Annotated in this window: 47 protein-coding genes (1 of these 47 running past the window's edge); 25 read left to right on the forward strand and 22 right to left on the reverse strand. The window is 66.1% G+C overall.

Going from position 1 to position 57,671, the window contains the following annotated elements; translation table 11 throughout:
• Window positions 1–236: 236 nt before the first annotated feature.
• Window positions 237–1,706: a lipopolysaccharide biosynthesis protein gene (locus tag AC07TU_RS20360; protein WP_495189767.1), complete on the forward strand. Its 1,470-nt coding sequence runs from the start codon at window positions 237–239 to the stop codon at window positions 1,704–1,706.
• A gap of 6 nt (window positions 1,707–1,712) precedes the next feature.
• Here the strand turns inward: AC07TU_RS20360 and AC07TU_RS20365 are convergent, their stop codons facing one another.
• The gene (locus AC07TU_RS20365) at window positions 1,713–2,141 is read right to left on the reverse strand and encodes a CBS domain-containing protein (RefSeq protein ID WP_495189768.1); all 429 of its coding nucleotides are present in this window, start codon (window positions 2,139–2,141) and stop codon (window positions 1,713–1,715) included.
• Between the two features lie 63 nt (window positions 2,142–2,204).
• Between AC07TU_RS20365 and AC07TU_RS20370 the strand changes: the two genes are divergently transcribed.
• Entirely contained in the window at window positions 2,205–2,492 is a 288-nt protein-coding gene (locus tag AC07TU_RS20370) for a hypothetical protein (RefSeq protein WP_495189769.1), read from the forward strand.
• A 27-nt stretch (window positions 2,493–2,519) separates the two neighbouring features.
• Here AC07TU_RS20370 and AC07TU_RS20375 read toward each other — a convergent pair whose 3' ends face one another.
• The 6 genes from AC07TU_RS20375 to hisS form a co-directional block, all read right to left on the reverse strand.
• Window positions 2,520–4,250, reverse strand: coding sequence for a DUF4139 domain-containing protein (locus AC07TU_RS20375; RefSeq protein WP_495189770.1), 1,731 nt, complete (start codon window positions 4,248–4,250; stop codon window positions 2,520–2,522).
• A gap of 7 nt (window positions 4,251–4,257) precedes the next feature.
• Complete coding sequence (locus tag AC07TU_RS20380) at window positions 4,258–5,655, reverse strand: DUF4139 domain-containing protein (RefSeq protein ID WP_495189771.1); 1,398 nt, start codon at window positions 5,653–5,655, stop codon at window positions 4,258–4,260.
• Window positions 5,656–5,791: 136 nt separating this feature from the next.
• A complete protein-coding gene (locus AC07TU_RS20385; protein ID WP_495189772.1) occupies window positions 5,792–6,544 on the reverse strand; it encodes a DUF4167 domain-containing protein in 753 nt (250 codons plus the stop codon).
• Between the two features lie 256 nt (window positions 6,545–6,800).
• Window positions 6,801–7,616, reverse strand: coding sequence for a peptide chain release factor N(5)-glutamine methyltransferase (gene prmC, locus AC07TU_RS20390; protein WP_495189811.1), 816 nt, complete (start codon window positions 7,614–7,616; stop codon window positions 6,801–6,803).
• Window positions 7,617–7,759: 143 nt separating this feature from the next.
• The gene (gene prfA, locus AC07TU_RS20395) at window positions 7,760–8,833 is read right to left on the reverse strand and encodes a peptide chain release factor 1 (protein WP_495189773.1); all 1,074 of its coding nucleotides are present in this window, start codon (window positions 8,831–8,833) and stop codon (window positions 7,760–7,762) included.
• The gene (hisS, locus tag AC07TU_RS20400) at window positions 8,830–10,077 is read right to left on the reverse strand and encodes a histidine--tRNA ligase (protein WP_495189774.1); all 1,248 of its coding nucleotides are present in this window, start codon (window positions 10,075–10,077) and stop codon (window positions 8,830–8,832) included. Before hisS ends, prfA begins: the two co-directional genes overlap by 4 nt.
• 70 nt (window positions 10,078–10,147) lie before the next feature.
• Here hisS and miaB point away from each other — a divergent pair, with 70 nt between their 5' ends.
• A complete protein-coding gene (gene miaB / locus AC07TU_RS20405) occupies window positions 10,148–11,482 on the forward strand; it encodes a tRNA (N6-isopentenyl adenosine(37)-C2)-methylthiotransferase MiaB (protein WP_495189812.1) in 1,335 nt (444 codons plus the stop codon).
• Here the strand turns inward: miaB and AC07TU_RS20410 are convergent.
• Window positions 11,479–11,919 (reverse strand): MerR family transcriptional regulator, encoded by a 441-nt coding sequence (locus AC07TU_RS20410; RefSeq protein ID WP_495189775.1) that lies wholly within the window; start codon window positions 11,917–11,919, stop codon window positions 11,479–11,481. The two genes, miaB and AC07TU_RS20410, sit on opposite strands and share 4 nt — an antisense overlap.
• Before the next feature lie 71 nt (window positions 11,920–11,990).
• Here AC07TU_RS20410 and AC07TU_RS20415 point away from each other — a divergent pair, with 71 nt between their 5' ends.
• Window positions 11,991–12,836, forward strand: coding sequence for an oxidoreductase (locus tag AC07TU_RS20415; RefSeq protein WP_495189776.1), 846 nt, complete (start codon window positions 11,991–11,993; stop codon window positions 12,834–12,836).
• Here AC07TU_RS20415 and AC07TU_RS20420 read toward each other — a convergent pair.
• A complete protein-coding gene (locus AC07TU_RS20420) occupies window positions 12,833–13,453 on the reverse strand; it encodes a TetR/AcrR family transcriptional regulator (RefSeq protein ID WP_495189777.1) in 621 nt (206 codons plus the stop codon). The genes AC07TU_RS20415 and AC07TU_RS20420 overlap by 4 nt on opposite strands.
• A 48-nt stretch (window positions 13,454–13,501) precedes the next feature.
• Here AC07TU_RS20420 and AC07TU_RS20425 point away from each other — a divergent pair, with 48 nt between their 5' ends.
• From AC07TU_RS20425 to AC07TU_RS20450, 6 genes are all read left to right on the forward strand, one after another.
• The gene (locus AC07TU_RS20425; RefSeq protein ID WP_495189778.1) at window positions 13,502–13,945 is read left to right on the forward strand and encodes an ABA4-like family protein; all 444 of its coding nucleotides are present in this window, start codon (window positions 13,502–13,504) and stop codon (window positions 13,943–13,945) included.
• Window positions 13,942–14,766, forward strand: coding sequence for a hypothetical protein (locus AC07TU_RS20430; RefSeq protein ID WP_495189779.1), 825 nt, complete (start codon window positions 13,942–13,944; stop codon window positions 14,764–14,766). The genes AC07TU_RS20425 and AC07TU_RS20430 overlap by 4 nt, the downstream gene beginning before the upstream one ends.
• Window positions 14,767–15,031: 265 nt before the next feature.
• A complete protein-coding gene (locus AC07TU_RS20435; RefSeq protein WP_495189780.1) occupies window positions 15,032–16,045 on the forward strand; it encodes a PhoH family protein in 1,014 nt (337 codons plus the stop codon).
• Window positions 16,038–16,547 (forward strand): rRNA maturation RNase YbeY, encoded by a 510-nt coding sequence (gene ybeY / locus AC07TU_RS20440; protein ID WP_495189781.1) that lies wholly within the window; start codon window positions 16,038–16,040, stop codon window positions 16,545–16,547. The genes AC07TU_RS20435 and ybeY overlap by 8 nt, the downstream gene beginning before the upstream one ends.
• Before the next feature lie 8 nt (window positions 16,548–16,555).
• Window positions 16,556–17,473, forward strand: coding sequence for a hemolysin family protein (locus tag AC07TU_RS20445; RefSeq protein ID WP_495189782.1), 918 nt, complete (start codon window positions 16,556–16,558; stop codon window positions 17,471–17,473).
• Between the two features lie 5 nt (window positions 17,474–17,478).
• A complete protein-coding gene (locus AC07TU_RS20450) occupies window positions 17,479–18,867 on the forward strand; it encodes a PQQ-dependent sugar dehydrogenase (protein WP_495189813.1) in 1,389 nt (462 codons plus the stop codon).
• Here the strand turns inward: AC07TU_RS20450 and AC07TU_RS20455 are convergent.
• A complete protein-coding gene (locus tag AC07TU_RS20455; RefSeq protein WP_495189783.1) occupies window positions 18,839–19,267 on the reverse strand; it encodes a hypothetical protein in 429 nt (142 codons plus the stop codon). The genes AC07TU_RS20450 and AC07TU_RS20455 overlap by 29 nt on opposite strands.
• 20 nt (window positions 19,268–19,287) lie before the next feature.
• Window positions 19,288–19,590, reverse strand: coding sequence for a polyhydroxyalkanoic acid system family protein (locus AC07TU_RS20460; protein ID WP_495189784.1), 303 nt, complete (start codon window positions 19,588–19,590; stop codon window positions 19,288–19,290).
• Window positions 19,591–19,669: 79 nt separating this feature from the next.
• On the opposite strand from AC07TU_RS20460, the gene lnt reads away from it, so the two are divergent.
• Entirely contained in the window at window positions 19,670–21,229 is a 1,560-nt protein-coding gene (gene lnt, locus AC07TU_RS20465) for an apolipoprotein N-acyltransferase (RefSeq protein ID WP_495189785.1), read from the forward strand.
• A gap of 81 nt (window positions 21,230–21,310) precedes the next feature.
• Window positions 21,311–22,522, forward strand: a complete 1,212-nt coding sequence (gene metK, locus AC07TU_RS20470) for a methionine adenosyltransferase (protein ID WP_495189786.1) — start codon at window positions 21,311–21,313, stop codon at window positions 22,520–22,522.
• A gap of 177 nt (window positions 22,523–22,699) precedes the next feature.
• Here metK and AC07TU_RS20475 read toward each other — a convergent pair whose 3' ends face one another.
• Window positions 22,700–24,301, reverse strand: a complete 1,602-nt coding sequence (locus AC07TU_RS20475) for an amidase (RefSeq protein WP_495189787.1) — start codon at window positions 24,299–24,301, stop codon at window positions 22,700–22,702.
• An 85-nt stretch (window positions 24,302–24,386) separates the two neighbouring features.
• Between AC07TU_RS20475 and AC07TU_RS20480 the strand changes: the two genes are divergently transcribed.
• Both AC07TU_RS20480 and trmB read left to right on the forward strand, forming a co-directional pair.
• Window positions 24,387–25,772, forward strand: a complete 1,386-nt coding sequence (locus AC07TU_RS20480) for an RNB domain-containing ribonuclease (protein ID WP_495189788.1) — start codon at window positions 24,387–24,389, stop codon at window positions 25,770–25,772.
• 286 nt (window positions 25,773–26,058) lie between these two features.
• On the forward strand, window positions 26,059–26,748 hold the full coding sequence (gene trmB / locus AC07TU_RS20485; protein WP_495189789.1) for a tRNA (guanine(46)-N(7))-methyltransferase TrmB: 690 nt from the start codon (window positions 26,059–26,061) through the stop codon (window positions 26,746–26,748).
• 227 nt (window positions 26,749–26,975) lie between these two features.
• Here trmB and AC07TU_RS20490 read toward each other — a convergent pair whose 3' ends face one another.
• Window positions 26,976–27,584, reverse strand: a complete 609-nt coding sequence (locus tag AC07TU_RS20490; protein WP_495189790.1) for a TetR/AcrR family transcriptional regulator — start codon at window positions 27,582–27,584, stop codon at window positions 26,976–26,978.
• 171 nt (window positions 27,585–27,755) lie between these two features.
• Between AC07TU_RS20490 and AC07TU_RS20495 the strand changes: the two genes are divergently transcribed.
• The 3 genes from AC07TU_RS20495 to AC07TU_RS20505 all read left to right on the forward strand — a co-directional run bounded on the left by AC07TU_RS20495 (window position 27,756) and on the right by AC07TU_RS20505 (window position 32,458).
• On the forward strand, window positions 27,756–30,059 hold the full coding sequence (locus AC07TU_RS20495; protein ID WP_495189791.1) for a TonB-dependent receptor: 2,304 nt from the start codon (window positions 27,756–27,758) through the stop codon (window positions 30,057–30,059).
• 2 nt (window positions 30,060–30,061) lie between these two features.
• Window positions 30,062–30,934, forward strand: a complete 873-nt coding sequence (locus AC07TU_RS20500; protein WP_495189792.1) for an alpha/beta fold hydrolase — start codon at window positions 30,062–30,064, stop codon at window positions 30,932–30,934.
• A gap of 453 nt (window positions 30,935–31,387) precedes the next feature.
• Window positions 31,388–32,458, forward strand: a complete 1,071-nt coding sequence (locus AC07TU_RS20505; protein WP_495189793.1) for a dipeptidase — start codon at window positions 31,388–31,390, stop codon at window positions 32,456–32,458.
• A gap of 48 nt (window positions 32,459–32,506) precedes the next feature.
• Here AC07TU_RS20505 and AC07TU_RS20510 read toward each other — a convergent pair whose 3' ends face one another.
• The gene (locus tag AC07TU_RS20510; protein ID WP_495189794.1) at window positions 32,507–34,027 is read right to left on the reverse strand and encodes an amidohydrolase family protein; all 1,521 of its coding nucleotides are present in this window, start codon (window positions 34,025–34,027) and stop codon (window positions 32,507–32,509) included.
• A gap of 257 nt (window positions 34,028–34,284) precedes the next feature.
• Here AC07TU_RS20510 and AC07TU_RS20515 point away from each other — a divergent pair, with 257 nt between their 5' ends.
• Together AC07TU_RS20515 and AC07TU_RS20520 are read left to right on the forward strand one after the other, a co-directional pair.
• Complete coding sequence (locus tag AC07TU_RS20515) at window positions 34,285–35,790, forward strand: serine hydrolase domain-containing protein (RefSeq protein WP_495189795.1); 1,506 nt, start codon at window positions 34,285–34,287, stop codon at window positions 35,788–35,790.
• 155 nt (window positions 35,791–35,945) lie between these two features.
• A complete protein-coding gene (locus AC07TU_RS20520; RefSeq protein ID WP_495189796.1) occupies window positions 35,946–38,684 on the forward strand; it encodes a TonB-dependent receptor plug domain-containing protein in 2,739 nt (912 codons plus the stop codon).
• Window positions 38,685–38,859: 175 nt separating this feature from the next.
• Here AC07TU_RS20520 and AC07TU_RS20525 read toward each other — a convergent pair whose 3' ends face one another.
• Both AC07TU_RS20525 and AC07TU_RS20530 read right to left on the reverse strand, forming a co-directional pair.
• Window positions 38,860–39,783, reverse strand: a complete 924-nt coding sequence (locus tag AC07TU_RS20525) for a Gfo/Idh/MocA family protein (RefSeq protein ID WP_495189797.1) — start codon at window positions 39,781–39,783, stop codon at window positions 38,860–38,862.
• Between the two features lie 18 nt (window positions 39,784–39,801).
• Window positions 39,802–40,548, reverse strand: a complete 747-nt coding sequence (locus tag AC07TU_RS20530) for a FadR/GntR family transcriptional regulator (protein WP_495189798.1) — start codon at window positions 40,546–40,548, stop codon at window positions 39,802–39,804.
• A 134-nt stretch (window positions 40,549–40,682) separates the two neighbouring features.
• Here AC07TU_RS20530 and AC07TU_RS20535 point away from each other — a divergent pair, with 134 nt between their 5' ends.
• From AC07TU_RS20535 to AC07TU_RS20545, 3 genes are read left to right on the forward strand one after another with little or no spacing between them, the layout of a single operon-like run.
• Window positions 40,683–42,314, forward strand: coding sequence for a sodium/sugar symporter (locus AC07TU_RS20535; protein WP_495189799.1), 1,632 nt, complete (start codon window positions 40,683–40,685; stop codon window positions 42,312–42,314).
• Entirely contained in the window at window positions 42,305–43,177 is an 873-nt protein-coding gene (locus AC07TU_RS20540) for a 2-dehydro-3-deoxygalactonokinase (RefSeq protein WP_495189800.1), read from the forward strand. The genes AC07TU_RS20535 and AC07TU_RS20540 overlap by 10 nt, the downstream gene beginning before the upstream one ends.
• Complete coding sequence (locus AC07TU_RS20545; RefSeq protein ID WP_495189801.1) at window positions 43,174–43,800, forward strand: 2-dehydro-3-deoxy-6-phosphogalactonate aldolase; 627 nt, start codon at window positions 43,174–43,176, stop codon at window positions 43,798–43,800. The genes AC07TU_RS20540 and AC07TU_RS20545 overlap by 4 nt, the downstream gene beginning before the upstream one ends.
• Before the next feature lie 3 nt (window positions 43,801–43,803).
• Here AC07TU_RS20545 and AC07TU_RS20550 read toward each other — a convergent pair whose 3' ends face one another.
• The 6 genes from AC07TU_RS20550 to AC07TU_RS20575 form a co-directional block, all read right to left on the reverse strand.
• Window positions 43,804–44,970 (reverse strand): alginate lyase family protein, encoded by a 1,167-nt coding sequence (locus AC07TU_RS20550; RefSeq protein WP_495189802.1) that lies wholly within the window; start codon window positions 44,968–44,970, stop codon window positions 43,804–43,806.
• Window positions 44,967–46,217: an alginate lyase family protein gene (locus tag AC07TU_RS20555; protein WP_495189803.1), complete on the reverse strand. Its 1,251-nt coding sequence runs from the start codon at window positions 46,215–46,217 to the stop codon at window positions 44,967–44,969. Before AC07TU_RS20555 ends, AC07TU_RS20550 begins: the two co-directional genes overlap by 4 nt.
• A complete protein-coding gene (locus tag AC07TU_RS20560) occupies window positions 46,217–49,132 on the reverse strand; it encodes a TonB-dependent receptor (RefSeq protein WP_495189804.1) in 2,916 nt (971 codons plus the stop codon). The genes AC07TU_RS20555 and AC07TU_RS20560 overlap by 1 nt, the downstream gene beginning before the upstream one ends.
• A 90-nt stretch (window positions 49,133–49,222) precedes the next feature.
• Window positions 49,223–51,088, reverse strand: a complete 1,866-nt coding sequence (locus AC07TU_RS20565; protein ID WP_495189805.1) for a hypothetical protein — start codon at window positions 51,086–51,088, stop codon at window positions 49,223–49,225.
• Window positions 51,088–52,230 carry a glycoside hydrolase family 88/105 protein gene (locus AC07TU_RS20570; protein WP_495189806.1) on the reverse strand — a complete coding sequence of 381 codons (1,143 nt, stop codon included), beginning with the start codon at window positions 52,228–52,230 and terminating at the stop codon, window positions 51,088–51,090. The genes AC07TU_RS20565 and AC07TU_RS20570 overlap by 1 nt, the downstream gene beginning before the upstream one ends.
• Complete coding sequence (locus AC07TU_RS20575; RefSeq protein WP_495189807.1) at window positions 52,221–54,680, reverse strand: glycoside hydrolase family 3 protein; 2,460 nt, start codon at window positions 54,678–54,680, stop codon at window positions 52,221–52,223. The genes AC07TU_RS20570 and AC07TU_RS20575 overlap by 10 nt, the downstream gene beginning before the upstream one ends.
• A 132-nt stretch (window positions 54,681–54,812) precedes the next feature.
• On the opposite strand from AC07TU_RS20575, the gene manD reads away from it, so the two are divergent.
• The 3 genes in view from manD to AC07TU_RS20590 are tightly spaced (at most 46 nt apart) and all read left to right on the forward strand, a layout consistent with a single transcriptional unit that may run on beyond the window.
• Window positions 54,813–56,024: a D-mannonate dehydratase ManD gene (gene manD / locus AC07TU_RS20580; RefSeq protein ID WP_495189808.1), complete on the forward strand. Its 1,212-nt coding sequence runs from the start codon at window positions 54,813–54,815 to the stop codon at window positions 56,022–56,024.
• The gene (locus AC07TU_RS20585) at window positions 56,024–56,917 is read left to right on the forward strand and encodes a DUF4861 family protein (RefSeq protein WP_495189809.1); all 894 of its coding nucleotides are present in this window, start codon (window positions 56,024–56,026) and stop codon (window positions 56,915–56,917) included. The genes manD and AC07TU_RS20585 overlap by 1 nt, the downstream gene beginning before the upstream one ends.
• A gap of 46 nt (window positions 56,918–56,963) precedes the next feature.
• Window positions 56,964–57,671 carry the 5' portion of a FadR/GntR family transcriptional regulator gene (locus AC07TU_RS20590; protein ID WP_495189810.1) on the forward strand. 6 nt of this gene lie beyond the right edge of the window, so 708 of the gene's 714 nt are visible here — the first part of the coding sequence; it begins with the start codon at window positions 56,964–56,966; its stop codon lies beyond the right edge, outside the window.

Here is a 57,671-nt window from a genome sequence, read left to right on the forward strand (position 1 = left end):
AAAGAGCGACAAAAACCGACGCACCATCCAACCCCTTTTTACCGGGGCGACCTGTGCGCCTTGCTTTTGCTGACCGTCGAAGCGCTCCGTAGTGGCTCACCCCGTCGGTGGAGTGGCTTCTATGCTCGACCTTCAGATCGGTCAACAAGCTTTTTGCATTTTTGTTTCAAATGAGCTGAAACCCGCAGAAATCTGCCGTTTACGTGGCATCAACAGGTGACAGGCATACCCTCCTCATGACCGAATCGACCGCCGAATCGCAGAATCAGGGCCGTGAATCGCTGAGGAGTCAGGTGCGCAGCGCCGTGATCTGGCGTTCGGGTACCCAGATTCTCGGCCAGATCATCGCCTGGGCATCCACCTTCCTCGTGATCCGGATGCTCGATCCCAGCGATTACGGTCTGTTCGCCATGACCCAGGTGATCCTGGTCCTGCTCAACATGCTCAACGGCTATGGCCTCGCGAGCGCGATCATCCAGAAGCCCGATGTCGACGACCGTGCAGTGCGCCAGCTGTTCGGCATGCTGCTGCTGCTGAACTTCGGGCTCGGTGCCGCCCAGTTCCTGATGGCTCCGCTCGCAGCCGCCTATTACCGGCAGGATGTCGTCGCCGATCTGCTTCGGGTGCAGGCGCTGCTCTATATAGCGACCCCGTTCATCGCACTGCCCTATGCCTTGCTCGCCCGCGCGATGGACTTCCGCAAACAGGCACAGGTGAATCTCATCTCCGCGACCGCTGGTGCGCTTGCCGCACTCGCGGGCGCCTATGCGGGCCTGGGGGTTTGGACGCTCGTCCTCGCACCGATCGTGCTGTTCGGCACGCGCGCGATCGGGATGACTTGGGCCGCACGCTCGCTGATGTGGCCGAGCTTCGACTTTCGCGGCGCCGGCGGGATGGCGCGCTATGGCGGGCTGATGGCGACGGGCCAGCTCTTCTGGTTCGTGCAGAGCCAGGCCGATGTCTTCATCGCCGGCCGCCTGTTCGATCCGCACTGGCTGGGCATCTATACCACCAGCCTGTTCCTGACCCAGATCCTGGTCCAGAAGTTCATCCCGGCGCTGAACGAGGTCGCTTTCTCGGCCTATTCCCGGATGCAGCATGATGCGGCGGGCGCAACGATCGCCTTCGCCAAGTCGGTGCGCCTGATCATGGTCGCAGCGATGCCCTTCTATCTGGGCCTTGCCGCCACCGCCGAGCCGATGGTGCATGTCGCGCTAGGGGAGAAATGGATCCAGGCCGCGCCGGTGGTCCGGATTCTGTCGCTCGCCATGCCCTTCATGACGCTTCAGATCCTGTTCGCCGCAGCCACCGACGCGCGCGGGCGGCCGGGAATCGGCGCGCAGATCTCCGCGATCGGCGCATTCCTGCTGCCCGCCGCTTTCCTGATCGGGGTGCAAGGGGGCGTGATCGGCCTGTCGCTGACCTGGATTGCGGTGTGGCCGGTCTTCCTTGCGATCACCGCGGCACGCAGCCTCCCGGTGATCGGCCTGTCCTGGCGCGACTGGATCGCGTCGTTCGCGCCGCCGATGTCCGCGGCGATCGCCATGGCGGTAGCGGTGGTGCTCATCGATCGCGCGCTGCCGCCGCTCAGCCCCCTGCCCCATCTGCTGTTGCTCGCGGCGGCGGGGGCGGCGATCTATGGCGCGTGGCTCTGGTTCTTCGCGCGCGCGACGGTTGAGGACGCCATTCAGATGATCCGGCGCTGAGCCGGATCAGGCGGACTGAATGTAAGCGCGCATCTGCGCCGCCTCCGCCTCGATCCGCTCGATCCGGTATTTCACCAGATCGCCGATCGACACGAAGCCGAGCAGCGCGCCGTCCTCCACGACCGGGAGGTGGCGAATACGCCGCCGGGTCATCAGCGACAGCGCGGCGAGCACCGGCTCGTCGCGCGTCACCGTGATCACCGGAGTGGTCATCACCCCGCGCACTTCGCGATCGAGCGCTGCGGGGCCGCTCTCCTGAAGACAGTGAATCACATCGCGTTCGGAGAAGATGCCCGCGACCGCGCCATTCTCGATCACCGGCACTGCGCCGATTCGTTTGGCGGCGAGCAGTGCAACCGCATCGCGCACGGTATCCCCGCCGCTCACGGTTATGACATCCTGCCCCTTCCCGCTCAGGATTGCTGCGATCGTCATCGTCAGGCTCCTTTCCTGTCAGAGGCGGTTGAGAATCCCATGTTTCAGGCGCAATTGGAAGGGATGAAACCGGATCTCGACAATCCCGACTACGCGAAACTTGCCTGGAAGCGGTATCGCCGCATCTTCGGGATCGTCGCGGCGGTGGCGCTGCTGTCCGCCATCGTCGCAGTCGTCGCGCTCTATGTCGCGATTGGCGAGTTCCAGCTCCACGCCTCGATCGCGATGGCGATCGGGATCGGCCTGTCGGTGTTGCTCGGCGGCGCGCTGATGGGCCTCATCTTCCTGAGCTCGGGCACCGGCCATGACGAGCGCTCGCGCGACGCGACCGACCGGGATCGTCAGTGCTAGCGCCCACGCTGCAGCTCAGCCGCGAGGTTACCGCTTGAGCGCGTAGCTGACGGTGGCCGTGCCGTTGTCCGGCACCTCGACCGGCAGCACCCAGCCCCCGGGGCCGCGTTCGATTCCCGCCGGCTTGTCGGCGAGATCGTAGGGAATGATAATCTGGGCGGTCACCGGGACGCTTCGCGCATTGGAGATGTCGACGCGCCATTCCTGCCGGCCCGCCGTCTCTTTCACGCGCGTCAGCGTCCACTGGACGTCGGGACTCTGGCCAAGCTCCAGCTCGACCGCTTCGCCCACGGCCAGATCGGCGACATCGTCGCGGCCCGCGAGCAGGCGGCGGCCCGCAACCGTCTCGAACAGCGAGAGACCGCCCGCAGGCAACGGCACACCCAGGCCCTTTTCGCTGCTGTTGATCGAGCGCAACAGGAACGGCATCGGCTGCGGCGTATTGCTCCCGCCGTTGACATTGGCGCGATAGAGCCGGTCGAACCGCGCCTCGGGCTGGACGATCATCGCCACCTGCTTCTGGCTTTGCGCGGCGACGGTCACGCGCATCGGCACGCGGTAGAGCTTGAGATCGCCCAGCGCCTCGGCCTGTGCCTGAGCACCCTCGGCGACGGCGACGGTTTCGCCGGGCGGAGGCGGCGGGGGCGGCGGGGGCGGGGCCGCCGGCGCTGGCATGGCGTAATCCGCCGACACCACCGAAACCGCCACGGGCATCGCCATCTCCGCGCGCCGCATGCGCGTCCCCGTCACCACAATGTCGCCAGCGCCTCCTCCGAAGCGGCCTTCGCGCTTCTCGCGCTCGCGACGTTGCTTGCGGGTCTCGAAGCTACCGGCCGCGTTGCGCCCGACCGCGTCGAACCGTGAGAGGTCGGGGCCCTGCGGCATGGGCAGTCGTTCAAAATCGCGGCGCGGATGCGTGCTGGTCGTGTCGAGCGGCCAGCATTGCAGGTTGAGCGCGGACGCCGGCGGCGGTGGCGGCGGATTGTTGGGGCGCTTGTTGGGCTTGCCCGCAATCACCTGCAGCCGCGCATCCTTGAAGCTCTGCTGCCCGCCATTTGCGACGGTCAGCCAGGCGAACAGCCCCATCTTCTTGCCGTCCGCAGCCATGTTGCCGACATAGTTGGCCGACCAGTCGAACCCCTGCGCCATATAGGTCAGCTGGATCGTCGCGGTGACCGCCCGGTCGCTGCGTGTCAGGATGGAGAGCGTCGGCCGCGCAGAGAGCGTGTCGGGCACGCCCGAATAGATCATCCGTTCGGGCAGGCCCGAACAGCGCAGCGCCTCAAACCCCTCATCGGTGCGGATCAGCACGCCGCCATCGGGCCCGGACTGGATGATCGCGCTCTGCTCACGCACCCGGCCGGTCGCCGGATCGGTGCGGCGGATGAGCACGCGGCGCTTGAGGTAAGCGTCGACCAGTCCGGCGGGCGAGATCAGCCGTGCATCGCGATTCTTCTCGCGGACCCCTGAGGGCAGGCCCGTGACGATCGCGGTTTCGGGGAGCAGCCCTTCGGCGACATTCTCGAACCGGAGCTGGCTTTCGCCCTTGGGCAACGTGATCGTCCGCGTCTCGGTGATCAGCGCATAACCGCCCGGCCAGCCGGCCCGCATCATCCCCTCGTCGCGATAGGGATCGCGATAGATGGTCACCGCAACGTCCGACACGTCGGTCGAGGTCACTGTGTTCGACGTGACGGCCTGTCCCCCCGCATGCGCCAGCGAGGGCAGACACAAGATGAGGGGCAAGAGCCGGCGCATCGCGCGCTCAGTACCGGGTGTCGAACGTCGCTACGAGATCGGCGCTGGCGTTGGCCGCGACCGGCACTTTCCATTCGACGCGGTCCGCGGAGACGCGTTCGCCGGTGATGCTCTGGTCGGTGATCTTCACATCGCCCCACAGCCCGTCCTGCGCCAGGTCGACGGTGACCGGCGTGTCGCGCGCGTTGCTTACCGTATAGCGCATCCGCGTGCGCCAGCGGCGGTTGGACAGCTTGGTCCGCTCCTCGACCACCACCTTGACCTTGACGTCGAACGCCTCGCCGGTGCGGATCGACATCGACGATCCCATCGGCGTGTGGCCGATCCGGTTCTCGCCGATGAACTGGGGATCGCCGCGCGCGTCGCGCATATAGACGCGGACGGTGCCCGCCGGCAGCTGGTCGCCCAGGCCGCCATTGCGCGAGGTCGAGAATTTGATCGCAGTGGCGGCGCTGCGCGGCGTGTCATTACCGCCCATCCAGCCATTGACGAACTCATAGGCCTTGCGCGCGGGCGACGCCTTCACGTCCAGGAAACTCACCTGCTTCTGCTGCGCGTTGGCGATCGTCGTACGCTCGGCCAGCGGATAGAGATAATAGTCGCCCAGCCGCTCGCGCGTGCCGCTCTCGGTGCCCGCCTGCTCGATGGAAGCATCGTCCATCGCGGCCATGCGTCCGAACCGGTTCTGGCCGCCGCCGACATTGCCCGCGACCAGCAGCGTGTCGGCGTTGGTGAAGGTCGTGCCGGTATTGTTGTTGAGCGTCACCCAGCCCTGCACGTCGATCGTGCCGGCCTTCTCGTCGAACAGCGCGACATAGTCGCTGGTCCAGCCAAGGCCGGGGGTCAAATAGGACAGGCGCGTCGGCACCGCGCCATTGCGCTCCGCCTGCACCGTCACCGACAAAGTCGGGCGGGCACGCAGATTCTCGGGCACCTTGTCGAACACCACGCGCACCGGCAGCCCGTCGTCGCGCAACACCTCGATCCGGTTGCCGATCTGAAGGACGATGCCGCCATTCGCCGCGAGCACCTTGGCCTGCTCGCGCGTTTCGGCACCGGTCGCGGGATTGGTGCGGACGATGGTGATGACCTGCCCCACCGCCTTTTCCATCAGCTTGTCCGGGCTCAGCAGGTCATAGTCGAAATTCTGTTCGACGATGCCGATGCCGGGGCCGGACAGCGTCACCGTCTCCGGCCGGATCTGGGCCGAGACGTCGGGGAATTCCTGGCGGCTGCGCCCCTGCGGCACGGTCAGCGTTCGCGCGTCCTGCACCAGCGCCAGATTGTTGTTGTAGATGGTGATGGAAACGTCCCCTTGCGCCGAGGGCGCAGGGGCCGTCTGGGCCAGTGCGATTCCGGGAATTGCAGCGCCTGCCGCTGCAAGAGCCAAGGTTAGACGCCGCATCGCAATCCCCTAACATCGTGTCGGCGCCACCATCGCGACGGGGCAGATCAAGTCAACGGACAAAGCGCAGCCGCAACGAAAAAGGCCGGCCCGCAGGGTGCGGACCGGCCTGTTTTCTTTCCCGGGATCAGGACAATCACTCCGCTGCAGCGGGCTCCTCGTCCTTCTTCACACGGCGGCGGCGCGGCTTGGCCTCGGCCACCACCTCACCCTCGACGCCCAGCGCCGGGGGAAGGATCGCGGCGATCGCGGACGCGTCACCGGCATCCTCGGCCTCTTCGCGGCGGGGACGGCCACGGCGGCGCGGCTGCTCGGCGCGCGGCGCCTCGTCGTCCTCGTTCGCAGCGACCGGCGCAGCGGCTTCACCGGCCTCGCTCTCGGGCTGGCGCTCGCGGCGCTGATCGCGGTCGTTGCGCTCGCGACGGCCTTCACGCTGTCCGTCCCGCTCGTTGCGATCGCGGCGCCCTTCATTGCGGTCGCGGCGCTCGAAGCGGTCGCCGCGGTTCCCACGCTCCTCGCCTTCGTCGCCCTGCTCGCCTTCGCTGGCACGGACGCCCTCGGCGCCGTCGTCATAGTCCTCGTCGTCGCCGTCGAAATCGTCACGATTGCGGCGCTGGCGATCCTGCTCCTCGAAGCGCGAACGGCTCTCCGCGAGGACGCGGAAATAGTGATCGGCGAACTGGAGGTAATATTCGGTGTTGACCCGATCGCCGGCCATCTGGGCGTCGCGCGCAAGGTTCTTGTATTTCTCAAGAAGCTGCGCGGCGTTGCCGCGGGCGCGGTTGTCGATGCGGTTGCCATTGCCCTGGTTGGGGTTGCCACCACCCTGCTGGCGCTGGCCACCACGGCCGCGACGGCGGCCGTTGTTCGCCTGACGATTGTTCATCAACGTCTGTGTGTCCTGTCCTTAACTCAATCCGTCATCGATCATCAGTGATCCCGGATGCGTGTTACCCCGCACGTCGCGCCGGAAACGCTCCGGAGCGGCGCCCCGCATGGCTGCCGGACATTCAGCAGCGCACATGCCTTGGATTGGGTCGGCGTTCCATTTCAACGATTTAGGTTGAAGGTGCCATCCCCGCGGCCATCCTTAGCCAATGGGGCATCAATCTCCAAGCACTATATTGGTATCGGGAGCCGATAGTTCAACTTGCCGTAACCACACGGTCGCGCCCGCCCAGGTCCTTGCGGACCGCCGGGTTCAGCCCCGTCCCGGCCACCAGAGCCGACACCGCCATGCCCTGCGTCCAGCCGATCTCAAGCACCGCGATCCCGCCGGGCGCGAGCAGCCGCGGCAGGTCGGGCACGATGCGGCGATAATCGTCGAGGCCGTCGCTGCCCGCTAACAACGCCTCCGGCGGCTCATGCTCGCCCACTTCCGGCCCCAGCGCTTCGCCGGTGCCGATATAGGGCGGGTTGCACAGGATCAGGTCGAACCGGCCCTCGAGGCCCTCCGCCCAGTTTCCCTGGCGCAGCTCGGCACGCCCCGTCATGCCCAGCCGGACCGCATTGCCCCGCGCGTAGCCGAGCGCCACTTCGGAGGCATCGACTCCCACGCCGCTCGCCCCGGGCCATTCGGCAAGCGCCGCCAGCAGCAGCGTACCCGGCCCGGTGCCAAGGTCCAGCACCCGCCTGGGCCCTTCGCCTTCAGCGAAATGCGCCACTGCGGCCTCGATCAGCGTCTCGCTGTCCGCGCGCGGCACCAGCACGCCGGGGCCGACATTCAGCTCGATCGTCCAGAAGCCGCGACTGCCGGTGATATAGGCGACCGGCTCATGCGCGATCCGCCGATCCACCAGCGCCGCAAAGCCCTCCGGCATCGGATCGCCCAGATGCTTGAGCAGCATCGCCTGGCGCGACACGCCCAGCGCATGCGCCATCAGCAGTTCGGCGTCGAGCCGGGATGTATCGGAGGAAATCCGCGCTGCGGCGCCGGCAATCGCGGCACGAACGGACAGGATGCCGGCCACTCAATCCCCTCCGTCACCCCGGCCTTGTGCCGGGGTCAACCGGGAGGCGCCGAAATGACCTTCAGCCTCTCGCGCATCGCTCGCCGCACCGTGGACCCCGGCACGAGGCCGGGGTGACGATGGGTGGATCGGGCTCATCCGTCCAGCGCCGCCAGCCGCTCGGCCTCGTCCTCGGCGACCAGCGCGCCGATCATCTCGTCCATCTCGCCCTCGAGGATTTCGGGCAGGCGATGCAGCGTCAGGTTGATGCGGTGATCGGTCACCCGCCCCTGAGGGAAATTATAGGTGCGGATGCGCTCCGAGCGGTCGCCCGATCCGACCATCGACTTGCGCGCGCCCGACCGTTCGCTCGCCAGCCGCTCGCGCTCCAGCTCGTAGAGCCGGGTGCGCAGCACCTGCATCGCCTTGTCGCGGTTCTTGTGCTGGCTGCGCTGGTCCTGCTGGATCACGACCAGCCCCGTCGGGATGTGCGTCAGGCGGATTGCCGAATCGGTGGTGTTGACGTGCTGCCCACCTGCGCCCGACGAGCGGTAGATATCCACGCGCAGATCCTCGTTGCGGATCTCGACATCGACCTCTTCCGCTTCGGGCAGCACCGCGACGGTCGCCGCCGAGGTATGGATGCGCCCGCCGCTCTCGGTCACCGGCACGCGCTGGACGCGGTGGACGCCGCTCTCGAACTTCAATTTGGCGAACACGCCCTTGCCCGCGACATTTGCAACGACTTCCTTGAAGCCGCCGGCTTCGGAGGTGCTGGCGGAGATCATCTCGACCTTCCAGCCCTGGCGCTCGGCATAGCGGGTGTACATGCGCAGCAGGTCGCCCGCGAATAGCGCCGCCTCGTCGCCGCCGGTACCGGCGCGGATCTCGAGCATCGCTGCGCGCTCGTCGGCCACGTCGCGCGGCAGCAACGCCAGCGCCAGCGCATGCTCGGCCTTGACCAGCGCCGCCTCATTGGCGTGCAGCTCCTCGCTCGCCATCGCGCGAAGCTCGGGGTCGCCGTCGCGGCTCATCTCGGCAAGGCTCACCGCCTCGTCGCGCAGCCGCCGCACCGCGCCCGCCGCCGCCGCGACCGGCTCGAGCTCGGCATATTCCTTGGAGACCGCGACGAACCGGTCCGACGGCAGATCGCCGGTCGCCATCATCGCCTGCAGCTCGTCGCGCCGCGCCTCGATCGCGGCGATCTTGTCGGGCGAGATTCGGGTCATACCGCGGCGAGCACCGCGATCAGCGTCGCCATCGTCTCATCATCGACCGCTTCGCTCTTCAGCGTCCGGCGGTTCACCACCGGCGCGTCGTCGCGCACGTCGATCGAGATGATCTCGGCCGGGTTCGACTTGACCGCCTTGTCGTAGCGCTTCTTGGGGCTGCCGGTTGCGAACAGCTCGGCAACCACGCCCGCGCGGCGCAGCGATGCGACCAGCTCGATACCCCTCGCCTCATAGCCGGCACGCTCAACGACCACGGCGACCTGAGCCAGTTCGGCCACCGGTACCTCGGTCAGCATCCCAAGTCGCTCGATCCCGGCGGCCCAACCCACGCCCGGCGTCTCGGGCCCGCCAAGGTTGCCGATCAGCCCGTCATAGCGCCCGCCGGCCAGCACCGTGCCCTGCGCGCCGAGCCGGTCGGTGACGAACTCGAACGCGGTGTGGCGATAATAATCCAGCCCGCGCACCAGCCGTGCATTGCGCGTCCAGGCGACCCCCGCCGCGTCGAGCCCGCCGGTCACCGCGTCGAAAAAGTCCTTCGCCTCGGCGGTCAGGAACGCGTCGATGTCCGGCGCCGAATCCGCCGCCGGGCGATCGCGCGGATCCTTGGAATCGAGGATGCGCAGCGGGTTCTTCTCGAGCCGGGTCAGGCTGTCCTCGGACAGATCGGCGCGATGGGTCTGGAAATGCTCGATCAGCGCGGCGCGCCAGGCATCGCGCGTCTCCGCGTCGCCCAGCGTGTTGAGCTGAAGCGTCACCCCGTCGGCAATGCCCAGCTCGCGCAGCAATTGATCGGCCAGCGTCAGCAGCTCGACATCGGCCGCCGGTTCGGCGGCGCCGATGATCTCGGCATCGATCTGGTGGAATTGACGATATCGGCCCTTTTGCGGCCGCTCGTAACGGAACACCGGGCCGTGCGTCGCAAGTTTGAGCGGCGCGAACTGCTGCCACCCCTCGGTGATATAGGCGCGGCAGATGCCCGCGGTGAATTCCGGCCGCAGCGTCAGCAGGTCGTCGCCGCGGTCGGGGAAGGTGTACATTTCCTTCGACACCACGTCCGACGTCTCGCCCATCGATCGCGCGAACACGCCCGTGGATTCGAACACCGGCACCTGCACCTGCTGGAAGCAATAGAGCCGCCGCACATGCTCGAATGCCTCGACGACGCGTGCGAACCGGCGCTGTTCCTCGCCGAAGATGTCCTGCGTGCCGCGCACGCGCTTGGGGGTCTCGATCCGTGCCATTTGGGGCGGCTATCTATTGGCAGCGGGGACGGAACGCCAGAGGCGGTTTCGCCGCCCCCGCCATTCCACTATAGGCGCCGGGATGACCGCCACCCCCAAGACCGCTCCCAGGACCTTCCACGTCAAGTCGTTCGGCTGCCAGATGAACGTCTATGACGGCGACCGCATGGCCGAGCTGATGGCCGCGCAGGGCATGGTCGCGACTGACGACGCCAATGCCGCCGACCTTGTCGTGCTCAACACCTGCCACATCCGCGAAAAGGCGACCGAGAAGGTGTTCTCGGACATCGGCCGGCTGCGCAAGCACGGCCAGGATCCGATGATCGCCGTCGCGGGCTGCGTCGCACAGGCCGAGGGTGAGGAGATCGTTCGCCGCGCCAAGGTCGATGTCGTGGTCGGGCCGCAGGCCTATCACAATTTGCCGAAGCTGGTGGCCCGGGCCGCGTCCGGCGCCAGCGCGATCGACACCGATATGCCGGTCGCCAGCAAGTTTGGCGCGCTCCCTGCCCGCCGCCGCGTGCCTCCTTCGGCCTTCCTGACGGTTCAGGAAGGGTGCGATAAATTCTGCACCTATTGCGTCGTCCCCTACACCCGCGGCGCCGAGGTCAGCCGGCCATTCGATGCGATCGTCGACGAGGCGAAGTCGCTGGTCGATGCCGGCGCGCGCGAGATCACGTTGCTCGGCCAGAACGTCAATGCGTGGGACGATGATGCGGGCACCGGCCTGCACGGCCTGATCCGCGCGCTCGACCGGATCGATGGGCTGCACCGCATCCGCTATACCACCAGCCACCCCAACGACATGAAGGACGGCCTGATCCGCGCCCATGCCGAGGTGGAGAAGCTGATGCCCTTCCTCCATTTGCCGGTGCAGGCGGGCAACGACCGTATCCTCAAGGCGATGAACCGATCGCACAGCCGCGACTCCTACCTGCGCATCCTCGACCGCGTCCGCGAGGTGCGGCCCGATATCGCGCTGTCCGGCGACTTCATCGTCGGCTTTCCGGGCGAGACCGAGGAAGAGTTCGCTGACACGCTGAGCCTGGTCGACGCGGTCGGCTATGCCCAGTGCTTCAGCTTCAAATATTCGCCGCGCCCCGGCACCCCCGCCGCCGAGATGGACGGTGCCGTCGCGCCCGAGGCGATGGACGATCGCCTCCAGCGCCTCCAGGCCGCGCTCAACCGCGATCAGGCCGCATTCAACGCGGCGACCGTCGGAAGAAACTGCACCGTCCTGATCGAGCGCCAGGGCAAGCTGCCCGGGCAGATGCTCGGCAAGTCGCCCTGGCTGCAATCAGTCCATCTGATGACCGACGCCGGGATCGGCGATCTGGTCGAGGTCGAGATCGTCCAGGCCGGCCCCAACTCGCTGGCAGGCGTGGAAAAGGTGAAAGCCGCGGCCTAGGCAGCGGCGGGCCGGACGGTCTTGCCCATGTCCGCTTCCATCCGGCACCCGTCATAGTCGCCAAGCAGCGGCTCCGCGCCCTTCTGGTTGCTTTCCAGCCACGCTACCTTGGCGCGGGTGTAATCGATCATCCCGCCGAGCTGCGCCGCCTTCTCCTCGAGCCGCGCCAACTGCATCCGCATCACCTCAAGGCTGCGAGCCGTCGTCATGCCGGCCTGATATTCCGCCGCCAGCGTCGCGATCTCACGCAAGGTGAAGCCCAGCCCCTGCGCCATGCGAATGGCGCGCGCCAATTCCAGATGCTCGGCGGTGAACAGCTGATAAGGATTGGACCCGCCCTTGAGGCCGGTTTCGGGCGCGAGCAGCCCTTTGCGGATATAGAAGCGCACCGTATCGACGCTCAGCCCCGCGCGCTTCGCGAATTCGGAAATCAGCATCACACACCCTTGACCATGGACTATAGTCCACACTTATATGGTCAGGCTCCAGAGTTCAATCGGAGCCCAAGATGCCGAAAACTGCCCTCAAAACTGCCTTGGTCACCGGCGCGTCGGCCGGGATCGGCGAAGCCACCGTCAAGCGCCTGATCCGCGATGGCTGGACGGTCTATGCCGCCGCCCGCCGTCTCGACCGGATGGAACCGCTCCGCGCCCTCGGCGCCGAGCTGATCCATCTCGACCTGACCGACGACGCCTCGATCGTCGCCGCGGTCGAGACGATCCGCACCGCCGCCGGCCGGCTCGACTTGCTCGTCAATAATGCGGGTTATGGCAGCTATGGCGCGCTCGAGGATGTGCCGATGGAGGAGGCGCGGCGGCAAATGGAGGTCAATCTGTTCGGCCTCGCGCGGCTATGCCAGCTGACCACGCCCCTGATGCGCGCGCAGAAATCGGGGACGATCATCAACATCACCTCGATCGGCGGCAAGTTCGGCGAGCCATTCGGCAGCTGGTACCACGCCACCAAATTCGCGGTGGAAGGGCTCAGTGACTGCCTGCGCATGGAGCTTCGCCCCTTCGGCATCCGGGTCGTCGTGGTCGAACCCGGTGGCATACGCACCGAATGGGCGGGAATCGCCGGACAGAGCCTGATCGATCATTCCGGCAAGAGCGACTATGCCCCCTATGCGCTCAAACATGCGGCCCTGCTGAACGGCGCCAACGATATGAGCTTTGTTTCTCCGCCTGAAGTCGTGGCCAACGCCATCGCCAGGGCCGCGTCGGCGCGGCGTCCGCGCATCCGCTACGAAAGCGGCGGCGGCGCGAAATTTCTCCTCTTCCTCGTGCGCTGGCTGCCCGATCGCTGGGTCGATGGGCTGATGTGGCGGATGAGCCAGTCAGCGCGAGCCGCCTAGTCGGCAATCACCAGGTGATCGAGCACGCGCGGCAGCAACTGCTCGGTCGCCGCCTCCAGCTCCTCCGGGCCGGTACCGAACGCGCCGCTCAGCGCCAGCTCGACAAAGCCGTGGACGATCGACCAGCCCGCGATCGAGGGTGCCATCACCGTCAGATCAGGCCCCTCCCCCGCGCCTGCGCCGCGCGCGATCCGATCAAGGATGTCGAACGCACGGTCGCCGGCCTCGCAGAACGCCGCATCCTCGCGGTCTAGCATCGACTTGCGCCACATCAGCTCGAACCGCGCCCGGTTGGCGAGGGCAAAGCGGACATAGGCCATGCCGATGCCGCGCAACCGCTCCATCCGCCGCGTGCCCACATCACCCGCCTCCAGCGCATCGCCGAAGTCGCGAAAGGCGCGTGTCGCCACCGCGGTGAGCAATCCGCGCGCATCGCCGAAATGATGCCCCGGTGCGGCAGGTGACACCCCCGCACGCCGCGCCGCCTCGCGCAGCGAGAATCCTTCCACGCCACGCTCCTCGAGGATCGATTCGGCGGCGTCGATCAGCGCCTCACGCAATGCGCCATGATGATAGGCGCGCGCGCTTTCGCCCGCCGCCATCTTGACACTGTTCACATCATCTTTCATACCCAATCTGTACGGTGTTTAGATTGGAGTCGCAACATGCTCGATCCATCCTTGATCTTCTCCCTCGCCGGCAAGCTCGCGATGCTCGGCTGGCTCTCGCTGATCGTCGCCCTTTTCTTCAAACCGGCGCGCCACTACGCCTTCTCCGCCGCCCAGTTCGTCATCCCCGCGATCCTCGCCATCGGCTATATCCTGCTGATCTGGCAGGGCCGCGCCGGATTCGAGCATGGCGGCTTCGGGTCGATCGAGGCCGTCCGCACTCTTTTCGCCAATGATGCCGCGCTGACCGCAGGCTGGCTCCACTATCTTGCCTTCGACCTGTTCGTCGGTGCGTGGATATCACGCGATGCAGCGGCCCGCGGCATCTCGCCGCTGATCGTCCTGCCCAGCCTGCCCCTCACCTTCCTGCTCGGCCCGGCCGGGCTGCTCCTCTACCTCGCCGCGCGCACCGCGCTGCCATCGAAGGAAGCCGTGCAATGACCGCCATCGCACTCACCCCGCCCCGCCCCGCGCAGCTGCTCGCAGCGTTCAGCCAGCGCCATCCGCTGCTCACCCGCTACGGCCTCGCCATGCTTGCGCTCGGCGGCCTCGCGATGCTGCTCCAGATCGCCGATCCCCGCACGCTGGCGAGCGGGGTGAACATCTGGGTCAAACCCGCCAAATTCTTCATCTCGGTCGGGGTGTTCGCACTCACCACGGCTTGGTTCATGGGCTATGTCCGTCCCGAACGGCGCGGCAGCTGGCTGATGCGGATGACCGCCTGGACGCTGATCGCCAGCGGCTCGTTCGAGCTGCTCTACATCAGCTTCCAGGCCGCACAGGGCCTTGAATCGCACTTCAACCTCAGCACGCCCTTTTACATCACCATGTACGCGCTGATGGGGATCGGCGCGGTGATCCTGACCGCCACCACCCTGCCCCTCGCCTGGGAAATCGTGCGCCGCCCGGCCCCCGGCCTGCAGCGCAGCTTCGTCGCGGCGGTCGCGATCGGCCTTGTCCTCACCTTCGTCCTCGGCGGGTGGATGGGCAGCTATATGAGCTCGCAACCCGGCCATGCGGTCGGGCAGGTGGGCGGCAGCGTGCCGGTATTCGGCTGGAACCGCCTTGGCGGTGACCTGCGCATCGCCCATTTCCTCGGCATTCATGCCGAACAGGCGATCCCGCTGCTCGGTGCCGCAGTGGCAGCGCTCCCCGTCAGGGCACGCTGGGCGGCGGTGCTTGGCGGCAGCGCAATCTTTACCGCGCTCACCATCGGCGTTTTCCTTCAGGCGGTTGCCGGCCGAGCGCTGGTCCCGGCCTGATCCCGACTGTTGCTCAACTGCGTCACCCGCGGGCCAAAGCGTCCGCGGGTGATTTTGCCCTGTCCTACAGAGCCGCGCTCTGCCATCCTGCGGCGCACGACATGCGTAACGGAACCTCCGCGCTGTATCCCGGTTTGGCTCCCGACAGCCGCATGCCAGCTTCGCGCGAAAACCCCGCGAATATGTCAGCTTCGTCAACCGGTCGTCATGCTCGCGCGCGATGGGAGCGTGACTTTTGTGACTTTCCAACGCCTGAAGGGACCGCATGAGCCGCAAACCGATCCCCGCCCAGCATGGCGAACGCTCGCGCGTCGAGGTGACGTTCGACCGGCCGCAACTGCTCCCGCAGCTGTTCGGCGAGTATGACAGCAACATCCTGGCGCTCGAGGAGCGGCTGGGTGTCTATATCCACGCCCGCGGCCAGCGCGTGGTGATCGAAGGCAGCGCCGAAGCCGTCGCGCATGCCCGCGAAGTGCTGACCGAACTGCACAGCCGCGTGATCCGGGGCGAGGATATCGACACCGGACTGATCGACGCGGTGATCGCGATGTCGAGCGAGCCGACCTTCAACGGCATCATCCGCGCCGAGAATGACGAGGGCGCAGCGCCGCCCATCATGATCCGGACGCGCAACAAGACGATCGTCCCGCGCTCGCTCACCCAGACCGCGTACATGCGGGCGCTGGTGTCGAACGACATTATCTTCGCGCTCGGGCCGGCGGGCACCGGCAAGACCTATCTCGCCGTCGCGCAGGCAGTGGCGCAGCTCATCACCGGATCGGTCAAGCGCCTGATCCTGTCCCGCCCCGCGGTCGAGGCGGGCGAGCGGCTGGGCTTCCTGCCCGGCGACATGAAGGACAAGGTCGACCCCTATCTGCGCCCGCTCTACGACGCGCTCTACGACTGCCTGCCCGCCGAACAGGTCGAGCGGCGCATCGCGTCGGGCGAGATCGAGATCGCGCCAATCGCCTTCATGCGCGGGCGCACGCTGGCCGACGCCTTCGTCATCCTCGACGAGGCACAGAACACCACGCCGATGCAGATGAAGATGTTCCTCACCCGCTTCGGCCAGAACAGCCGGATGGTGGTGTGCGGCGATCCCAAGCAGACCGACCTGCCCGGCGGCCCCTCGGCGAGCGGCCTCAACGACGCCGTCAACAAGCTCGAGGGGATCGAAGGACTGGCGATGATCCGCTTCGGCATCGGCGACGTGGTGCGCCACCCGATCGTCGGCCGCATCGTCGACGCCTATGAGGGCGAAGGCCGCACGGATGCTTGATGTTGCCGTCCAGCGCGAGAGCGACTGGCCTGAACTCGACTGGGACATGATCGGCGCGAATGCGGCGGCAGCGGCCGTCGCGCAGACGCCGTTCGGCGAACTGGCCGATGCCGAAGCGGTGATCGAGATCGCGGTGCGCCTGACCGACAATGCCGAAGTGCATCAGCTCAACGCCCAGTATCGGGGGAAGGACAAGCCGACCAACGTCCTGTCCTTCCCGATGATCGAGCCGGACCTGATCGAGGCGCTGACCCAGAACAGCGACGATGGCGAGGTGATCCTGGGCGATATCGTCCTTGCCCATGGCGTCTGCGCGGCGGAAGCCGAGGAAAAGGGCTTCACGGTTCAGCAACATGCCACGCACCTCATTGTCCATGGGGTGCTGCATTTGCTAGGCTATGATCATCAGGGGGATTCCGAAGCCGAAGCGATGGAGTCGATGGAGCGCGCCGCGCTCGAAACTTTGGGGATCCCCGACCCTTATCTTGTACGCGAGGATTGACCCGGGAAATGGCGGACGGACCCAGTAGCAACGGGAACGGAGACAGTAGCAGCGAGGGCGGAATATGGCGCGGCCTGCGCACCCTGCTGTTCGGCGAAGAAAATAACGAGACGCTGCGCGAGCGCATCGAGGATGCGATCGACGAGGTCGAGGAGGACGGCGAGGGCAAGCCCGCCAGGAAGGGCGATCTGTCCCCGCTCGAGCGCAAGATGCTGCGCAACCTGCTCCATTTCGGCGAGCGCGATGCGGGCGACGTCGGCGTGCCGCGCGCGGACATCATCGCGGTCGAGGAGAAGACGAGCTTCGCCGAACTGGTCCAGCTCTTCGCCGAGGCAGGTCATAGCCGCCTGCCGGTCTATCGCGAGAAGCTCGACCGCGTGATCGGCATGATCCACATCAAGGATGTGTTCGGCGTCGTCGCCGCGGGCGCCGGTCCGCCGGCCAAGATCAGCAGCCTGATGCGCCAGCCGCTCTATGTGCCGCAATCGATGGGCACGCTCGACCTGCTCGCGCAGATGCAGGCCAGCCGCACCCACCTCGCCATCGTCCTCGACGAATATTCGGGCACCGAGGGCCTGATCACGATCGAGGATCTGGTCGAGGAAATCGTCGGCGAGATCGACGACGAGCATGACGACGCCCCCGAGGCGCTGTTCGTCCCGCTCGACGATGGCGGCTGGGACGCCGATGCCCGCGCCGAGCTGGAGGATGTCGCCGCGGCGATCGACCCGCGGCTGGGCGAGGTCGAGGAAGATATCGAGACTCTGGGCGGGCTCGCCTTCGTGCTGGCTGGGCATGTGCCCCAGGCCGGCGAGTGCCTGCCCCATCCCAGTGGCTGGACGCTGGAGGTTCTGGAAGCCGATGCGACGCGCGTCCGCCGCGTCCGCCTCCACCCGCCCGCGAAACGCGAGGAACCCGAAGAATGACCCGGCTGCGCAAATTCCTGCTGTTCATCGGCATCGTGGCCGTCGGCTGCGGCGGTCTCTATTGGTGGTTCAGCCGCCCCGATGTGGCGCAGCTCGACGCCAATGCCGTGACCGGGCAGCGCCCCAAGCTCAGCGATCCGCGCAACCAGACCATCCCGACGGTCCAGATCGCCGATGCGGTCGGCTGGCCGCAGGGCGCCAAGCCCAGCGCCGCCGCCGGGCTCGCGGTCAATCCCTTCGCCACCGGTCTCGACCATCCGCGCTGGCTCTACCGCCTGCCCAATGGCGATGTGCTGGTCGCCGAAAGCAATTCGCCGCCGCGGCCCAATAACGGCGTCACCAACAAGGTGATGCGCTGGCTGATGGGCCGCGCAGGCGCGGGCGTGCCGTCGGCCAATCGCATCACGCTGCTGCGCGACGCCGATGGCGACGGCGTCGCCGAAGTGCGCTCGACCCTGCTCAGCGCGGGCAATGGCCTCGAATCCCCCTTCGGCATGGCGCTGGTCGGGGATATGCTCTACGTCGGCAACCACAACGCGCTGATCCGCTTCCCCTTCAAGGTGGGCGAGACCAAGATCACGTCGAAGGGCGAGAAGGTCGTCGACCTGCCCGGCGGCGGCCACTGGACTCGCAGCGTCGTCGCCAGCGAAGACGGCAACACCATCTATGTCGGTGTCGGGTCGAAGACCAACATCGCCGACGAGGGGATCGAGGTCGAGAAGAACCGCGCCGCGATCCTTGCGGTCGATCCCCGGACGAAGCGCGCAACCATCTTCGCCTCGGGCCTGCGCAACCCTGTCGGCATGGCGTTCAACCCGGATACCAAGCGGCTTTGGACCGTGGTCAACGAGCGCGACATGATGGGCTCGGACATGCCGCCCGACTATCTGACCCAGGTCGATTTCGGCAGCTTCTATGGCTGGCCCTGGAATTATTGGGGCGGGTATGAGGACAAGCGCGTGCGGCCGGGCCGCCCCGACCTGCGCGAATATACCGCGCGGCCGGATTTCGCGCTCGGCGCTCACACCGCACCGCTCGGCCTGACGTTCGCTCAGGACCTCCAGCTCGGCCCGAACTATGTGAGCGGCGCCTTCATCGGCCTGCACGGGTCGTGGAACCGGGTACCGGCGAGCGGCTACAAGGTCGTCTATGTGCCCTTCGGCGCACGCGGCCTGCCTGCACCAGGCGCCAAGCCGGTCGATATCCTTACCGGCTTCGTCAATGCTGAGGGCAAGGCAATGGGCCGCCCGGTGGGCGTGACCGCCGACAAGACCGGCGCGCTGCTGGTCGCGGACGATGTCGGCAACGTCATCTGGCGGGTCAGCGCACCGGGCGCGGCCCCCAGGCCTGCGCCGACGCCCGCGCCTAGCGCTCCACCTGCGGCAGGGCGATAAGTTCGGCGCGGCTGGTCGCGGCGCGGAGGTTCCAGTCGTCGCCATCGGCGATCGCGGTCAGCCGGGTAAGCGGCAGGCGGACGAAGCGGTCGGGATCGGTGTCGGCGATCTCGACGATCACCGCGTCGATATTGCCCGACGCATCGGTCTCGACGCGGTGGATGTCGCCCAGATCCTTGCCGCTGGTATCGACCAGATCGGCGTCCTCGATCTGCTTGGTCGTCAGCCCGAAAGCAGTGCCCGGCCCGCTGGCCGATGGCAGGCTAGACGCGGTGATCGTCGGGGCGGGCGCGGCGATCGCGCCGTTCGCAGTCACCTCGGTCCCGGCGGGTGCCTTGGGCGGATCGTCCGAACAGGCGGCGATCAGCACCAGCGGCAATGCGGTCAGCAATCGGGTCATCCGACGTCTCCTCGTCGCGGTCACTCGAGCAGCTTGGGGGCTTCCTTCTGCAGCTTTTCACGGATCTTGCCGGCGAACAGCGCGAGCATCGGCGGCAGATCGACCTCGGCATGGACGCGATCCTCGAACACGTCGAGCCGGCTCGCCACCGTCTGTCCCATCGCGCTGACGGTGAAGTGGAGCGTATCGCCCTCCCACCGTTCCTGCACCGTGCCGCCGCCGGGGAACATGTTCCCGATCTTGCCTACCCCGCCTGCAAGCCGAGCGCGTGCGCCTTCCAGGCCCAGCTTGTGCGGGATATCGACGGTGACGGGTTCGGCCATGATCGCTCCTGAACTGTAATGGCGCACTAATACGCCGCGTGCTTGTATCTGTCACGGTCTGGCCCGATAGCGTGGCGCGATGCCTTTGCCCCGTCCCCGCCTGATCGCGCTCGTTGCGGGCGCCGCCTCCGCCACAGCTTTCGCCCCGCTCGACTGGTGGGTGGTTGGTCTCCTCTGTATCGCTGCGCTGTTGCGGCTGACGCATGAGGCACCGACGCTGCGGCAGGCATTGCTGCGCGGCTGGCTGTTCGGTCTCGGGCATTTCACTGTGGGCAACAACTGGATCCAGCACGCCTTCACCTATCAGGATAAAATGCCGCCGGTGCTCGGCTATTTCGCGGTGGTACTGCTCGCGCTCTACCTCGCGGTCTATCCGGCAATCGCGATGGGACTGGTGTGGCGGTTCGGACGCGTCCGTGCATTGCGCAGGCCTGGCATGCCCTTCGTGCTGGTCGCGGGCGCGGCGTGGATCGTCACCGAATATCTGCGCGGGGTGATGTTCACGGGCTATCCGTGGAACCCGCTCGGCGTGATCTGGCTGCCGCTCCCGGGCGTGGCGCAGCTCGCGAGCTGGACCGGCACCTACGCCCTTTCGGGCCTCACCGTCGTGGCCGCTGGCACGCTCTACCTCGTGACCCTGCGCAGCTACCGGCCGCTGATCGGCGCGACGATTGCCGTGGGTGCGGCCGCCTTGCTGCTCAATCCCGCCGTCACGCCTCCACCTCCGGGCACGCCGCTGGTCCGCGTCCTCCAACCCAATATCGGCCAAGAGACCACGCTCGACGGCACCCGCGCCGAGCGGTCGCTGCTCGCGCTGACGACGCTGTCCAACGATCGTGCGACCATGTTTCCCGGCGGCCCCGTCCCCCGGCTGATCGTCTGGCCCGAAGGTGCGGTCGATTACTGGATCGAGGACGGCTATCCGCCCGAATGGTACAGCCGCAACGATCCCCGTACCGTGCGGGAAACGATCGCAATGACGCTCGGCCCGAAGGACATCGCGCTGGTCGGCGGCACGGGGCTGTTGTTCGGCGGCGACAAGCAGCTCGATGCTGCGACCAACTCGGTCTTCACGATCGATGCCGCGGGCAAGATCCATGGCCGCTACGACAAGGCGCATCTGGTGCCCTATGGCGAGTATCTGCCGATGCGCACGATCCTCCAGCCGCTGGGCCTCTCCCGGCTGGTGATGGGCGATGTCGACTATGCGCCGGGGCCTGGGCCGGCAACGATGGACGTGCCCGGCTTCGGCAAGGTCGGCATGCAGATCTGTTACGAGATCATCTTCTCCGGCCAGACGGTCGATGCCGCCAATCGTCCCGCGATCCTGTTCAACCCCTCCAACGACGCATGGTTTGGCGGCTGGGGCCCGCCCCAGCATCTGGCGCAGGCGCGGATGCGCGCGATCGAGGAGGGGCTGCCGATCCTGCGGTCGACCCCGACGGGCATCTCCGCGATCATCGACGCGCATGGCCGCATCGTCGCAGCGGCAGGGATGGGCGAGGCGCGGGCGATCGAGGCGCCGATGCCGGCGGCGCTCCCCCCCACTTTGTTCGCCCGGCTCGGCAACTGGGCGGCCTGGCTCGTCGCGGGGCTGCTGTTGCTCAGCGCGATTGCCATCCGCCGCTTCGCCCGCTAGTGGGCCGCATATAACAAAAGCTTTATATCATCCCCTTTCCAAATCGGGCATGGCAACGGCCTGAGCATCACGAGGAAAATCATGCGTTCCAGCTATCTCTTCACGTCCGAATCGGTTTCCGAAGGCCACCCCGACAAGGTCGCCGACCAGATTTCCGATGCGATCGTCGATCTGTTCCTGTCCAAGGACCCTGAAGCGCGCATCGCGTGCGAGACGCTGACCACCACCCAGCTCGTCGTGCTGGCCGGTGAAATCCGTGGCAAGGGCATCATGGACGAGGCCGGCAACTGGGCCCCGGGCGTGCCGGAAGAGGTCGAGAAGGCCGTCCGCGACACCGTGAAGAAGATCGGCTACGAACAGTCGGGCTTCCACTGGGAGACGCTCCGCTTCGAGAACAACCTGCACCCGCAGTCGGCGCATATCGCGCAGGGCGTGGACGCCAGCGGCAACAAGGACGAAGGCGCAGGCGACCAGGGCATCATGTTCGGCTATGCCGCCAACGACACCCCGGACCTCATGCCGGCGACGCTCGACTACAGCCACAAGATCCTCGAGAAGATGGCGGCGGACCGCCATGCCGGCATCGCGCCCTTCCTCGAGCCGGACGCCAAGAGCCAGGTCACGCTGCGCTACGAGGGCGCCAAGCCCGTCGCCGCGACCGCGATCGTCGTTTCGACCCAGCACGCCCCGGGCTATGACCAGGGCGAGAAGGAAGCCGAACTGCACGCCTATGTGAAGTCGGTGGTCGCGAGCGTGATCCCGAACGAACTGCTGAGCGACGCAACCGAATATCACATCAACCCGACCGGCAGCTTCGAGATCGGCGGTCCTGACGGCGACGCAGGCCTGACCGGCCGCAAGATCATCGTCGACACCTATGGCGGCGCCAGCCCCCATGGCGGCGGCGCGTTCAGCGGCAAGGACCCGACCAAGGTCGATCGTTCGGCGGCGTACATCACCCGTTACCTCGCCAAGAATATCGTCGCCGCCGGCCTCGCCCAGCGCTGCACGATCCAGCTGGCTTATGCGATCGGCGTTTCCAAGCCGCTGTCGCTCTATGTCGACACGCACGGCACCGGCACCGTCGGCGACGACAAGATCGAGGAAGCGATCCAGGGCATCGAGAAGCTGGGCGGCCTGACTCCGCGCGGCATCCGCACGCATCTCGGCCTCAACAAGCCGATCTACGCGCCCACCGCAGCGTACGGCCATTTCGGCCGCAAGGCCGAGGGCGACTTCTTCCCCTGGGAGAAGACCGACCTGGTCGAGGATCTGAAGGCCGCACTGGCCTGATCCTCCGGCAACGGACAAGAGAGGCGGCGGTCCCCCGGGGATCGCCGCCTTTTTCGTTGCGCGGGCTCGGAAAGTCCCAAAAGTCACACTGCCACGCGCGCGAGCGGCCGGAACGTTCACCTGTCAAAGAGCAGCGTCGAGCTCAGCAGACGAAATCCTACATTTCAAGCGGAGCCCTCAGCGGCTGCCCTCGATCCCTGGCCCGGCATCGACCGTCGCGCGATAGCCCGGCTTCACCCGGGCGTGCGACGCCTGCTCATAGGCGTACCCCAGCTCCAGCAGCCGCGCGTCGCTCCATTTGGAACCGATGAAGGAAAGGCCGACCGGCAGGCCGCCGACCAGCCCCATCGGCACCGTCAGATGCGGATAACCCGACACGGCGGGCAGCTGGCTGGCGCTGGGCCCGCTCGACTGATCGCCATGCACCGGATCGGAGAGCCAGGCGGGACCGGTACTCGGCGCAACGATCGCGGTAAGCTTGGCGTCGGCCAGCGTGGCGTCGATGGCTCCGGCCGCGCGGCGGCGATTGTCGTCGCGGGTCTGCGCATAGTCCGGCTCGTCCATGCCCGCCGTCTTCTCGGTCGTCTCGAAGATGTCCTGTCCGAAATAGGCGAGTTCGGCCTTCGACGCCTTGTTGAAGGCAATGACGTCGGCAAGGCTGCGCACCTTCACCGCCGCGGGCGTGGTCGCGAGATAGGCCGCGAGCCGGCTCTTGAGCTCCATCTGGAACAGCCGGAATTCCGACCGGCTCAACCCTTCCGGGGCAACGAGCTTGATCTCGATCAGCTCCGCGCCTGCGGCACGCAGCACCGCGAGCTGCGCGTCATATTGTGCGGCAAGGCTGGTACGCATCTGTGGCCGCACCACGCCAAGCCGGACGCCCTTGAGGCTCGCCTTGCTCCAGTCGGGGGTCAGCGCCGCACGGCGCGCATCCGCCTCCGCGGTCGCGGCGTCCTCCGCGTCGCTCCCGATCATTCCGGCAAACAGCGCCGCAGCATCCTTGACGCTGCGTGCCATCGGCCCGGCGGTATCCTGGCTGATGCTGATCGGCACGACATGGGTGCGGCTGATCGCGCCGACCGTGGGCTTGAGGCCCACCAGCCCGTTCATCGACGAAGGGCAGATGATCGATCCGTCCGTCTCGGTTCCCACACCCACCGCGGCAAGGCTGGCGGCGATCGCCGCGCCGGCGCCGCTCGACGAACCGCAGGCGCTGCGGTCCAACGCATAGGGATTGCGGACGAGGCCACCGACCGCGCTCCATCCGCTCATCGAATCGCTGTCGCGAATATTGGCCCATTCGGAGAGGTTGGTCTTGCCGAGGATGATCGCCCCCGCGGCGCGCAGCCGGGCGACGAGCGGCGCGTCGCGCTTGGTGAAATTGTCCTTGAGCGCCAGGCTGCCCGCGGTGGTCGCATTCTCAGCCGTGTCGATATTGTCCTTTACCAGCACCGGGATCCCGAACAGCGGTCCATGCGCGGTGCCCAGCTGCCGGTTGCGATCGGCCTTGCGCGCCTGCTCCATTGCCTGTGGATTGAGCGCAATCACGCTGCGCAGCTTCGGTCCCGCGCGGTCGAGCGCGCGAATGCGATCAAGATACGCCTGCGTCAGCTGCGCGCTGGTGACCTTGCCCCCCGCCAGCATCGCCTGAAGCTGCTCGATCGACTTCTCGCCGACCTCGAGCGAAAGCGGCGAAAGCTCGGTAAGGACGAAGTTGCGGTTTTCCGCAGCGGCGGGTGCCGCCAATGCCATTGCAATCGCCGCCAGCCCGTACCGCATTCGCCGCCCCCCATGATGTCCGGGCCATACGATATCGCGGCGTTCGTGCTGTGCAACGGCGCAACGCACGGCTAGCCTTTCGTCCATGAAGACGATCCGCGATCCCGCCCACGCCCTTGCCCGCGAGCTTGCCGCGATCCGTACCGAGTTTCAGGTGCCCGAGGCGTTTCCGCCGCAGGTGCTGGCAGCGGCTGAAGCTGCGGCGAAGCGTGCGCCGTCCGACCATGCGGACTGGACCGATCGCGCCTTCGTGACGCTCGATCCGGCAAGCGCAACCGACCTCGATCAGGCGTTCGCGATCGAGGCGGCGGGAAGCGACCTCATCCTCCATTATGCCATTGCCGATGTCGCCTGGTTCGTCGACGAGCGCGGTCCGATCGACGCCGAAGCCTGGACGCGCGGCGAGACTTTGTACCTGCCCGACGGCAAGGCGGGGCTCTATCCGCCGGTGCTGGCCGAAGGCGCGGCGAGCCTATTGCCCGACGGACCGCGGCCGGCGGTGGTGTTCAGCGTCCGCGTGGCGCCCGACGGTGCGGTCAAGCTCGACGCAGCGACGCGCTCCGTGATCCGCAGCCGTGCCAAGCTTGCCTATGCAACCGTGCGGCCCGAAGACCTGCCCTCAGGCTTCACCGAACTGTCGGCGCGGATCATCGCGGCCGAAGCCGAGCGCGGCGCGGCGCGTATCGATCCGCCCGAGCAGGAAGTGAGCGAGGGGCCGGACGGCAAGCTCACCCTCGCCTTCCGCGACCGCCATCCGTCCGAGGACCAGAACGCCGCGCTCTCGCTCGCCTGCAACATGGCGGTCGCGGACGCGCTGATCGCACACGGTACCGGGTTGTTCCGGGTGATGGCTGAGCCCAACGACCATGCGGTCCGGCGGCTGCGGCATACCGCGCGCGCCTTTGGCATCGAATGGCCGAACCATGCGACGTTGACCCAGTTCGAACGCACGCTCGACCCTGCCGACCCGCGTGCCGCGGCGCTGATGCTGGCGATCCGCCGCGCAGGCAATGGCGCGGGCTATCAGGTGTTCCGGCCTGGCGAGACGCCCTGGCATTCAGCGGTCGCCGCGCCCTATGCGCATGCCACCGCGCCGTTGCGACGGCTGGCCGATCGCTATGTCGTTCAGGCCACCCTCGCGGTAGCGAACGGTCAGCCGGTGCCGGATCATGTGACGGAGGCATTCGCGAAGCTGCCCAAGGTGATGGCGCGCGCCGATGCCCGCGCCGGGCAGATCGACCGGGCGGTGATCGACATGGCAGAAGCGGTGATGCTCGCGGGCAACGAGGGCGCGACGCTGGGCGCGGTGGTCACCGATATCGGCGAGCGGGGCGCATCGATCCAGCTGTGCAGCCTTCCAGTCACCGCGCGGATCGATGCGTCGGGCCTGACCCCCGGCGACACGCTCGACGTGCGGCTGACGCAAGCCGATCCGGGCGCACGGCGCATCGCCTTCGAACGGCTGAGCTGAGGCGCGACAGCCGCTTGTTTCGGGGACGGCTTGCGGTCAGGCGCCGCCTGAATTTGGGGAGTGAAGCTGTGACCGTCCACCGGATCGCCTGCGCATTGCTGATCGCCTGCACCGCACCTGTCTCAGCGCAAACGAACCCGCCGCCGCTCCAGATACCAGCCGGCAAACCCTTCCATGCGCATAGCGGTGTCGCCCTTCCCGCCCGGCTGTCCGGTCTGCCCCCCATCGCAGACGAAATAGCCGCCGTGGTTCCCTTTCGCCGCGCCCGACGCTAGGGCCGCTCGCCATGAACGATCCCGCAAAGATCCGCCGCCTCTATGGCCGGGCGAAGGGCCACAAACTGCGCGCCGGCCAGGCGTCGCTGGTTGAAGAGATGCTGCCGCAGGTCGCGGTACCCGAGACCGGGCCGATCGACGCGGTATCGCTGTTCGGCGACACGCGCCCGCTGGAGCTGGAGATCGGCTTCGGCGCGGGCGAGCATCTCGCCGGGCAGGCGGCGATGCGGCCGGATCATGGCTTTATCGGCTGCGAGCCGTTCCTGAATGGCGTGGTCGGCGCGCTCGGGCATATCCGCGATGGCGATCTCAGCAACGTGCGGTTGCACATGGGGGATGCGCTCGAGGTGATCGAGCGGCTTCCCGACGCCAGCCTGGACCGGGTCTACCTGCTTCATCCCGATCCCTGGCGGAAAGCCCGCCATGCCAAGCGGCGGATGGTCAATCACGGCCCGCTCGACCTGATCGCGGCCAAGCTCAAGCCCGGCTGCGAATTCCGGCTGGGCACCGACGACCCGACCTATTGCCGCTGGGCGATGATGGTGATGAACCAGCGCCGCGACTTCGAATGGCAGGCGAAGGAGGCAAAGGATTTTCTCACCCGCCCCGCCGACTGGCCCGAGACCCGCTACGAGCGCAAGGCGCGGCGGCAGGGGCATGAAGTCTGGTACTTCCGCTACCTGCGGAAGGACACAGAATAAGCTCGAAACTCCGTGATTGATCAGCGATATATTGGTTATAAATCAATCAGATGACGATGATCACCGAGCCGTGATTACCCTTATCGGCGCGGATTCGTCCGCCCGCGCCCAAACCAGTTCGAGCTTTGATTGCGCGCATGTCCGTGTTTGGGCCGCGAACGGACAGGCAGGATTGGACCGCTTTGACGGTCGATCTGCCGTTCGCGCATGCTGACTAGATCCACGCCTCAGGGTGCGGTCAAAAATGCCTGGCAGGCGCTCCGGATCGCTGCGCGATCACCAGAGAGCAACGTATCGCCGATCACATAGCTGTAGATCAGGAACGCACGCGCCGGCACCTGCTCCTTCGGCACCCCATTCGCCGTGAGCAGCGATTCAAAATAGGCCAGCCGGTGCCGGTCAATCTCTTCGAGCGCCCGTTTGGCCCGCTTGTCGGTAAGCCCCCAGGTGCGCATCGCAACCTCCACCCACGCACCCGTTTGGGTACGATCCAGGCGCGAGATTGCGAAAAGCCGCGCAAGCCGGTCTTCGGGGCCCGAGTCCATTGCGCTCAATTCCGCAATGAGGCCCGTGGTCGTGCGCTGGCGCCAATAATCGACCATGGCGTCGAGAAAGGTCTCACGCGTGTCGAAGCGCGCATAGAACATGCCCTTGGTGACACCGAGCAGCTCCGCGAGCACCTCGATGCGGACCGCGTCGATACCGCCGAGCGCGAGCTGCTCGAGCGCAGCGATGAACCAGCGCTCGGCCGTGACCTTCGGCTTGGGACCGCGCTTGACCGGGGGACTGGCTGCGCCCGGAAGGACCGGTTGGGGCAGAAGAGGCGGTAGGGACATCGATCGAGGCTAGGGCGCGTCATCCCCAGGGTCAACGCCCAGCCACATTCTGATCCGCTGCAGGATGATATTTATGATCCACAATGAGGCGATTGACTAAGGTGAATTCGTGCAATTATCAGTATCTCATACCGTATCGTATTAAATGATTCGGATGGGAGGGATGATCTGATGACCGGATGCCATCGGGTGCTGAAATGCATGCTGTTTGCGGGGGCTGCGCTGGGCGCGATGGTGAGCGAGAACGCCGCCGCGCAGGAGGCGAGGCCCGAAGGCGCAAGCGACGGCCAGGTCGAGGAAATCGTCGTGACCGCGCGGCGGCGCGAGGAAAGTCTGCAGGACGTTCCGATTTCAATCACTGCCTTTACCGCCGATGCCCTCGATCAGAAGGGGGCGGCCGACATCACGGCGCTCCAGCGCTCGACGCCCAATTTGACGCTGCAGGTTTCGCGCGGCACCAATTCGACGCTGACCGCCTTCATTCGCGGCATCGGTCAGCAGGATCCGCTTTGGGGCTTCGAACCCGGCGTCGGCCTCTATGTCGACGATATCTACGTCGCGCGGCCGCAGGGGGCAGTTCTCGACATCTTCGATATCGAGCGGATCGAGGTGCTGCGCGGGCCGCAGGGCACGCTGTACGGCCGCAACACGATCGGCGGCGCAGTCAAATATGTGACCAAGCGGCTCGGCCATGATTTCAGCGGCAAGGTGCGGGGCGAATATGGCAGCTACAACGAATATAATCTGACCGGATCGATCACGGTGCCGGTTTCCGATGCAGTCTCGATCGGTGCGGCCTTTGCCTGGTACAATCGCGACGGCTACGGCAAGAATCATTTCACCGGCGCCGAGACCGGCAACAAGGATGTGATCGCCGGGCGCGTATCGGTGGAGATCGCGCCTTCCGACGATGTCTTCATCCGGCTTGCGGCGGATCGCACCGAAGACCGTTCCAACGCCAACCACGGCCACCGCGAACTGCGCGAACCCAACAGCAATGTTGCGGTTCTTCCGGGCAAATATGACACGCTCGCCGGGGTCGGCGACGAGAACAAGGTCGTGACGCAAGGGGTATCGCTGACGGGTGAATGGAAAGTGTCCGACGCGGTCACGCTCAAGTCGATCACCGCCTATCGCGACGGCTATTCGAGCGGCCCGGGAATCGATTTCGACGGGACGCCGCAGCCTTTCCTCGACATCGCAGCCAAGGGGAAGGTCTACAAGGATCGCCAGTTCAGCCAGGAGCTTCAGGCACAGATCGAGACCGACGCGCTGCAGGGGGTGATCGGCGTCTATTATCTCGATGCCACGGCGTCGGGCGCGTTCGACACGATCCTCGGCCGTGGGCTCGTCCCCGAGGCGTTGCTGGTGCCACGGCCGAGCGCCGCGACCGCGCTCACCCAGCTCACCAGCGGGTCGGTCGATACCGAGAGCTTCGCGATCTTCGGTGACATGAACTATAATCTGACCGAGCGGCTCAAGCTCTCGCTGGGTGCGCGCTGGACGCGCGACAAGAAGGTCGGAACGGTCTTCAAAGCCAATTATTTCGGGACGCTCGGAAGCCCGTTGCTGAAGCCCTATGTCCCGATCCTGCCGGCACCCTTCAACGTGCCGCAGATCCTGACCGACTATACCAACAGCCGCACGTTCGAGGAATTCACGCCGCGGGTCAGCCTGACCTATGCCGCGAGCGACGACGTGAACATCTATGCCGCCTATGGCCGCGGCTTCAAATCGGGCGGCTTCGACATGCGCGGCGATGCCACCGCGACCCCGGCGACGAAGAACGGCTATGATGCCGAGATCGTCGACTCCTACGAACTCGGCCTCAAGGGCGATTTCCTCGACGGCCAGTTCCGGATGAACGCTGCGGTCTTCTACACCGACTATGCCGGGCAGCAGGTGACGACACAGGTGCCCAAGGTCACGCCGCCGCCAGGTGTCGTCAGCTTCGTCGACAATGTCGGCAGCTCGCGCATCTGGGGTGCGGAGATCGAGGCGCAGGCGGTGCTCAGCCGCAATTTCAGCGCGAGCTTCAGCTTCGGGTACATCAATGCGAAGTTCAACGAGTTCATCGTTTTCGACCTCGCCACAGGGAAGAATGTCGACGTCGCGGATCTCCGGGCTTTCCAGAATACGCCGAAGTTCACGGGAAGCGCCTCGCTCAACTGGCAGGCCGATTTCATGGGCGGCCGGATGGCCATCCTGCCTTCGATCTCGTTCCGCAGCGATACGCATCTCTTCGAGATACCGATCCCGTCGATCGATCAGGACGGCTATTCGCTCGTCGATCTCAGCGTCACATGGACGTCGCCCGATGCGCGCTGGCGGCTTGGCGTGCACGGGCGCAACCTGTTCGACGTGCGCTATCGGACGGGCGGCTATAACTTCCCGTCCAACCAGTTCGCGCAGTCGGTGATCGGCTTTTACGGGCCGCCGCGCACTGCGCGCTTCTCGGCCGAATACCGGTTCTGACGATGGCGGATTTCGGCGAGTTGCGTTGGTCGGCGCCCGATGGCGTATCGCTCTTCGCGCGCGATTATGCGGCCGCCGGCGGCGCAGCGCGGCTTCCCGTGATCTGTATCCACGGGCTCACCCGCAATTCGCGCGATTTCGAAGAGCTCGCCCCGTTGCTTGCGGCGGCGGGGCGGCGCGTGCTGGCGGTCGATGTGCGCGGGCGGGGGCGTTCGGGCTCGAGCGCCGACCCGATGCACTACCAACTACCCGTCTATGCGCGGGACATGCTGGCGCTGCTCGACGCGCTCGGCATTGCCCGCGCGCATTTCATCGGCACGTCGATGGGCGGGCTCATTACGATGATGATGGCGGCGCGCCGGGGGCGTGCCATTGCCAGCGCGATCCTCAACGACGTCGGGCCGGAAATCGACCCGGCCGGGATCGCGCGTATTGCAGGCTATGCCGGTCAGCCAGCGACATTCGAGACATGGGACGATGTGGTCGCGTATCTGAAGCGCACCAGTGCGGTCGCTTTTCCAAATCTGACCGAAGACGGCTGGCGAATGCTTGCCGAGCGGGGTTGCATCACGGATGGGCAGGGACGCCCGGTACTCGATTATGATCCATCGATCGCGGTTCCGTTCAGGGCGAAGCCGGTGCCCAGCCGGTCCTGGCTCGCCTGGCTCCTGTTCCTGAAGCTCGCACGGTCGCGGCCCACGCTGCTGATCCGGGGCGAGCTTTCGGATCTGCTTTCACGGCCGATCGCCGTGAAGATGCGCCGCGCAGCACCGGGCATGGCCTATGCCGAGGTTCGGGGCGTGGGGCACGCGCCGTTGCTATCCGAAGACGAAGCGAAGCAGGCGATTCTGGCGTTTCTCGATAAACTGCCCTGAAGTCTCGGCGCCGGACAACGCGAACCCGGTTCGTTTTCGGCTCCGATCCCCCCTTGATTCGCACGATGGTATCCTAGCGGGCGCGCCCGGCCTTCGCGCCATATGCATTTTCATATCAGCAAATTCAGTTTGACATTTCTCGAAATAAGATCACGAAATCCTGTCTAGGCGCATTTCGTGTCTGTGTTTCCGCGTGAACTGCAGCAACCTGACCGCAAGCTGCTGTCCGTGCTGGAGTCGACTGCACTGGAGAGGGGCGGGGCAAATCTGAAACGCCGAAGCTTCTTGCACGGTTGACCGGCCCGGCCATCGGAGTCCGCGACGCCGGGAAACGAGATGCTGCGCAACGCAGAAAATAATCGAGGAGTGGAAATGCAAATGGACAGGAGAATTTCCCGGCGCCGTGTTCTTGGCGGTGGTGCCGCGACCATTGCCACGGTTGCGGGCTTCCCGATGATCAATCTCGGGGAATATCAGCTCAACGCCGCCTCGCCCAAAACCTACTCGAAGCGGGCGATCGATCTGGTGCGCAAGTCGCTGGTGATCGACATGCTTGCGCCGATCAAACTCGACTTTCGCCCCGACTATTTCGCGGCCCCGCTGAGCGAGAAGGACGCCGCCGAGTTCCGCGCCAGCGGCATCACCGGCTTCCACAACGCCGTCGGTGTCGGCGGCAAGGATGCCCGCGCGAGCGTGCTCGAGTGGATGAATGGCTGGCAGGGCTTTGTCGGCCGCAATTCGCACGTCTTCTCGCTGGTCGGCCTCGCCGGGGACCTCGATCGCGCCAAGCGGGAGGGCAAGTGCGCGGTGATCATGGGCCTGCAGAACTCGGACCATTTCGACACCGTCGCCGATGTGAAGGCCTTCTACCAGCTCGGCCAGCGCTGCTCGCAGCTCACCTATAACAGCCAGAACCGGCTGGGATCGGGCAGCACCGACCGGGTGGATGGCGGCATCAGCGACTATGGCGCGGCGATCATCAAGGCGATGAACGAGGTCGGCATGCTGGTCGACGTCTCGCACTCGGGCGACAAGACCACGCTCGATGCGATCGATATCTCGACCAAGCCGATCGCGATCACGCACAGCAATTGCCGCGCGCTCAACGACCATCCCCGGCTCAAGCGCGACGAGGCGATCCTGGCGCTGGGCAAGAAGCAGGGTGTGATGGGCATCACCGGCGTGCGCAACTTCGTCAGCGCCAAGGAGCCGACCACGATCGTCGAGATGGTCAATCACATCGATCATGTCGTGAAGCTGATCGGAGTCGATCATGTCGGCATCGGATCCGATGCCGATCTCAACGGCTATGACGACATGCCGGCCGATCAGTACAAGATGCTGAAGAGCGGCTACAAGGAAAGCTACGCCTTCCGCGACAAGCTGGACACCGACGGGTTCGACCAGCCGATGAAGATGTACGACCTGACCGAAGAGCTCATTCGCCGCAACTATTCGGACGCCAACATCACCGCCATTCTTGGCGGCAATTTCCGGCGCCTGCTGGGCGACACCTGGATCTGATCCCAAGCGGGGGAAGGCGATTCAGCCTTCCCCCAAAGGATGCGCGGTTCAGCGCTTCGCGGTCCCCGTGATCGCCTCACCCGGGAAGACCTTATCCACCAGCTTGCCATCGCGCACGACCGGCTGGCCGTTCACCAGCACATGGCGGATACCGACCGACGCCTGCATCGGCTTTTCGAAGGTCGCCACGTCGGCGACGGTGGCGGGGTCGAAGATGGTGATGTCCGCATCGGCACCGACCTTCACGCGCCCCTTCCGCGCCATCTGCGGCGAGACGGTCTCCAGCCGCTGAGCCGGCATCAGCGCCATCTTGCGCAGCGCGGCCATCAGCCCCAGCGTCTTGCGCTCGCGGACATAGCGGCCGAGCACCCGGCCATAGGTGCCGGCGCCGCGCGGATGTTCGCCCGACGTCACCCAGGGCATGCCGTCCGACGCGATCGAGATTTCGGGCTCGGCGATGATCGCGTCGACCACACCCTCCGGGATCATGTGCACCACGACCGCGGCATTGGGCTGCTCCCGGCGATAGCGTTCGAAGCTGTCCTTCGTCAGCCGCTCGCCGGTCGCCGGCCATTGCAGATCGCCGAAGCTGATGCCCGACCGCTCCTGCCAGCCGTCGCGGAAGAATTCGGACCCGATATGCGTGCTGCCCGCGGTGTAGGGATAGGCTTCGGAGGTGATATCCAGCCCGCGCTGGCGCGCGCGCTTCACCATGTCGATCAGGACCGGCGTATCGCGCAGGCCGGTCGAATGGAGGTGGACGATCTGGAGCGGGGCGCCGGTCACCGCCGCGTTGGCGATCACTTCCTGCGCCACCGCGATCGGCACCCCCGGCGCAGGATCGAGCGGGCGGCTGCGGACATGGACGAAGACAGGCGCGCGCGTCGCCGCCGCGGCCTTGAAAATATCGTAGATCTCGCTGCGGCCCGCACCCGGCGTGTACTCGATCCCAAGGCCATAACCGAGTGCGCCGGCCGCGACCTCGCGGTCGAGCGCCGCGACGATCGCGCGCTGCTGTTCGGGTGTCGCGGGCGCGGTATAGGCACGGCGGTCGCTCGAGCCGGCATCCGGGTTGATCGCGCCATGGCCTGAGCACGGCGCATTGGCGATCACCTCCCGCCGTGCACACTGGTGCGACGCGGTCGCGCCGAAATTGACCAGCGCCTTGCCCGACAGCGCGGCAAGGAAGGGCGCGATCGGCATGGCCCCGCCCTCCGCGTCGATCGCGGTCGTGACGCCGTCGAGGACCTGGTAATATTCGCCCTTGGGGTTCTGCCCATGGGCGTGGAGATCGACGAAGCCGGGTGCGACCACCAGGTTCGTCGCATCGATGGTGCGACGCCCCTTCAGCTTCGCGGTGGTGATGATCGCGATGCCGCGGCCGTTGATTCCGACATTGGCGACTTCGTCGCGCCCGCTTTCGGGGTCCATCACCCGGCCATTGGCGATCACGATGTCATAGGTCTGCGCGGTGGATTCGCCCCCGGTCTGTGCCCGCAGCGGATGCGCGACTCCGGTCGCGGCGAGCAGCATCGGCAGCATGGCAAGTCGAAGCTTCTGATTCGACATGGAAAAACCCCTCCTGAGGATCTGGCACGCAGGACGAAGAAACCTGCGGGCCGTGCCAGATGGCCCGACTATTTTCTCTGATTAGAACATTCACTGCATTGCCGGGCATTGCAAGGAGAGAATTGCTTATATCAACACACTGATATTGAATGAATTTTATTCGAATAGCGAAGAATTTGCAAATCCGAAAATATCTGATACGAAAATAGTGTCCCGATGCGGAGCGTAGAAGCCGCACGGGGTTTAGGGAGATCCGGATGATCAATGGACTCAGCGCACAGACGAAATCCCTGACGGGAACGGCGGTCGCTCTTTCGCTCCTGCTTGGCACGCCCGCGATGGCGCAGAGCACGCAGGCTGCAAAGGCGCCGGCCGCCAGGACCTCGATCGACCCGGCCCGCCTCGCCGGTCTCGGCGAATTCGTCGACGGCGTGATGGCCCAGCAGATCGCGACGCGCGAGATCGCGGGCGCGGTCGTCACCGTCGTCTCGAACGGCAAGACCCTGTTCTCGCGCGGCTATGGCTATGCCGATCTCGACCGCAATATCCCCGTGGACGGCAAGCGGACATTGTTCCGTCCGGGGTCGGTCTCCAAGCTGTTCACCTGGACGGCGCTGATGCAGCAGGTCGAGCTGGGCAGAGTGAAGCTCGACGATCCGATCGACAAATATCTCGACTTCGCCATCCCTGCGAATGGCCAGACCCGTCCGATCCTGATCCGGCACCTGCTCGATCACACACCGGGCTTCGAGGATCTGGGCGGGATCACCGCCGAGTCGGTTTCGGACCTGATCCCACTCGATACCTTCCTCAAGAATCCGAAGAATATTCCGACGCGCGTGCGCGAGCCGGGCGTCGAGACCTCCTATTCCAACTATGGCTCGGCGATCGCCGGCTATATCGTCCAGCGGGTCACGGGCGAGAAATTCGCCGACTATATCGACAAGCACATCTTCGGCCCGCTCGGCATGACGGGCGCGACCTTCCGTGAGCCGCTGACCGGCGAGCGCGCCGCGAACATGGCGACCGGTTACAAGCTGGTCGACGGCAAGCTCGTCGCCAAGCCGTTCGAGCTCTATTCGAACATCATGCCGGCAGGATCGGTCTCGGCGACCGGCCCGGACATGGCCCGCTTCATGCTCGCGCATCTCGGCGACGGGCAGCTGGGCAATGTCCGGATCCTGAAGCCGGAAACGATGCGCCTGATGCGCACCAGCCTGACCCGCAACGCGCCTTCACTCCAGCCGATGGCGCATGGCTATATGGTGCTGCGCGAACAGGGACCGCGGCTGATCGGACATGGCGGAAACACCACCGACTTCCATTCCTATATGGTGCTGGCGCCTGAGGCGAACTTCGCCTTCTTCGTCTCCACCACCGGCGGCCAGGGCAGCTATGGCGGCCGCACCGAGCTGATGAACGCGATCATCGGCCGCGTCTTCCCGACCGCGCCCGCGCCGCGCTGGACCGGCAAGGGCTCGCCCACCCTCGGCTCCTATCGCACCAACCGCCGCACCTATAGCGAGACGCCCAACCCGGCCAACGACATCAAGGTCACGGCCCAGGGGGAGCACGGCCTCGTCACCGAAGCCGGCGGCAGCAAGGCCTATTGGGAGCAGATCGGCCCCGAACTCTACGAACAGGTGACCGGCGCGCGGGTGGGTGGACCCTATGAACGGCTGCAATTCTACGGCCCTGCCGAGGACCGCAAATTGTCCTTCGGCTCGCAGCCGCACGTGCTCTTCCGGCTGGTGAAGCCGTGACTGCCCGCCGGTGGCGGCGAGCCACCGGCAAATTCGAAACCTGATCGGGTCGGGCTTTCGACCCGAAGCCCTGTGCCGGCCGGATGAGGCGGTGCCGGGCGCAAGGCTCACATGGCGCGTCCATTCGCGGCGCCACGCATAGAGGGAACCATCGCATGATTTCTCCCCGATTCCATCGTCATATCCGCTTCCGCAGCAGCGCCATTGCGCTCGGCGTCGCGCTTGCTTTCGCGGCCCCCGCGTTCGCGCAGGATGCGCCGGAAGAGCCGGAGCCCGCATCGTCCGAAGTCGTCATCACCGGCTCGCGCATCAGCACCGCCGGCTTCGAGGCAGCGACCCCGACGACCGTGATCGGCGCCGCCGAACTCCAGCAGGCCGGCCGCACCGACATCGCAGCCTCGCTTGCCGATCTCCCGCAGTTCCGCCAGACGCAAAGCGCGACCTCGACCAACACGCTGACCTCCTCCGGTCAGGCACCGGCCGATCTTCGCGGCCTGGGTGCGGCGCGCACGCTGGTTCTGATCAACAACCGCCGCAGCGTCAGCTCGGGCGACCTCCAGACCATCCCTTATTCGCTGGTGAAGCAGATCGACGTCGTTACCGGTGGTGCGTCGGCCGCCTATGGCTCGGGCGCCGTCGCCGGCGTCGTCAACATCCTGCTGGACGACAACAAGGAAGGCTTCGAGCTCGGCGCACAGACCGGCATTTCCTCGCGCGGCGATGCGCAAAAATACCTGCTTGAAGGGTCGGCCGGCATCAAGTTCGCCGATGGCCGCGGCCACTTCATGGTCGGTGCCGATTATCTGAAGGACAAGGGCATCACCCCCGGCAATGCGCGCCCGCGCATCGGCTCAGCCGGCTTCTTCCCGGACACGACGGGCAAGCTGGTCCCGACCGGCAATCTGCGCGAACTGACCCGCAGCGAAGGCGGTCTGATCCGCACCGGCGTTCTCGCCGGACAGACCTTCAACAGCGACGGCAGCCTGCGCCCCTTCCAGTTCGGCATCGTCCGCCCTGGCTCCGCCTCGACCATGATCGGCGGCGAGGGCTATAATATCGATCAATATCGTTCGCTGTCGGCACCGATCGAACGGACCAGCGTGTTCGCTCGCCTGAGCTATGATGTGACCGACACGCTGAAGGTCTGGGTCGATGGCAATTACAACAGGGTCTCCGACAGGCGCCTGTTCTTCCCCGATCTTGGCGTGACGCAGCTCACCTTCTCGACCACCAACCCCTATCTGACCGCAGCGCAGCGCTCGGCCTTTTCGGCCGCTGGCGAGACGAGCTTCACCATGGGCCGCGTGCTGACCGACATGTCGATGGTCGACTACGACTATAAGCGCGTGACCAAGCAGGGGTCGGTCGGCTTCGACGGCACCTTCGGCGGCGGCAAGTGGCGCTATGGCGCGTTCTTCACCCATGGCGAACAGGAGCAGGATCAGAGCCTGATCGGCCTGACCAAGAAGGCCGAGTTCGCCAAGGCGATCAACGCGGTGTCGAGCGGCGGATCGATCGTCTGCGCGGTGAATGCGGACGCGGACCCCACGAACAACGACGCGGCCTGCCGGCCGCTCAACCTGTTCGGTTCGGGCCGGGCCGACCCGGCGGCCATCGCCTATGCGACCGGCACCTGGAATTCGGTGACGACCACCTGGCTCGACCATGCCGGCGCCAGCATCAGCGGCGAGCCCTTCACCCTCTGGGGTCTTCCGGTCTCGGTCGCCGCGGGCGTCGAATATCGCGAGGAGTCGTTCCGGACGCTCTACGATGCGACCTCGCTGGCCAACAACTTCAACACCATCAACGGCGTGAACATCCAGAAGACCGGCAACAGCGTGAAGGAGGGCTTTGCCGAAGTCGACATCCCGCTGCTCGCCAACCTGCCAATGGTGCAGAAACTGAGCTTCAACGGTGCGGTCCGCGTGTCGGACTACAGCACCAGCGGCGCGATCTGGTCGTGGAAGCTGGGCGGGATCTGGGAGATCATCGACGGGCTGAAGATCCGCACGACCCGCTCGCGCGATATCCGCGCGCCGTCGCTGACCGAATTGTTCAGCCAGCGTTCGACCCTGTTCACCAATATCGCGGATTCGGGACGCCCCAACAGCCCGCTGACCAACATCACTTTGTTCACCGGCGGCAATCCCGACCTTCGCCCGGAAATCGCCGACACGTTCACGATCGGCGGCGTCGTCCGCCCGGCATTCTTCCCGGGCTTCGACCTCTCGGTCGACTATTACAACATCAAGATCGACGACGTGATCACCACGCTGACCGCCCAGCAGATCGTCAATGGCTGCTATTCCCAGAACAACCAGGGCGCGTGCAGCCAGATCGTTCGCGATGGCAGCGGCGTGATGACGTCGATCAACGCGGCCTATATCAACGTCGCAAGCTTCAAGAACACGGGCATCGATATCGAGGCTTCCTATCGCACCAAGCTGGACGGCATCGGCCTCGACGGCCAGCTTAAGGTTCGCGCGATCGCCAACTATGTCGATCAGATGGTCGTCAACAATGGCGTGGTCGCCATCGACGGTGCCGGTTATCTCGGCTCCCAGGCCGGCTATCTCGTGCCCAAATGGCGCGGGTCGCTGACCATGAACTATGAGAGCCAGGGCATGGGCGCCGATCTGCGCACGCGCTATGTCGGAAGCGGCGGCTTCGCGCCGGTCGCGGTGCTCGCCAATCAGGACGCGCGGATCGACAGCCACGTCTATGTCGACCTTGGCCTGCGCGCCTATATCCGCACCAGCGACAAGCACCGCCTGACGGTTTTCGGCAGCGTCCAGAACCTGTTCGATCGTCAGCCGACGCTCGGGGCGGTCAGTTCGCCCTATCTCGACATCATCGGCCGCCACTTCACTTTCGGCGTCCGCGCGAACTTCTGAAGAATATTCCGTCCGGGGCCGGCCAATGTGGGGCCGGCTCCCTTCGGGTGGACCCGGATTCGACTGTCGAGCGACCGCGAGCGGGGATCGGTTCTTCACCCCTGAGACGGCAGCTTTCGGGATCATCCGTAGCTCGGCTGAACCGGTAGCTCGGCTGAACCGCGCTGGAGCGGCGCTAGAATTCGAAGGGTTCGACCACCCGCCGCTCAGCGACCAGAAAGGCATCGGCGACGAGCTGGATCGGCTGCAGATCGACATCCGACTCGCCACGGCGGATCAGGTCAGCGAACGCGCGATAGAGCCGCGAATATTCGCGATCCGGACCGCTCAGCGGCTGCCGGCCCGGCAGATCGAGCCTGCCGCCACCCTCGGTCAGGCGCAGCAATCCGGCATCGGTCTCGACCTCGATATGCCAAGTCTGCTCGCCGGTCTGGAGAAAGTCGAACTTCGCATCGACCTCGGCTGAACCGGTGCGGAAGGTCACCGATGCGGCGACCGGGCAGGCACGGTTGGCCGGCACGTCCATCGCCGCGGCAAGCACCGTCAGCGGCTGCGGCAGGATGCGGGTCGCGATCGACAGCGCGTTGATCCCCGGATCGAACACGCCGAAACCGCCGGCGGCAAGGATCCAGTCCTGCCCCGGGTGCCATTGGCGGATATCCTCCATCCAGCGGATCCGCACCGCATCGATCCTGCGCCCGGCAAGCCAGTCACGCGCGGCATCGACCTCGCCCGCCTCACGCGAATGCCAGGTGGCGAACAGGGTGACCCCAGCCGCACGCGCCGCGCGTTCAAGTGCGCACGCCTCCGAAACGGTGGCCGCAGGGGGCTTTTCGAGCATGACGTGCTTGCCCGCGGCGATCGCAGTCATTGCCTGTTCGAACCGCCCTTCCGGCGGCGTGCAGAGCGAGATCGCCTCGATTTCCGGGCGTGCCGCGACCAGCTCGGCGATCGAGCCATGTCCTTCGACGCCATCGACCCGGCCATGACGGCTCGCCGTCGCCGCCAGCTCGAAATCGTCCGATGCCGCGATTGCGGGGAGATGCTGGTCGCGCGCGATCTTGCCGATCCCGGCCAGTCCCAGCTTGATCCTGTCCACGCCCACTCCCTCTGTCTGCTATGCCGGTTTCTTGCCGGTTTCCGCTTCGTCGATCAGCTCCAGCACGTCGCCGATCAGCGCGCGCATCGCGGCGCGCGCGGCCTCGGGATCGCGGTCGCGGATCGCATCGCGCACCGCGGCATGATCGGCGACGCTCGCGCTCCGGCCCTTGATCCGGTTGGTGAACCGGATCGAGGTACGCAGCGCGGTCGACACCACATCGCGGAACTGCGCATAGAACGGGTTTCCCGATCCCCGCAGGATCGCGACATGAAAGGCGATGTCCGCCTCAAGCGTATCATCGTGCCCGTTCTCGGCGGCTTCCATCCGGTCGAGGCCTTCGCTGATCCGTTCAAGATCGGCTTCGGTGGCGAAGCGTGCCGCGAGCGCGGCGGCCTCCGGTTCGATCGCGACGCGCAGCTGGTTGAACTGTTTCAGCAGCTCGACCGAGAATTGCCGCTCGAGCAGCCAGTGCAGCACATCGGTATCGAACAAGTTCCAGGTCGATGTCGGCCGCACGACCGTGCCCTGACGCGGGCGAGCGCTGAGCAACCCCTTGGCGGTGAGCATCTTCACTGCTTCGCGCGTCACCGAGCGGCTGACACCGTGCTGCCTGGCAAGCTCTGCCTCGGTCGGGAAGGGCTCATTCTCGTACCGGCCGGTGACGATCGCGCGGCCCAGATTGTCGAGCAGACCATAGGTCAGGTTGCGGCCCAGTTCGGGCCGCCCCTCATCGCGCGCCTGCGCTGACAACTCGAACGCCAAAAAGACCGCCTCCCCATTTCCGTTTCCGAACCAACGGCGGCGCCACGTTAGGGGCAGTGCTGGACAAGGTCAATTTATCAGATAAATGTGGATTAGCGCAGGGACCGGACCGCGCATCACGGAGGGGACGCGCGATGACAAGCCTGTCGCACATCGATCTGATCGTCGTGATCGCCTACGCCATCGGCATCTTCGGCCTCGCCCAATGGGTGAGCCGCGAGAAGGCGGGGCACGCCAAGGACACGTCCGACTATTTCCTGGCCTCCAAGTCGCTTCCCTGGTGGGCGATCGGCGCATCGCTGATCGCAGCGAACATCTCGGCAGAGCAGATCGTCGGCATGTCGGGATCGGGCTATGCGCTGGGCCTGGCCATCGCATCCTATGAGTGGATGGCGGCGCTGACCCTGCTGATCGTCGGCAAGTTCTTCCTGCCGATCTTCCTCAGGAACGAAATCTACACCATGCCCCAGTTTCTGGAGCAAAGGTTCGGGCCGGTGATCCGCACCGTGATGGCGGTGTTCTGGCTGGCGCTCTATATCTTCGTCAACCTGACCTCGATCCTGTGGCTGGGGTCGATCGCGGTGACGGAGGTCGCGGGGATCAATCAGGACGTAGCGCTGTTCGGCCTCGGCGCGTTCGCGCTGGTCTACCAGCTGCGCGGCGGACTCAAGGCGGTGGCACTGACCGACATCGTTCAGGTCACGCTGCTGGTGCTCGGCGGCCTCGTCATTTCCTATCTGACGCTGAGCAAGATCGGCGGCGATACGGGCGTGCTCGGCGGCTTCACGCGCCTGACCACCGAACTGCCCGAGAAATTCGACATGATCCTCGCGCCCGACAATCCCTTCTACAAGGATCTGCCGGGCCTCAGCGTGCTGATTGGCGGGATGTGGATCGCCAACCTCAGCTATTGGGGGTTCAACCAGTATATCATCCAGCGCGCACTCGCCGCGAAGAACCTGTCCGAAGCGCAGAAAGGCGTGGTGTTCGCCGCCTTCCTCAAGCTGCTGATGCCGGTGATCATCGTGCTGCCGGGAATCGCCGCGGTGATCCTCGCGCCCGATCTCGCCAAGCCCGACCAGGCCTATCCGACGATGATGGGGCTGCTGCCGGTCGGCCTGCTCGGCCTCGTCTTCGCGGCGCTGGTGGCCGCGATCATCGCCTCCACCGCATCCAAGATCAACTCGATCGCGACCATCTTCACCCTCGATCTCTACGCCAAGATGAAGGGGATCGAGAGCCGCGCCACCAGCGCGGGCGCAGGTACCGAAACCGCCGACAGCGAGAAGCAGCTGGTGCTGGTCGGCCGCATCGCGGCAGTGGTCGCGACCTTGCTCGCGATCCTCACCGCGCGCCCGCTGCTCGGCAGTCTCGACCAGGCATTCCAGTATATCCAGGAATTCTCAGGCTTCGTGACGCCCGGAATCACGGTCATCTTCCTGCTCGGCCTGTTCTGGCCGCGCGCGACCGAGGCGGGCGCGCTGACGGGGGCGGTCGCGTCGGTCGTGCTGAGCTTCCTCTTCTGGTTCCCCGCCGACTGGGGTGGCATCGCCGCCCTCAATGCCGTGCCGTTCATGAACCGGATGGGAATCGTGTTTCTCGTCAGCCTCGCAATGGCGGTTATCGTCTCACTGGCCCGCCCGGCAAGCGCCGGCAGCAACAGGATCACGATGCAGGGCGTGTCGTTCGGTACCCGAACGAGCTTCAACATCGCCGCTGTGGTGATCATCGCGATCCTGATCGCACTCTACGCGACATGGTGGTGACGCAGCCGTTCCTCGCGGTCGACTGGGGCACCACCAACCGCCGGGTCTATCGCATCGAGGATGGCGCAGTGGTGCACACCGGGCACGATGACCGCGGCGTCACGGCCGTCGAGGATTTCGCGGGGGAAGTCGCAGCGATCCGCGACCGGTTCGGCGACTTGCCGACGCTGCTCGCAGGCATGGTCGGATCGAATATCGGCTGGCGGCTGGCGCCTTACGTCCCTGCCCCCGCCGGCGTCGCCGAACTGGCTGCAAACCTGCTGCGGATCGATGACCGCACCGCGATCATCCCCGGCGTTTCCACGCTGGCGGGAGGCCGCCCCGACGTAATGCGCGGTGAGGAGGTACAGCTACTCGGTGCGGTGGCGGCAGAACTGGCACCCGGCGATGCGCTGCTCGTCCAGCCGGGCACGCATTGCAAATGGGCACGGATGCAGGGCGGCCGGATCGCCGGTTTCACCACGGCGATGACCGGCGAGTTGTTCGCATTGCTGCGCACCCACGGCCTGCTCGCGGCGCAGCTACAGGGTCAGGTGACGGTCGACGCCGCGTTCCGCGAGGGCGTCGAGGACGCCAGGCGCCGCGACCTTGCCGCATCGCTGTTCGGCATCCGCGCGGCAAAGATGCTGGGCACACGCGACGATGCGGATGCCGCAGCCTATGCCAGCGGCCTGCTGATCGGCAGCGACGTCGCGGCGCGGCTCGGCGAAGCGCGCGATCCGAAACTGTTCATCCTGTCCGGCCCCGAACTCGGTAATCTCTATGTCGCCGCGATCGAAGCGCATGGCCGCGCGGCCAGGCTGATCGACAGTCAAGCGGCCTTCGCCGCCGGCATCCTTGCAATCGGAAACGCAATCGCATGAACCATCTCGCCGCCTTCGACGCCGCCTTCGCCCGATGCCCGCTGATCGCGATCCTGCGCGGCGTGAAGCCGGACGAGATCGAGGCGATCGGCGAAGCGCTCACCGACGCCGGCTTCACGCTGATCGAGGTGCCGCTCAATTCGCCCGACCCGCTCGAGAGCATCGGACGGCTGGCGAGGCGGCTGGGCAATCGCGCGCTGGTGGGCGCAGGTACGGTTCTGCGCGAGGTAGACGTCGCCGCCGTCGCGGATATTGGCGGCACGCTGATCGTCTCGCCCAACGCCAATCCGCAGGTGATCGCCGCCACTGCCCGCCGTGGGCTGATCTCGCTGCCCGGCGTCGCTACCCCGACCGAAGCCTTCGCCGCGCTCGATGCAGGCGCTACCGCGCTCAAGCTGTTTCCGGCCGAGGCCGCATCACCCGCGGTGCTCAAGGCGATGCGGGCGGTGCTGCCGTCGGCCACCCGCGTGCTGCCCGTGGGGGGCATCACTCCGGACACGATGCAGCCATGGCGCGATGCCGGCGCCTCCGGGTTCGGCCTGGGCTCCGCGCTCTACAAGCCGGGCTTCAGCGCCACAGAGGTGCGCGCGCGTGCCGCGGCGTTCATTCGAGCGCTGGCCTGAATTTCAACGCGTCCAGAGCAGAGGCTGGCGAACCGGGAAGTTGCGGATCACCTCGCCGATGGCAGGATCGGGGTTGAGGCCGCTCCAGACGCGTAGCCAGTCGGGACGGTCAAGCGCGCGGGCGCCGAACAGCAGCGCCGGGTGCCGAACCGGAAAGCCGTCGAAATATTCGATGTCCTTTGCGAACGGCCATTTCGACTTGTCCGCGATGTACGGCGACATGAAGGCAATCGCCTGTCCGATCGAACGCCCGTCGGCGGTGCGCCAGCCGATCAGTTCGCCCTTCCCCTCCGACAGCAGCCAGGCCGATGCCGCGAGCACGTCGAGGTTGAACAGGCAATAGGCATAGGGCTTGGTGCGCGCGAGTTCGAGCGGCTGGCGGCCGTCGGGCGCGATCTGGCCAGGGATGATCACGGTCTTCAGCCGATCGCGGGCGAAATCCAGCACATCGGAGCGGCCCGCGGCGGCGGCGAACGCCGCGGCCTGCAGCAGCCAGCAGGTGCCGTGATTGTTCTTCTCGTCGCGCTCTTCGGTGCCGAAGGGCGATGTGGTGAGCCAGTCGACATATCGCGCAAACCAGCCCTCCACGCCCTTGCGGATCGCGGCATAGCCCGGCGCGTTGCGGCGGGCGAACAGACTGGCGACGCGCGCGACCTCGACGATCTGGAGCGTATCGATCACCCCGATCGCGCGGCCGGTGTTGACGCCGATGATCGCCTGCGCGTGCTGGAGATCGGGGTTCATCGCACTTGCCGGGTCGACGAACCACGCACGCAGATGCCGGATCGCAGCGGCGGCATAGCGCGCTTCGCCGGTCAGTTCCCACGCCGCAGCGAGCATCGGCACGATCCGGCCGAAGCGGATCAGCGCGTCGCGATGGCCGTCGAACTTGTCGGGGTTGGAGCGGCCGTCGCGACGGATGTACGGCCCGCCGGGCTTCGCCGGATCGGGCCACCAATAATCACCTTCGGAATAATAGTCCTGCCGCCCCGCCGGGCTGCGCGGTGCCGGAATCGCGGCGATGGTCCGCGGCGGCTCTGCGAGCATCGCACGCGCCTGTGGAATGACGCGGCGACGCTCGATGGTGCGAAGATCGAATGCGGACGCGCGGCCCGCTGCGGGAAAGGCGAGCAGCGGCACGGCGGCCAGCAGCGTGCGGCGCGCGATCAAGGCGTCGCCATATGGTAGCGCAGCACCATGTCCCCGCCCGCAGCGCGCGGATAGGCGCCCGGCCCCCAGGCCGCGTCCGCCCGCGTCAGCAGATCGTCGAGTCCCTCCGCCGGCCACTTCATCTCCTTGTAGGGCCAATCCGTCTGCCGCCCGCGATAGGCAGCCACATAAGCCGTCGCCTTGCGCAGCGATCGTCCCTGTACCTCTGCACCATAGAGATCGGTGCCGAGGCAAGCCGCACTGTCGGCAACATGATAGGCGGCATCGAGTGTATAGATCGAATAGTGGAAGCTTCGCGTCCGGGTCAGTTCGTGCGGAAGCGCGCCCGACGGGTCGACCTGCTTCTCGATCCGCGCCTTGGCGAAGGCGGTCACGGTGCGCCGCGCAACATCGTCGCGGCGGGCGAACAGCGCGAAGCGCGTGATCTGGGCGTCGTACCAGATGCCGTGATTGTTGCGCGCCGCGGCTTCGGCCTTGCCGTTGGGGCTGGTCCGCATCCAATCGACATAGCGCGAGAACCAGGTTTCGAGCGCCTTGATCTCGTCCGCCGAGAGCGCGCCCGATGGCCCGATCAGCCCGACCGCATCGATCACCTCGATAAAGCCGCTGGTGTCGAGCACGCCTTCCGCCCGGCCATTCTCGCGGCCCGGCACCGCCTGGGCATAGTTCATGTTGGGGTTCATGCCCGTCGCCGGGTCGAGGAACCAGGCGCGGATCAGCGCCGCCGCCTTGTCGGCATATTTGCGCTCGCCGCTGTAATAATAAGCGAGCCCAAGCGCGTCAGTATCGCTCACCAGCCGGCCGAGCGCGCTGCGGTCGAAGCGGTTGGTCTCACGTTCCGGATTCACCTGCCCGTCACGGCGGACATAGGGAGCCTTGGGGTTGGCCGGATCTGGCCACCAATAAGGTGCGAGGCTCACATAGTCGCGACGGTCGCCCGACAGCGGAATCGTGCGCTTGTCGAGCACCGACCCCGGCTTGCGGGCAAGCGCCTGATCGGCGCGGACGAGCAGCGCGCGATAGGCCTGCGCGACGGCAGGGTCATTCGCCAGCGAAGCCTTGATCGCCTCAAGCTCGAGCGGGCGCAGCGTGAAGGTGCGGCGTCCCCCGAAATCGGCGGCATATCCGTCGCTTGCACGGCAGACCGCGGCCTGCGCGCTGGAAGAAAAAGCCGCCGCCGTGGATGGGGCACCCACGGCGGCGGTGACGGCAAGGACCGAGAGAGGGATGGTCCGGCCTAGTTGCATCACAGGCGCACCCGGAAGCCGAAGAAATACTGGGTACCGCTGCTGGAGACTTCGGCGATGCTGTCGAAACCGCCCTTGTACATGATGTCCGGCGTGCCGGTGACGTTGAGCGCCTGCAGCTTGAGCTGGACGTTCTTCGTCAGGTCATATTGCGCCGAGAGGTTCAGGTATGTGCCGTCGCGGATTTCGCGGTTGGTGCCACCGTTCGGCTTGTAATAGTCCGAACGGTAGCGGAGGTTCGCGCGCAGCGAGAGGCCCCATTTCTCGAACCACACCGATCCGCTCGCAGTCCATTTGGACAGGCCGATCAGGTTCGCCGGGCTGACATAGGCGGCGATCGGCGAGGTATCGGGAAACTCGAAATTGGCGAAGGCGCGGTTGACCGAGCCCTGGAAGCCGAAGCCGTCGAGCGGATCGGGCAGCCAGGTCAGCACATGGCTGAACGTCGCCTCCACGCCGTAGAGGTGTCGTGTATCGAGGTCGTTGGCAGGACCGACCGGATTGATGGTGAAGGTCTGGGTCGTCGGCGTACCGCCATCGCGGATCGTGGTGACGGTGATATCGGTCGGCCGCGGCTCGGAACGGCCGATCACCGCGCCGGTGACCCATTTGTAATAGCCCGCCACCGACAGCATCGTGTCCTTCGAGGCATAGAGTTCGATACTGGCATCGGCGTTCCATGAACGCAGCGGCTTGAGGTCCGGGTTGCCGGTGGTGGCGTTGAAGACGATGTTGTTGATGCCGCTTGCCGACGTCGTCGGCGTCAGGCTGATGCCGGCGCCGAAGCTCTCGATCCCCGAACGTGCGATCGCGCGATACGCGGCGAACCGCAGCTTGAGCTGCTGCGACAGATCGAACGCGATGTTCGCACTGGGCAGGAAGTAGTTGTAGCTGCCGCCGGCATTGAGCACCGAAAGCGGCTGGGTCGGGTCGACCGCAATCTCATAGGTGTCGTTGCCGGAGTTGATCGTCAGACGATAGCCCTGGCGATAGCCGATCGAGGTGATGTCGGTCTTGACCCAACGCAGGCCGATATTGCCGCTGAACGGAACCGATCCTTCATCCGAACGGAAATTGGCCATCGCATAGGCGGCCCAGATCTTCTCGCGCACGTCGATGTCGCTGGGATCGCGCCCGTCGCCGGGATAGGGCAGCGCATCGTCGCTGCCGGTGAAGGTCCGGAACAGGCAGTCATTGTCGAACGTCGCCCAGCGGGTGACGTTGGTGCCCATTCCCTGCATGTACGAGCTGGTGGTGAACGGCACGCGGCACTGTTGATTGGCCTGGGTGATCAGCGCGGTGACCTGCGCCGTCGTGCCCGGAATGGTGTTGAGATCCGTGTTGCGCGCATTGTCGTTGGTGCGGTGATGGTCCGAATAGCGGCCACCGAACTTCACCGAGTTGATGAACCCGTCGAACTCGCGGGTGATATCGAGCTTGCCGGCCCAGATCACGTCCTCACGATCGGTGACGAAGCGGTTGCGCGCATAGACCGCAGTGTTGCCCACGGCGAGGAAGTTGGCGTGGTTGGTGATGTCGAAGCTGCCGAAATCGACGGTCGGCACGACATCGTCGCCATGATAGGTCAGCGTATAGGGAACGCGCGTGGTCGAGCGCATGCGCGTCTGCTTCTGCGTCTCGGTGCGGTGGCTGCGCGAATAGGAACCGTCGAACGCGATGTTCCAGCGTTCGGGCGACCAGATCAGGTTGATGCCGCCGCCCAGATATTCCTCGTTGCGCTGGCGCTTCTCCAGCTGGTTCTCAAGGTTCGAATTGCCGCGATAGCTCATCAGCGCGCCGCGCGAATAACCGTTGCTGCCATTGCCGATCACCAGCGGCTGGATGCCGCGAAGCCCTTCGGTGATCTGCAGGACGTTGCGGTCCTCCAGGCTGGCGCGGTTCGAATATTGCCCGTCCAGCGCAATCTCGAAATCGGGGTGCGGCCGCCACTGGATCGCGCCGATGATGCCGTCGCGCACTTCGGAGGTCTTCTGCGTGCGGAAGCTACGCGAGCTGTTGGCGAAATAGACGTCACCGCGCGTCTCGCCGACGAGCACCGGGGTCGCCCCTGTGCTGGGCGCAACCGATCGCGGCCCGGTCGCTACGGTACAGTTCGCGCCGGCACCCGCGGCAACCAGCGCTGCCGCCGAACCGGTGACCAGCGACGGGTTGTTCGCGATGGTGTTGCACGCCTGGAAGGTCGCGTTGGCGTTGTAATAATCCTCGGGCGTCGTCGTGTCCTGACGCTGATAGCCGATCGAGATGCCGATATCGCCAAGGCCGGTCTTGAAGGTGTCGGTGTAGGAAAGATTGGCGCGATAACCGAGGCCGCTGTGCTGGTAGACGTCGTCGTCCTTGGGCTGGAAATCGCCGCGGACCTCGAACTGGATGCGCTGCTTGCCATAGTCCAGCGGCTTCATCGAGCGCAGCTCGATCACGCCGCCGACGCCGCCCTCGAGGAAATCGGCGCGCTGCGACTTGTAGACCAGCACGCCGTTGACCAGTTCCGACGGGAATTGCTGGAAGGCGACCGAGCGGTCTGGGCCGGCGGTCGAGACTTCGCGCCCGTTGAAGGTCGAGAAGCTGAGCGTCGGGCCAAGTCCGCGCACCGACAATTCGTTGGCATTGCCCTTGAACCGGTCGGCCGAGACGCCGACGATCCGCTCGAGCGTGTCACCGACGCTGTTGTCGGGCGTCGCGCCGATCTCGTCGCTGACCAGGCCGTCCACGACCACATCGGCATTGCGCTTGAACTCGATCGAGGTGCGCTGCGTCGCGCGCGCGCCGGTGACAAGGATCTCCTGCTCCGCCGAAACCTGAGGCTCGGTCGCAGGCGCATCCTGCGCAAGCGCGGGAACCGCCATCAGCGCTGCCGACGCAAGCAGCGTACCGCGAACCATCGATCGAGACTTCATTCCAATCCTCCCCTGAGCGCCCCGGCTTGATACCGGTGTCATAGGAATGTGTCCTACAACTTTGCTCAGGGGAGTCAACAATGAGATTCGTCAGTTGTAAGACAACTCCCATGTTAGCGCTATGACACCCGCTTTCGCCGCCGGAGCGGATTGCGCACAACCCACCAGGGTAGCGAACGCGCCGGTCGGTGCGCGATATTCGGGCCTTTCGGGTTTTCCGGCCGAGCAGCTGCCATAGCCGGTCGTCGCAAAGCCGCGCACTTCGCCATTGCCGAAGCCGACCTTGCCGGCGCGCACCACCGGCGCTCCGGAGAAGCTGGCGAATTCGAGATCGATCGCCGCCGCGCGCGCACCGGGGGCAAGGCGCAGCCGGTCGCTGCGGGTGATGCGGCCGGGTGCGAAGGTGTAGTGCGTCTCGATGCTCGCGCGCTGATCGGCCCGGGCGTCATTGTCCCCCATCCGGTCGAGCGCCTCCTGCCGCCAGCGCACCTCCGTTACCGCGCCGCGCCGGGTGACGCGCACATCCTTGAAGAAGGCGAGCGGCATCAGCACCGCGCCGTCCGCCAGCGTGATGCGCGGGACGAGATGCGGATAGGTCGCGTCGGCCGAACCCGAAAGCATGCCGGGCGAGAAGGGCACGGGGAAATAGGGGTTATGCATATGCTGCCCCTCCGCCCCGTTGATGACGGGGAGGCCGATCAGCCTGCCGCGATCGCGCACCGTGACCAGCGCGCGATCATAGTCACCGCGCGCAAACCAGGTGACGGCCGAACGCGGCAGCGTCTCCAGCCACTTCGCATAGCCGGGATCGGGGGTCTGACCGGCATAGCCGAGCCGGTTCCAGATCGCGTTGGTGTAGATATGCTGGCGCGCGAGGCTCAGATTCTCGCCGAAGATGCGGTGGATGCCGCGATAGGCATCGGTACGCCGCCCCTGCCCCCACATATCGACCGACCCGGTCGCGGGGTTCACCCAGAAATCCATGTAGCGCGCGCTGATCCGGCTGGAAAAGGCATAGGCCATCCGCTCTTCCTGCGGGGTCAGCACCTTGAGCAACGCTGCAGCGGTCAGCACCTCGACAAAGGCGGTCTCGCCATAGGCGCCGATGCTGCGGCCATATTCGAAGCCTTCGCCGGTCAGGTTGAAGCGCGGCAGCAGCAGATCGACCGACTTGCGCAGCCAGCCCTTGACCTCGGCGCTCGGCGTCATCCCGGTTTCGATCAGCCGGTGTGCGATCTCGCCGATCAGCAGCACCGAGTAGCGGTCGAACCGGCCCTTGCCCTCGGTCTCGTCGGCGAAGCCATATTCGCCTGAATATTTGCGATAGTGATCCAGCGTGCGCGCCAGCAGCTGGTCACCGCCCGACGCATCTTCCCAGCCCATCAGATGCCGCAGGCGCGCGATCGAGAAGGCGACGCCGTAATAGTTGTTGGGCAGATCGATCAGCGTGAGATCGGGACGCACGAAGCGGCGCCAGTCGAGCTGCTGCTTGAGCTTTGCGAGCGTCGCCGGGCGAACGGCACGGTCGAGCAGCCCGCGTTCGTTGAGATCGTGCAGCGCCGAGACGTAATAATAGATGCCCCAGCTGTCGTTGGGATCGGTCAGCGTCAGATCGGCGATGTCGGCGAAGTCGCTGAGCCGCTGGTTCAACCGCGGATCATTCGGGTCGAGCGCAGTGATGCGAGAGACCATCGCCGCGGCGATCTTGCCGGGCAGGAACTTGTCACCGCTCTCGAACACCGCCACCCCGCCAAGCTTCATGCCGCGCTTCTCGCGCAGCAGTTGCTCGAGCAGCGCCTCGACCTGCGGCATCAGCCGAGAGCGGACGGTGCGGTCCATCGGCGCGACATCGGCGGCATAGACCGGCCCGTGGGGCTTAGCTGCCCAGCGATCGGCAGGTGCCGCGTTGGCGGTGAGCAGTGCGGCAAGTACGGGTACGCAAACCAGCTTGTTCATCAGCGCTTCGCCTTGCGGGCCAGGTCGTACATCGCGGTGCCGGCGAGGATGAAGGCACCCGAGCCGTAGAATTGCGTCTCCTTCGCCGAGACGCTGTCGGGCCGGTCGCCGACCTGCTGCACCCAGCCGAGCATGCCGTCGGGCTGCACCGCGCGGGTGATCGCCCCCCAGCCCTTGATCGCTGCGGGCTGATAGGCACCGCGGTCGAGCAGCCCGGCGTCGATCCCCCAGGCAAAGGCATAGGTGAAGAATGCCGTGCCGCTCGTTTCAGGCGGCGTGCCGGGATCATTGTCGAGCAACGAGGCCGGCCAGTAGCCGTCCGCCTTCTGCAGCGTCAGCAGCCGTGCCGACATGTCGCGGAACAGCTTCTCATAATAAGGCCGCTTGGGGTCCTTACGGTCCATCACCTGCAGCATGCGGACCAGCCCGCCCATCACCCAGCCATTGCCGCGGCTCCAGAATTGCTTGCGCCCCTTGGCGTCGCGCACGTCGAAGAAGCGGCTGTCGCGGAAATAGAGCTTCTCCCCCGCGTCGTAGAGATAGTCGGTGGTCGCCTTGAACTCTTCATGCGCGAACTCGGCATAGCGCTTGTCACCGGTGATCTTCGTCAGCTGAAGCAGGGTCGGCGGCGCCATGAACAGCGCATCGCACCAGCACCAGCGATCGGTGCAGTCCGACGAGTTGCGTCCCGGCGCGACGGGCACGAATTCGAGGCTGCCGGTCGGGCGCTTGGCCAGGACATTGTCGAAATAGGCGATTGCCGGTGCGATCGCCGGCTTGCCCGCGCCATTGCGCGCCGCCCAGATCCACGCCTGTGCAATGAGCTGATCGTCGGCGTGGAAGGGCTTGTCGCCAAGCTTCCAGCCCAGCTCCCGGCCAAGATCGAGCAGCGGCTTGCCATATTTCCGGTCACGCTGCGCAAGGTCCGTCAGCGTGATCCAGAATGCCGCCTGCTGCCAGTCGCGCGGATTGCGCACGCTGGGCCGGGCCGCAGGCATCGTCGCCCAGTTGGTACGGTTGGCAAGCTGCCAGTCGGCGACCCGCCGCGTTTCGGCAAGGATCGCCGCGGGCTGCGGCATCGCCGGCTGCGTCTCGACAAGAGCGGCGGGCGCGGCGCCGAGGGCAAGCAGGATCAGGGACATGTCGGCTCCTTTGCGGGGGAGAGGGCAGCGGCGGCGAGCGTCAGGCGCGCGCGGCCGCTGGAGGAAAGGACGAGCGGCGCGGTGACGCTTTCGAGGCCGGCACCGGGCAGGCAGGCGAGCGGGATGGCAAGCGTCTGCCACCCCTTGCCCGCCAGCGCGGCGAGGCGCGCCGCGATATCGAGCCGGGCGGTACCGCCCGCACTGCGGAATTCGAGCATGACCGGCGCGGCGGGCGCTTCATCGACACGCAGGTCGAACGTCAGCGACAACGGGCCGGACCTTGAGAGGTCCACGGCGCGCGGGCCGACGATCTGCACCGTCCCGCGCGAACGCCCGGACCAGGCGATCTCGCGCGCATCTTCCTGCGCGTCGCGATCGACCGGACGCACCGCGATCGCGCCATTGTCGGCGGCACCGGTGATCGTCTGCGCACTGTCGTTCGCCCCGTCGATCTGGAGCAGCCAGGTCCCGGCGGCGCGGCCGCGCGCGAACAGCGGACCCGCAGCGGGCCGGTCGAGGATGATGCCGGGGTCTTCGGAAAGCGCGGCAGCGGCGCCACGATCCTTGAGCGTCAGACCATAGCCATAGCGATAGAGCGGCTTGTATCCCGCATCCCCGACGTTGAGCGGCGCGCCCTTCGCATCGGCCGGCCAGGAGAAGGGCAGCTTGCCGGTGAAGTCCGTCTTGCCGAACAGGACATCGGCTACCCCGCCGCCCTCCGACCCCGGCAGCCACGCCGCGACGAACGCGTCGGCGGCGTTGAGATGGCGATTGACCCAGAGCGGGCGGCCCGAAAGGAACACCGCGACCACGGGCACGCCCGCTGCCCTGAGCCGCTGCATCGTCGCGAGGCTGCCCGCGCGGTCGTCGAAATAAAGGTCGGCCCGGTCGCCCTGGAACTCGGCATAGGGATCCTCCCCGAACACGACGATCGCCGCGTCGGGCTTCGCCGTGAAGCGCCCCTCGACCGACAATTCGGCGCTGCCGCCCGCCGCCTGCGCCGCTTCGCGCACTCCGGCGAAGATCGAGGTAGCGCCCGGGAAATGCTCCGGCTTCGTCCCTGTCCCTTGCCAGGTCAGCGTCCACCCGCCCGACTGCTTGCCGATATTGTCGGCACCGTCGCCGGCGACGAGAATGCGCGCCGACGGCTTCAGCGGCAGCACGCCGTTGTTCCTGAGCAGAACCAGCGATTCGCGCACCGCCTGCCGCGCGATCGCACGATGCGCAGGCGCGCCGAGCAATTCGTAACGCCCCGCATAGGCACGCGATGAGGGCTTGCCTGCCTCGAACAGCCCGGCGCGCAGCTTGACGCGCAGGATACGGCGAACCGCATCGTCGAGCCGTGCCATCGGCAGCCTGCCCGACTTCGCCGCATCGAGGGTCGAGGCGTAGAGGCCCTTCCAGCTCGCCGGTCCCATGAACATGTCGAGGCCAGCGGCGATCGATGTCGGGCAATCCGTGGGAACGCAGCCGGGAACCCTGGCATGCCCGTCCCAGTCGCCGACAACAAAGCCGTCAAAGCCCCAGCGCTGCTTGAGCACGCCGGTGAGCAGGCTGCGGTTGCCGTGCATCTTCGCGCCGTTCCAGCCCGAGAAGCTCGCCATCACGCTCTGCACGCCGGCGTCGAGCGCGGCGACATAGCCGGGGGCATGGAGACGGATCAGGTCCTCCTCGGCTATCTGCGCGTCGCCCCGGTCCCGGCCATTGAGCGTGCCGCCATCGGCGATGAAATGCTTGGCAGTGGCGACGATATGCGGCCCGCGCAGCCAGTCGCTGTCACCGCGGCGCCCCTGCAATCCGTGGACGAAGGCGGTCGCGTAATCGCGCACCACCGCTGGATCCTCGGCAAAGCTCTCATAGGTACGGCCCCAGCGATCGTCGCGCGCAACCGCAATCGTGGGGGCGAAGGTCCAGTCGAGCCCGGTGACGCGCATCTCGATCGCGGTCGCCTGCCCGATCTTCTCCATCAGCGCCGGGTTCCGCGCGGCGCCGAGCCCGATATTGTGCGGAAACAGCGTCGCACCGACGATGTTGTTATGGCCATGGACGGCATCCGACCCCCACATCACCGGAATGCGCGGCAGTGTGCCGTCGGGGCGCACCGATGCCGCGTAATAGGCATCGGCCGCCGCGACCCATGCCGATGCCGGACCGAACTCGTCGCCGCCGGGCGACGAACTGCCGCCATTGAGCACCGAACCGAGATGGTATTTCGCGACATCCTCGGGCGAGGTGCTGGCGATATCGCCCTGGATGATCTGCCCGACCTTCTGTTCGAGCGACATGGCGGCGAGGATCGTGTCGATGCGCGATTCGATCGCGGTATCGGGCGCAGGTTGCGGGGCGACTGCGGGCCAGTGCGCGGGGTTCGCTTCCTGCGCATGAAGCGCCGGCGCCGCGCCGATCAGCGCGGCGATACACGCCATGGTGGGAAACCCGGCCCTTTTCATGCCCCTCTCCTCAGGATATGCCGGGCATTGCTCCCTGACACCGGTGACATCCCTCTTTCCTTTTGTTCCGAGTGTCAATAAGGTTGTCACACAACTCGCCGCGAGCATAGCGGTTTGGCCGAAGGGGATGGAATGCCGAAGATCGTGTCTGCCCGGGTGGTCGTGACCTGTCCCGGGCGCAACTTCGTGACGCTGAAGATCGAATGCGACGACGGCACCACGGGCGTCGGCGACGCGACGCTCAACGGGCGCGAGCTGGCGGTTGCGGCCTATCTCTCCGAGCATGTCGCCCCCTGTCTGATCGGCCGCGACGCGCACCGGATCGAGGATATCTGGCAGTATCTCTACAAGGGTGCCTACTGGCGCCGCGGTCCGGTGACGATGACCGCGATCGCAGCGGTCGATATGGCGCTGTGGGATATCAAGGGCAAGCTGGCGGGGCTGCCGGTCTACCAGCTGCTCGGTGGTGCGAGCCGCGAGGGGTGCATGGTCTATGGCCATGCCAACGGCACCACGATCGAGGATACGATCAGGGCCGCGCTCGACTATCAGCTGCAGGGATACAAGGCGATCCGCCTACAGTGCGGCGTGCCCGGCATGGCATCGACCTATGGCGTGTCGAAGGACAAATATTTCTACGAGCCGGCCGACGCCGCGCTGCCGAGCGAGAATGTCTGGTCGACCTCCAAATACCTCCGCGTCGTCCCCGAGCTGTTCAAGGCCGCGCGCGAGGCGCTGGGGTGGGACGTGCATCTGCTGCACGACATCCACCACCGGCTGACCCCGATCGAGGCCGCGCGGCTGGGCAAGGATCTGGAGCCCTACCGCCCCTTCTGGATCGAGGACGCGACCCCTGCCGAGGATCAGGAATCGTTCCGGCTGATCCGCCAGCACACCACTACCCCGATTGCGGTGGGCGAGATCTTCAGCTCGATCTGGGACTGCAAGGGCCTGATCGAGAACCGGCTGATCGACTATATCCGCGCGACCGTGCTGCATGCGGGCGGGATCACGCATCTGCGCCAGATCGCAGCGCTCGCCGACCTGCATCAGGTACGCACCGGCTGCCATGGCGCGACCGACCTGTCGCCGGTGACGATGGCGGCGGCGCTGCACCTGGGTCTCGCCATCCCCAATTTCGGCATCCAGGAATATATGCGCCATACGCCGGAGACCGACGCGGTCTTCCCCCACGCCTACAGCTTCGCCGACGGCATGCTGCACCCGGGCGATGCGCCCGGCCTGGGCGTGGAGATCGACGAAAGCCTTGCCGCGACCTTCCCTTATGACCGCGCCTACCTCCCCGTGAACCGGCTCGAGGACGGGACCATGTGGAGCTGGTGATGCGCGGCACGGCCATTCTCCTGGCGCTCGCCGCCACGACCGCACTGGCGCAGGACCACAAGCCGATGCAACCCGCCACCGAGGCCGAGAAACGGGTGCGCGCGGCGGCAGTCATCGCCGACTATCGCTATGGCGACCTGCTGTTCGAGAATGACCGGATCGCCTTCCGCATCTACAGCCGCGCGCTGGAGAAGGCCGAGCCGCCTTCGTCCTCGGGCATCGACGTGTGGGGCAAGCGCGTCCGCTGGCCCTATATGGACCGGCAGCTGCGCACCGGCGATCAGCATGCCGATCATGGTGAGGGGCTGGACTTCTACAATGTCGGGACCGGCCGCGGCGTCGGCGGCCTCGGCATCTGGCATGACGACAAATTATGGACGTCGCGCAACTATATCCGGCCACGCATCGAATATACCGGACCGCAAGTGGCGGACTTCACGGTCGACTACCAGGCCTGGCCGGTCGATATCGCGCGGAACGTGTCGGAAACCCGAAACTTCAGGCTGGAGGCGGGCACCAATTTCCTGCGCATGACCTCGACGCTCAAATCGAATCAGCCGGGCGAGCTGATCGTCGGGATCGGCATTTCGAAACGCCCGATCGCCGGCGCGCCGCTGGGCAAGATCGTCAAGGACGAGGCGCGCGCCCGGATGAGCTGGTGGGGACCGACCGATCCCGCCAAGGGGACGATGGCGGCCGCGATCATGGTCGATCCGCGCACCTTCGCCGGCTTTGCCGAAGACGCCGACAACTATCTGATCCTCGTCCGCGCCAAGCCGGGAGAAGCATTCGTCTATCATGCCGGCGCAGCATGGGACCGTGGACTGGACTTTACGACGCGCGAGGCCTGGCAGGCCTATGTCGATGGCCAGCAGCCCAGCTTCCGGCCGTAGCACGCCCCCTAGCCAACGCAGCGAGCGTGATGGTAACGCTCGCATCATGGCTACCAAAGCAGCATCGTTGGCCGACGATCTGGTCCAGCGCTTCGAACAGCAGATTGAGCGGGGCGAGATGTCCCCGGGGTCGCGTTTCCCGACCGAGAAGACGATCACCGAAACCTTCGGGGTCAGCCGCACGGTGGTGCGCGAGGCCTATTCGCGGCTCGCGGCGCGCGGGCTGTTGATCTCGCGGCGCGGATCGGGCGCCTATGTCGCGGAAGGCGCGCAGTATCGCGCCTTTCAGGTGACGCCCGACGAGGTCAGCGAGATCGACGATGTGCTTCGCCTGCTCGAGATGCGCATGGGGTTCGAGATGGAGATGGCGGCGCTCGCGGCCGAGCGGCGCACCGACGCCGACCTCGCCGAGATCCGCAAGGCGCTGGCGACGATGGATTCGAGCACCGATGTCGATGAATCGGTCGCTGCGGATGCGGCTTTCCATGCGGCGATCGCGCGCGCGACGGGCAACGATTATTTCCTCCGCTTCACCCAGTTCCTCGGCGTACGGCTGGTGCCGTCGCGCAGGCTGTACCTGCAGGGCAGCGACCCGAAGAAGCACCAGCGCTACGCGCGGACGATCAACCGCGACCATGATGCGATCTATGCCGCGATCGAGGCGGGCGATGCCAATGCCGCCCGCCGCGCCGCACGCCAGCACATGGTAAAATCGGTCAAGCGCTACGAGAATCTCAAGGCCACCGGCAAGGCG

The sequence above is a fragment of the Sphingomonas sp. GW821-FHT03E12 genome (genome assembly GCF_059420685.1).

Coding starts and splice junctions, on each gene's coding strand:
- AC07TU_RS20360 (WP_495189767.1), top strand. CDS start 237: ATGACCGAATCGACCGCCGAATCGCAGAATCAGGGCCGTGAATCGCTG.
- AC07TU_RS20365 (WP_495189768.1), bottom strand. CDS start 2,141: ATGACGATCGCAGCAATCCTGAGCGGGAAGGGGCAGGATGTCATAACC.
- AC07TU_RS20370 (WP_495189769.1), top strand. CDS start 2,205: ATGAAACCGGATCTCGACAATCCCGACTACGCGAAACTTGCCTGGAAG.
- AC07TU_RS20375 (WP_495189770.1), bottom strand. CDS start 4,250: ATGCGCCGGCTCTTGCCCCTCATCTTGTGTCTGCCCTCGCTGGCGCAT.
- AC07TU_RS20380 (WP_495189771.1), bottom strand. CDS start 5,655: ATGCGGCGTCTAACCTTGGCTCTTGCAGCGGCAGGCGCTGCAATTCCC.
- prfA (WP_495189773.1), bottom strand. CDS start 8,833: ATGACCCGAATCTCGCCCGACAAGATCGCCGCGATCGAGGCGCGGCGC.
- hisS (WP_495189774.1), bottom strand. CDS start 10,077: ATGGCACGGATCGAGACCCCCAAGCGCGTGCGCGGCACGCAGGACATC.
- AC07TU_RS20410 (WP_495189775.1), bottom strand. CDS start 11,919: ATGCTGATTTCCGAATTCGCGAAGCGCGCGGGGCTGAGCGTCGATACG.
- AC07TU_RS20415 (WP_495189776.1), top strand. CDS start 11,991: ATGCCGAAAACTGCCCTCAAAACTGCCTTGGTCACCGGCGCGTCGGCC.
- AC07TU_RS20425 (WP_495189778.1), top strand. CDS start 13,502: ATGCTCGATCCATCCTTGATCTTCTCCCTCGCCGGCAAGCTCGCGATG.
- AC07TU_RS20430 (WP_495189779.1), top strand. CDS start 13,942: ATGACCGCCATCGCACTCACCCCGCCCCGCCCCGCGCAGCTGCTCGCA.
- AC07TU_RS20435 (WP_495189780.1), top strand. CDS start 15,032: ATGAGCCGCAAACCGATCCCCGCCCAGCATGGCGAACGCTCGCGCGTC.
- ybeY (WP_495189781.1), top strand. CDS start 16,038: ATGCTTGATGTTGCCGTCCAGCGCGAGAGCGACTGGCCTGAACTCGAC.
- AC07TU_RS20445 (WP_495189782.1), top strand. CDS start 16,556: ATGGCGGACGGACCCAGTAGCAACGGGAACGGAGACAGTAGCAGCGAG.
- AC07TU_RS20455 (WP_495189783.1), bottom strand. CDS start 19,267: ATGACCCGATTGCTGACCGCATTGCCGCTGGTGCTGATCGCCGCCTGT.
- AC07TU_RS20460 (WP_495189784.1), bottom strand. CDS start 19,590: ATGGCCGAACCCGTCACCGTCGATATCCCGCACAAGCTGGGCCTGGAA.
- lnt (WP_495189785.1), top strand. CDS start 19,670: ATGCCTTTGCCCCGTCCCCGCCTGATCGCGCTCGTTGCGGGCGCCGCC.
- metK (WP_495189786.1), top strand. CDS start 21,311: ATGCGTTCCAGCTATCTCTTCACGTCCGAATCGGTTTCCGAAGGCCAC.
- AC07TU_RS20475 (WP_495189787.1), bottom strand. CDS start 24,301: ATGCGGTACGGGCTGGCGGCGATTGCAATGGCATTGGCGGCACCCGCC.
- AC07TU_RS20480 (WP_495189788.1), top strand. CDS start 24,387: ATGAAGACGATCCGCGATCCCGCCCACGCCCTTGCCCGCGAGCTTGCC.
- trmB (WP_495189789.1), top strand. CDS start 26,059: ATGAACGATCCCGCAAAGATCCGCCGCCTCTATGGCCGGGCGAAGGGC.
- AC07TU_RS20490 (WP_495189790.1), bottom strand. CDS start 27,584: ATGTCCCTACCGCCTCTTCTGCCCCAACCGGTCCTTCCGGGCGCAGCC.
- AC07TU_RS20495 (WP_495189791.1), top strand. CDS start 27,756: ATGACCGGATGCCATCGGGTGCTGAAATGCATGCTGTTTGCGGGGGCT.
- AC07TU_RS20500 (WP_495189792.1), top strand. CDS start 30,062: ATGGCGGATTTCGGCGAGTTGCGTTGGTCGGCGCCCGATGGCGTATCG.
- AC07TU_RS20505 (WP_495189793.1), top strand. CDS start 31,388: ATGATCAATCTCGGGGAATATCAGCTCAACGCCGCCTCGCCCAAAACC.
- AC07TU_RS20510 (WP_495189794.1), bottom strand. CDS start 34,027: ATGTCGAATCAGAAGCTTCGACTTGCCATGCTGCCGATGCTGCTCGCC.
- AC07TU_RS20515 (WP_495189795.1), top strand. CDS start 34,285: ATGATCAATGGACTCAGCGCACAGACGAAATCCCTGACGGGAACGGCG.
- AC07TU_RS20520 (WP_495189796.1), top strand. CDS start 35,946: ATGATTTCTCCCCGATTCCATCGTCATATCCGCTTCCGCAGCAGCGCC.
- AC07TU_RS20535 (WP_495189799.1), top strand. CDS start 40,683: ATGACAAGCCTGTCGCACATCGATCTGATCGTCGTGATCGCCTACGCC.
- AC07TU_RS20540 (WP_495189800.1), top strand. CDS start 42,305: ATGGTGGTGACGCAGCCGTTCCTCGCGGTCGACTGGGGCACCACCAAC.
- AC07TU_RS20545 (WP_495189801.1), top strand. CDS start 43,174: ATGAACCATCTCGCCGCCTTCGACGCCGCCTTCGCCCGATGCCCGCTG.
- AC07TU_RS20555 (WP_495189803.1), bottom strand. CDS start 46,217: ATGCAACTAGGCCGGACCATCCCTCTCTCGGTCCTTGCCGTCACCGCC.
- AC07TU_RS20560 (WP_495189804.1), bottom strand. CDS start 49,132: ATGAAGTCTCGATCGATGGTTCGCGGTACGCTGCTTGCGTCGGCAGCG.
- AC07TU_RS20565 (WP_495189805.1), bottom strand. CDS start 51,088: ATGAACAAGCTGGTTTGCGTACCCGTACTTGCCGCACTGCTCACCGCC.
- AC07TU_RS20570 (WP_495189806.1), bottom strand. CDS start 52,230: ATGTCCCTGATCCTGCTTGCCCTCGGCGCCGCGCCCGCCGCTCTTGTC.
- AC07TU_RS20575 (WP_495189807.1), bottom strand. CDS start 54,680: ATGAAAAGGGCCGGGTTTCCCACCATGGCGTGTATCGCCGCGCTGATC.
- manD (WP_495189808.1), top strand. CDS start 54,813: ATGCCGAAGATCGTGTCTGCCCGGGTGGTCGTGACCTGTCCCGGGCGC.
- AC07TU_RS20585 (WP_495189809.1), top strand. CDS start 56,024: ATGCGCGGCACGGCCATTCTCCTGGCGCTCGCCGCCACGACCGCACTG.